Consider the following 51,773-nt stretch of genomic DNA (forward strand, 5'->3'; position numbering starts at 1 on the left):
CGATGTCTACGCCAGCCGCCAGCCCGACCCGGTGCTGCAACAGATCGAGCAGTTCCACGACCTCAGCATCAGCACCAACGATGCCTTCCGTTCCGTGAGCAAATACTGGGACCGCATCAACCGCCCCGAGCAACTGATGACGGCGGCGATTCATGCCATGCGCGTGCTCACCGATCCCGCTGAAACCGGCGCGGTGACCCTGGCGCTGCCCCAGGACGTGCAGGCCGAAGCCTGGGACTACCCCGACTACTTCCTGCAAAAACGGGTGCACCGTATCGACCGCCGCCCGGCCACCGCCGCGATGATCGGCGATGGGTTGGCCGCCTTCCGGGGCAAGCGCAAACCGCTGATCATCTGCGGTGGCGGCGTGAAGTACTCCGGAGCGAATGCTGCCTTGCAAGCCTTTGCCGAGCGCTTTGATATTCCTTTCGCCGAAACCCAGGCGGGCAAGAGCGCGGTGGTCTCGAGCCATCCGCTGAATGTGGGCGGTATCGGTGAAACCGGCTGCCTGGCCGCCAACCTGCTGGCGCCCGAGGCCGACCTGATCATCGGCATCGGCACCCGTTACACCGACTTCACCACCTCGTCGAAATCGCTGTTCAAGCATGCCGAGGTGAAGTTTCTCAACCTCAATATCAGCCCCTGCGACGCCTTGAAACTCGACGGCGTGCAGGTGCTGGCCGACGCGAAGGTCGCCCTCGAAGCGCTGGCCGATGCTCTCGGTGATTACCGTTCCGGCTGGGGCGAGCAGATCGCCGACGCCAAGGCGCAACTGGACGCCGAAGTGGACCGTGTGCATCAGGTCGAGTACCACGGCGATGATTTTGTGCCGGAAGTCGACGACCACCTCGACCGCGCCGTGCTGCGTGAATTTATCGAACTGACCGGCTCATGCCTGACCCAGAGCCGGGTGCTCGGCGTCCTCAACCAGACCCTGGCCGACGACGCGATCATCGTCGCCGCGGCCGGCAGCCTGCCCGGCGACCTGCAGCGCGCCTGGCGCAGCAAGGGCGTCAACACCTACCACGTCGAGTACGGTTATTCGTGCATGGGCTATGAGATCAATGCCGCCCTCGGCGTGAAGCTCGCCGAGCCCTCCAAGGAGGTCTATGCGCTGGTCGGCGATGGCTCCTACATGATGCTGCACTCGGAGCTGGCCACCTCGATCCAGGAACGCCGCAAGATCAACGTGGTGCTGCTCGACAACATGGCCTTCGGTTGCATCAACAACCTGCAGATCGGCAACGGCATGGACAGCTTCGGCACCGAGTTCCGCTACCGCAACCCCGAGAGCGGCAAGCTCGACGGCGGCCTGGTGCCGGTGGACTTCGCCATGAGTGCGGCGGCCTATGGCTGCAAGACCTACAAGGTCAGCACGGTGGAGCAGTTGGAGGCGGCCCTGGCCGATGCGCGCACGCAAAGCGTCTCGACCCTGATCGACATTAAGGTCCTGCCCAAGACCATGGTCCACGGCTACCTGTCGTGGTGGCGGGTGGGGGTGGCGCAGGTGTCCACCAGCGAGCGCACCAACGCGGCGGCGAAAAAACTCAATGAACACCTGGCCAAGGCCCGGCAGTACTAATAACTAGAGGAGCGTTTGTATGTCTTTGAAGCTTGGTGTAATCGGTACCGGCGCCATCGGCCGCGATCATATTCGTCGGTGCAGCCAGACCCTGCTCAACAGCCAGGTGGTGGCGGTGACCGACATCAACCTTGAGCAGGCCGCCAAGGTGGTCGCGGAGTTGAAGCTGGACGCCGAGGTGTACGCGGACGGCCATGGGCTGATCAACTCGCCGCAGGTCGAGGCGATCCTGGTCACGTCCTGGGGCCCGAGCCACGAGGAGTTCGTGCTCGCCGCCATCGCCGCCGGCAAACCGGTGTTCTGCGAGAAGCCCCTGGCGGTGACGGCCGAAGGCTGCCGCAAGATCGTCGACGCCGAAGTGGCCTACGGCAAGCGCCTGGTGCAAGTGGGCTTTATGCGCCCCTATGACGAAGGTTATCGCGCCCTCAAGGCGGTGATCGACAGCGGCCAGATCGGCGAGCCGTTGATGCTGCACTGCGCGCACCGTAACCCGACGGTGGGCGAGAACTACAAGACCGACATGGCGATCACCGACACCCTGATCCACGAGCTGGATGTCCTGCGCTGGCTGCTCAACGACGACTACGTGTCGGTGCAGGTGGTGTTCCCGCGCAAGACCAGCAAGGCCCTGGCCCATCTGCGCGACCCGCAGATCGTGCTGCTGGAAACCGCCAAGGGCACTCGTATCGACGTGGAAGTGTTTGTGAACTGCCAGTACGGCTACGACATCCAGTGCGAAGTGGTGGGGGAGACCGGCATCGCCAAATTGCCGGAGCCGTCCCAGGTACAGCTGCGCAGCGATGCCAAGCTGTCGAATGCGATCCTGATGGATTGGAAGGACCGTTTTATCGGGGCCTATGACGTGGAGTTGCAGGCCTTCATCGATAGCGTGCGTGCTGGTCAGGTCGGTGGGCCGTCGGCGTGGGATGGCTTTGCGGCGGCGGTAGCGGCGGATGCGTGTATCGAGGCCCAGGGCAGTGAGCAGATTGTGAAGGTCCGCCTGCCGGATCGCCCACACTTCTACGGCTAACACTCGGTCAATGTGGGAGGGACAAGCCCTAATGCCACTCAGTTAAGGCTTTTTGTAGGAGCGAGCTTGCTCGCGAAAAACTCACAGGCGCCGCGTTCATTCAGGAAGCACTCGTTATCGTTGACGTTTTTCGCGAGCAAGCTCGCTCCTACAGGAGGCGATGTACGCTTAACTGACTGGCATTAGGGCAAGCCCCCTCCCACAGTTGATTGGTTTCCAATTCAATTCAGGAGTTGATCATGAGAATCGGACTAGTCGGCTACGGCCACGGAGGGCGCTTTTTTCATGCGCCGCTGATTGCAACTTTGCCGGGGGCGACGTTTGTCGGCGTGGTGACGCGCTCACCCGAGCGCCGCCAGCAATTAAGTACCGATCTTCCAGGTGTGAAGGCCTTTGACAGCATCGGCCAGATCGTCGAAGCCGGCGTCGATGCCCTGGTGATTTCCACCACCCTCAAGGGCCGTCCGGCGCTGGTGCTGGAAGCCATCGAGCACGGCGTGGCGGTGGTCAGCGACAAACCCTTTGCCGCCAACGCTGAACAGGCCCAGGCGCTGATCACGGCCGCCGAGCGCCATGAGGTGTTGCTCAGCGTCTACCAGAACCGGCGCTGGGACTCGGACTACCTGACCCTGCGCAAATTGATCGACGCCGGTGCCCTGGGCGAGATCACCCGCTTTGAATCCCGCGTCGAGCGCTACAGCCCGCAGGCCGTGGGCAATGCCAGCGGCGGCGGCTGGTTGCGCGACCTGGGCAGCCACCTGGTGGACCAGGCGCTGCAACTGTTCGGTCCGGTGGAGCGGGTCTTTGCGCAGTTACAGTTCACCCCTGAATACCCCACTGTCGACCACGGCTTCTTCGTCTCCCTGACCCACGCCAACGGGGTGGTTTCCCATTTGTGGGGCAACGCCCTGCAGAACAGCCAGGCTCCGCGTTTTCGCGTCAGTGGCACCTTGGGTTGCTATACCGTGGACGGACTGGACGGCCAGGAAGAAGCGCTGATGGCCGGCAAGTCACCGAAAACCGAAGGCGAACACTGGGGCGCAGAAGAACATCGCCGCTGGGGCTGGTTCGAACAGGGGCCGGAACGTGAGCGAGTGCCGTCGGAGAAGGGCTGCTGGACCCAGTTCTATCGCCAGTTGCAAGCGGCGGTAAACGGGCAGGGCCCGTTGCCCGTGGACGCTTATGACGCGCTGGAAACCACGCGTATATTGGACGCCGCACGCCTCAGCGCCGAGCGCCAGCAGGTGGTTTCAACAAAAATAGAATAAAATTCTAAAACAGGTTGATATGGAAATTATTTTCCAATAAAGTCTTTTCCAGGTTGCATAAAGTACGTTCGGACTCGATTCGCACGACTCAACAAAAACAAGATCAAAAACAACCAGGTACCGTCAGATGAAAATCTTCAACGCTGTACTGCGAGTTTTACGCCCTGCCCACACGCCCCGCGGCCTGCCCCGCGCCCGGCCGTTCTACTTCTCCTTCCTTAATGTGCTGTGCGTCGAAAACCAGGGCGCGCTGGTCTGCTGCATTCCAGGCGCACCGGTCGTACGCGTGCCTGCCGAGCTCTGATAAACGCAACGTCCAAAAAACCAACAAGAAAGTGGAGACAGACCGTTCATGAAGACCCCGATCCGTTTTACCGCGCTGGCTTTATCCATGCTGCTGGCCAGCGGTGTTGCCAGTGCCGCCGACATCAAGGTCGGCGTGAGCATGTCCGCCTTCGATGACACCTTCCTCACTTACCTGCGCGAAGACATGGACAAGCAGGCCAAGTCCTATCCCAAGGGTGACGGCGTGCAGCTGCAGTTCGAAGATGCCCGCGCCGATGTGGTCAAGCAACTGAGCCAGGTGGAGAACTTCATCAGCCAGAAAGTTGACGCCATTATCGTCAACCCGGTCGACACAGCCTCTACCAAGAACATCATCAATGCCGCGACCAAGGCCGGCATCCCGCTGGTGTTCGTCAACCGCCGTCCCGACCAGAAGGACTTGCCCAAGGACGTCGTGGCCGTGACCTCCGATGACGTCGAGGCCGGCAAGCTGCAAATGCAGTACATCGCTGAAAAACTCGGTGGCAAGGGCAAGATCGTGATCCTGCTGGGCGACCTGGCGAACAATTCCACCACCAACCGCACCAAGGGCGTGAAGGAAGTGTTGACCAAGTACCCGGACATCAAGATCGAACAGGAACAGACCGGCATCTGGCTGCGGGACAAGGGCATGACCCTGGTCAACGATTGGCTGACCCAAGGCCGCGAGTTCAATGCGGTGTTGGCCAACAACGATGAGATGGCCATCGGCGCGTCCATGGCGCTGAAATCGGCCGGCAAGGAAAAGGGCAGTGTGCTGATCGCGGGGGTCGACGGTACGCCGGATGGCTTGAATGCGATCACCAAGGGTGACATGGCCGCCTCCGCGTTCCAGGACGCCAAGGGCCAGGCAGTGGGCTCGGTGGAAGCGGCGCGCAAGATGGCCAAGAAGGAACCGGTCGAGCAGAACGTGATCATTCCGTTCCAGCTGATCACCCCGGAAAACGTCGCCACGTTCAAGTAGCCCTGACATAACAACAATGAACCGGCAGGGCGGTCGTGCCCGCCCTGCTGATGGAGTACCGTCTTATGCTCGCTCAAGCCGCTGTCTCGCAGCCTCCCGGTATCCAGCCGTTGCCGCTGGACGAACCCTACCTGTTGGAAATCGTCAACATCAGCAAAGGCTTTCCCGGCGTCGTGGCCCTGGCCGACGTACAACTGCGTGTACGCCCCGGTACGGTGCTGGCGCTGATGGGCGAGAACGGTGCGGGCAAGTCGACCTTGATGAAAATCATCGCCGGCATCTACCAGCCCGACGCCGGTGAAATCCGCCTGCGCGGCAAGCCCATCGTGTTTGACACGCCGCTGGCGGCGCAGAAGGCCGGGATTGCGATGATCCACCAGGAGCTCAACCTGATGCCGCACATGAGCATCGCCGAGAATATCTGGATCGGCCGCGAGCAGCTCAACAGCCTGCACATGGTCAACCACCGCGAAATGCACCGCTGCACCGCCGAGTTGCTGGCGCGCCTGCGCATCAACCTGGACCCCGAGGAACACGTGGGTAACCTGAGCATCGCCGAGCGGCAGATGGTCGAAATTGCCAAGGCTGTGTCCTACGACTCCGACATCCTGATCATGGATGAACCGACATCGGCCATTACCGAGAAGGAAGTGGCCCACCTGTTTTCGATCATTGCCGACCTCAAGGCCCAGGGCAAAGGCATTGTCTACATCACGCACAAAATGAACGAAGTGTTCGCCATTGCCGATGAAGTGGCGGTGTTCCGCGACGGCCAGTACATCGGCCTGCAACGCGCCGACAGCATGAACAGCGACAGCCTGATATCGATGATGGTGGGTCGCGAGCTGAGCCAGTTGTTCCCGGTGCGCGAGACGCCCATCGGCGAACTGCTGCTGTCGGTGCGCGACCTGCGCCTGGACGGGGTGTTCCAGGGCGTGTCGTTCGACCTGCATGCCGGTGAGATCCTCGGCATCGCCGGGCTGATGGGCTCGGGGCGCACCAATGTGGCGGAAACCATTTTCGGCATCACCCCCAGCAGCGGTGGGCAGATCACCCTGGATGGCGAGGCGGTGCGCATCAGCGACCCGCACATGGCCATCGAAAAAGGCTTCGCGCTGTTGACCGAGGACCGCAAGCTCAGTGGCCTGTTCCCCTGCCTGTCGGTGCTGGAAAACATGGAAATGGCCGTGCTGCCGCACTATTCGGGCAACGGTTTTATCCAGCAGAAAGCCCTGCGCGCCCTGTGCGAGGACATGTGCAAGAAACTGCGGGTGAAGACGCCATCCCTGGAGCAGTGCATCGACACCTTGTCCGGCGGCAACCAGCAGAAAGCCCTGCTGGCGCGCTGGTTGATGACCAACCCACGCTTGCTGATCCTCGATGAACCGACCCGGGGCATCGACGTAGGCGCCAAGGCCGAGATCTATCGCTTGATCTCCTTCCTCGCCAGCGAAGGCATGGCGGTGATCATGATTTCCTCCGAGCTGCCTGAAGTGCTGGGCATGAGCGACCGGGTGATGGTGATGCACGAAGGCGAACTGATGGGCACCCTGGACCGTGCGGATGCGACCCAGGAAAAAGTCATGCAGCTGGCTTCCGGTATGACCGCAGTCCACTGACGAACAGCCGCGCGGGCCTGCGGTTGGCCCGCGCCATAGAATAAGAAGGTGATTGGCTATGAACGCAATAACAGACAACAAGCCTGCCACGGCCCCGGTCAAGCACCGTCGGCGCTTGCCCACCGAGCTGAGCATCTTCCTGGTGCTGATCGGCATCGGCCTGGTGTTTGAGCTGTTTGGCTGGATCGTGCGAGACCAGAGCTTCCTGATGAACTCCCAGCGCCTGGTGCTGATGATCCTGCAAGTGTCCATCATCGGCTTGCTGGCGATCGGGGTGACCCAGGTGATCATCACCACGGGTATCGACCTGTCTTCGGGGTCGGTGCTGGCGCTGTCGGCGATGATTGCCGCCAGTTTGGCGCAAACTTCCGACTTTTCCCGGGCGGTGTTCCCTTCGCTGACGGACTTGCCGGTGTGGATTCCGGTGGCGATGGGGTTGGGTGTGGGGCTGCTGGCGGGGGCGATCAACGGCAGCATCATCGCCGTCACGGGTATTCCGCCGTTTATCGCGACCCTGGGCATGATGGTCTCGGCCCGTGGCCTGGCGCGTTACTACACCGAAGGCCAGCCGGTGAGCATGCTCTCGGACTCCTACACGGCCATCGGTCATGGCGCGATGCCGGTGATCATTTTCCTGGTGGTGGCGGTGATCTTCCATATCGCCCTGCGCTACACCAAGTACGGCAAGTACACCTACGCCATCGGCGGCAATATGCAGGCGGCGCGGACGTCGGGGATCAACGTCAAGCGCCACTTGATCATCGTCTACAGCATTGCCGGGTTGCTCGCCGGTCTGGCCGGCGTGGTGGCTTCGGCACGCGCCGCCACCGGCCAGGCCGGCATGGGCATGTCCTATGAGCTGGATGCGATTGCCGCCGCGGTAATCGGCGGCACCAGCCTGGCTGGCGGGGTAGGGCGTATCACCGGCACCGTGATCGGCGCGCTGATCCTCGGAGTGATGGCCAGCGGGTTTACCTTTGTCGGGGTGGATGCGTATATCCAGGACATCATCAAGGGCCTGATCATCGTGGTGGCGGTGGTGATCGACCAGTACCGCAACAAGCGCAAGCTCAAGCGCTGAGCTTCAAGCTGCAAGCTGCAAGTCCGATGAGCTCTACAGCTTGTCGCTTGCAGCCTGCGGCTTATAGCTGCTCTACGAACTTTCCTGCTATAAACGCACTCCGATGACCATTCGCCAAGCCCGTCCTGGTGCCTTTGGGGGTTATATCGGTAAAAATGCCTGTCATTTCAGTTGCTGTGCCCTCAAGTCGGCCTTAGACTGCCGCCCCTCGTAAATTGAGTGCCGGGTGGCGCTTGGAATGGATGGCGCCTTTCCGAGACCTGCAGAGGTCGACCGGAACGCTCCCTTATTCGCCTTAATGCACGTATTTTTTATAGAGAAATCAATGACAAAGGAAAAGTTGCTGGCCATGCCGGCGGATGACTACATGAATGCCGAACAGCACGCTTTTTTCGAGAAGTTGCTGCAGGACATGAAGGTGGAACACCACGAGCGCATTGAGCAGAACCGCATCGCCATTGAAAGCCTGGACACCCCGGCCGACCCTGCCGACGCCGCTTCCGTTGAAGAAGAGCGCACCTGGCTGGTCAATGCCATCGACCGCGACCAGCGCATGCTGCCGCAGCTTGAGCGTGCACTGGAACGCATCAAGGAAGACTCCTTCGGCTGGTGCGATGACAGCGGCGAGCCTATCGGCCTCAAGCGCCTGCTGATCAGCCCGACCACCAAGTACTGCATCGAAGCGCAAGAGCGCCACGAGCAGATCGACAAGCACCAGCGCCAAGCCTGATGCGCTGAAGCTGGGGAATCGCCTGGGCGGTTCCCCGGAGAAAGACCCGTTACGCCCCGTCTATTGATCTGCTGCAGGCTACCCCACTAAAGGCCCATGGATAATGGCTGGATAGTGGCGTTTAATGCAGGGACAAAAATGACAAACAGTGGGGTAACGACGATGGCTGGAGACGGATCTCTGATGGGCGCAGCAGTGCCACCGCAACCGGTGGTGCGCGGGTTGCCCGGCTGGTTGATGCCGCTCCTGCAGAGCGCCGCCCTGGTGCTGGTACTGCTGGGCCTGGCGTTTGCCAGCCTGCCGATATACCTCTGCCTGCCCATTGCCTTGCTGGTGATCTGGCTGCCAGGCCTTATGAACCGCACCTCCCGCACGGCACCGCCCGTCACTGCCGATGCCATTGGCGAGCTGACCCGCGATCTGTCCTATACCACCAGCCACAACGCACTGTCCGCTGCCGGCGTCGCCTATTCAGTCAAGCAACTGGCGGCTCGAGTGCAATCGCAATTGGGCGCGGCCAAGCAGATCGTCAGCAGTGCCGAAGTGATGATCAGCACTGAAAAGGTCACCTCTCAACTCAGTCGCGAGGCCCTTCAGGCGGCCAGCCAGGCCCATCAGCGCAGCACTGAAGGCCGTGAAGTGCTGGCCCAGTCGATCATTCGTATGCACCAGCTCAGCCAGCGCGCCAATGCCAGTCGGGAGTTGATTGAAGCCCTGAGCCAACGCAGTGAAGAAATCCAGCGGGTGACCCTGGTGATTCAGTCCATCGCCAGCCAGACCAACCTGTTGGCGCTCAACGCCGCGATTGAGGCGGCGCGGGCCGGTGAGCACGGTCGCGGGTTCGCCGTGGTGGCGGATGAAGTGCGTGGGCTGGCGGGCCGCACGGCCACGGCCACCGATGAAGTCGGGGTGATGGTGGCGGATATCCAGCAACGCACTGCCCAGGTGGTTGAGCAGATTCGCCAGCTCTCGGCAGACTTGCACACCGGTGTCGAGCAGGTGGAGCACGCCGGCGAGCACCTGGAGAACATTGCCGGCCTGGCGGCGGGTGTGGAAGGCCAGGTCAATGAAATCGCCCAGGGCACCGACACCAACCGCGCCCAACTCGACAGCCTGTTCCATGCCGTGGAGCAAATGCGCAGCGATCTTATCGTGAGCGACCAGCAGACCCGCCAGTTGGCCGATGCCGCTGTGCAGATGGAAGGGCAGGCCGAAACGATCAGTGAGCGCCTGGCGGAAGTCGGGCTGGATGACTATCACCAACGCATCTACGACCTGGCGCGCGAAGGCGCGAGCCGGATTGCCGCGCAATTCGAAGCCGATGTACAGCAGAACCGCATCAGCCTGGATGACTTGTTCGACCGCAGCTACACCTTGATCCCCAACACCAGCCCGAGCAAGTACCACAGCCGGTTCGATGGCTACACCGACCAGGTGCTGCCGGCCATCCAGGAAGCACTGCTGCCACGCCATGAAGGCTTGGTGTTTGCCATTGCCTGCACGCCCCAGGGCTATGTGCCGACGCACAACAAGGCATTTTCCCAGGCGCTGACCGGCGATGCCCAGGTCGACGCGGTGCAGAACCGCACCAAGCGCAAGTTCGAAGACCGCACCGGCATCCGCTGCGGCAGCCACCAGCAAGCGGTGTTATTGCAGACCTACACCCGCGATACCGGTGAGTTGATGCACGACTTGTCGGTGCCGATCATGGTCCGGGGGCGGCATTGGGGTGGCTTGCGCCTGGGGTATAAGCCGGAGGGGGCGAAGGCTGCGCGCTAGGGATTGTTGTTGTCTGTGAGGCGGGGAAATACCAGCTGCCTGGCAAGCGCTATTGCGCTCAGGCAGCCGGCATTGAGTGGGTTACTGCGATTGATGCAGGCGCTGGTTCAGCTCATCCACCGCCATGGCCCAATCGGCGTCTTCACGCAGTTCTTCCTTGAGGAACTGTGCCTGTTGCGGCGTCCAGAACGGCGCGTCGATCAACTTGACGTCGTCACTCAACGGGTGCGCGACAATAAATGCGTCGATAGCTTCGGGGGTTGAGTCCAGGCCCAGTTGTTCAAATAAGGTTTCGAGTGTCGGTATTGGCGCGTCCATGTCAGTCTCCGTGCGGGTTTCGGGATCGTTATGCATGGGAGGCTTGTGGCGCGGTAGAGTTCGATCGGATTGTCAGGAGGTCAGTGCCCCTGAATCCACTGCAGCCTTGAGTGCCTGGGCGGATTCTTTTCCGGCGCTGGCGGCAGTGTCGAGGGTCTTGAACCAACGGTCTTTTTCGACCTGGTGCGTGGTGACGGTGGTCAACGGCGGCTTGGCGCGCATCACGATCACTGCTTGAAACTCACCGTCTACTTCCCTTGCGTCGCCATGGATGAAAAATTCGCCAATATCAAATTCCGTCACGTATCGCCTTCCCTTCGAGGTAACCAACAGCACTGATGAAACCTGGCCCGTGAGGGAGCAAATTCCAATGGACAGGCCAGTATGGCAGTTGTTGAAGGGCGGCGGCGCAGTAAAGTCATCCGGGTGACGAAACGATTCCGCCGTGCAGTGAGGCCTCCAGCCGCTTGGCCAGTTCACAGGCCTCGATGTGGTCGCTGCGAAAGCCTTTGATCCTGCCACTGGTGACTTCGCGGATATGGAAGAAGTTTCTTCCGGCGGGTACAACTTGGTAAAGAACGGAATCGGGGTACCCGTTGGGGCTGCGTAAGCAGTAGTATTGCTGTTCGTCCTGACATGATGAACGAGTGCGGGAAGACATAGCGTCGTATTGGCGTCGTTGCATGGTCAGCTCCTGTCGATCGATCTTGTTGACCCACCAGCGGCGTTACAGGTGGTTTTGACCCGTGTTGCTGTTTTAGTATTGTCGTCGGCAGTCGGCGTCTGGTTCCACGCCGAGGTGTTTTTGTTTGTATGAGCTGTCGGAAACTGCGTTTTTAATAGTGTTATTCTCTGAAGCGGGTCGACCGGTATTCTCTGGTTATTGAACCTGTGATCTCCTGCGATGCCTGATGTCCCTGCGCAAGGCCCATCGTGCATGCCTGTCCGGGGCTTTGGGCGCAGCAACGGGGTCTTCTTCAGTTTTCCATGAATGTGTTGTGTGATCGTGCCGAGATGGCCGTTTCTTTGTGCTGCCCGCTCCGGCGGACAGTGCTCTTTTCGATGTGGGGGCGTTTCCTTGGCAGTCAGTAATCTGGATATGCACGCGTTGTTCGTGCTGGGCGATTTGCGCGCAAAGTTGGTCAAGCAGTTTCAATCCCGTTTTGTTTACATCACTGAGCAGACGCCGGAAGGCATCTACATCGCCGAAATCGATACCGAAGCGGCAATGGTTGTGGATGACAAACCCCGTCTGGAGCTCAAGGTGGGCGACCATTTCCGTGCTGCGGTATTGCCCAGTCGCGAAGGTGGAAAGTTCGAACTCAAGTTCCGCGACATCAAGTTGACGGTGTATGGCTTGGGCGACTATGCCTTTGTGTCCTCGCCCGAGGGCCAGGGCATCGTCTTCAAGGAAGGCCACAGTGTGATGCTGGTGTTTGCGGCCCATGAACAACTGCAGGAAGGCCTGACCAAGACCCTCAAGGCCGTGACCGGCAAGGCCGCCAAATGGCGCAAGGGTGAGCTGGTGACGTTCAAGGCCAGTGAGTAATCGGTAAATACTGCGAACATCTCCTATCTCCCGGAACCTCTACTACAGTTGAGTTGACTTAACTATTCAGAGGCTTCGCGCATAGACAGCAAAGCCGTTCGTTGTTTGCTGCGACATCGCGAGGTGCATGGGCATGAAAGGATTGAGAACGCTGTTGGCTGCATCGCTGACGACCCTGGGTCTATCGGTGGCTTCACTGCCAGTTTCGGCCGCGCCAGCGCCGGTGCACTTTGCCGACCTGAACTGGGAAAGCGGCAGCCTGATCACCGAAATACTGCGGGTCATCGTCGAGAAGGGCTACGACTTGCCCACCGACACCTTGCCCGGTACCACCATCACCCTGGAAACCGCCCTGGCCAAGAACGACATCCAGGTCATCGGTGAAGAGTGGGCCGGCCGCAGCCCGGTGTGGGTCAAGGCCGAGGCCGAAGGCAAGGTGGTGGGCCTGGGCGATACGGTCAAGGGGGCCACCGAGGGGTGGTGGGTGCCGGAGTATGTGGTCAAGGGCGACCCGGCCAAAGGTATCAAGCCCCTGGCGCCGAACCTCAAGAGCGTGAAGGACCTTGCGCGCTACAAGGACGTGTTCAAGGACCCGGAGTCTCCCGGCAAGGGGCGCTTCCTCAACAGCCCCATCGGCTGGACCTCGGAAGTGGTCAATAAACAGAAGCTCAAGGCCTATGGCCTGGATGACAGCTACGTGAACTTCCGCAGCGGTTCGGGAGCTGCACTGGATGCCGAAATTGCCTCGTCCATCCGTCGCGGCAAACCGGTGTTGTTCTACTACTGGTCACCGACGCCGTTGATGGGGCGCTACAAGCTGATCCAGCTGGAGGAGCCACCGTTCGATGCCGAGGCCTGGAAGACCCTGACGGATGCGGATAACCCCGATCCGAAGCCTACGCGGTCGCTGGCGTCCAAGCTGAGTATTGGCGTGTCCACGCCGTTCCAGAAGGAACATCCGCAGATTGCCGGGTTTTTCCAGAAGGTCGAGTTTCCGATCGAGCCGCTGAATAAAGCCCTGGCGACCATGAGCGAGAACCACACCGCGCCCCGGGAGGTGGCCCAGGCGTTCCTCAAGGAGCATCCTGAGGTGTGGAAGGCGTGGTTGACCGAGGATGTGGCGCAGAAGGTCGAAGCCAGCTTGAAGTAAACACGGCGCTTATTGCCGAGCGGAGATCAAAAATAATGTGGGAGGGGGCTACACCCCTCCCACATGTTGTTTGCACTGTCGCTTCAGAATTTGGTTTGCACCGCCAGCTCGAATGTCCGTGGCGCTCCCAGGTAATACGCTGGCGACACATGGGCAAACTCGGCATACACCTCATTGGTCAGGTTGCGCACCCGGCCGGTCACCGAGGTGTGTGAATCCACCTGGTAGCGCAGGAACGTCCCGAACAGCGTGTAGGCCGGCACCGTCTGGGTGTTGGCATTGTCCGCATACACCTCGGCGACATAGCGTGCATCCACACCGCCTTGCCAGTCCTCGGTAAAGTCATAGGTCAACCACAGGTTGCCGATGCGCCTGGGCACGTTGGTCGGTGTATTGCCCTTGCGCGAGACCACCGCGCCACTGGCGATTTTCTCGTTGAACTCATCGTATTCGGCATCCACCCAGGCGATGTTGCCTTCCGCCAGCAGCCTGGGCGTGATGCGCAATGAACTGGCCAGCTCGATGCCCTTCGATGACTGCGCGCCGACCGGGATGCTCGTGGTCGGGTCCTGCGGGTCGGTTACGGCAAAGTCTTTGCGTTCGATCTTATAGACAGCAACGGTGGCCGAGCCACGGCCGTCCAGGTAGTCGAACTTGCTGCCCACCTCCCATTGTTTGCCGGTCGACACATCGAACACCTGGGTGGTCGTACTCGGTTGCTCGGCGGCGGTGCTGTATTGCACGTAGACATTGGCCGATGGGATGAACTGGTAAGTCAGGCCGACGCGACCGGTCACCGGTTCCCAACGGCGCTTGAAGTGCCGTGGGTTGGTGGCCGTGACCTCGCGGTGGTTGGTCACATCCAGGTCGATGGCGTCGTAACGCAGGCCGCTCAGCAGCGAGAGTTTATCGGTAAGGCCCAGGCGGTTCTCCACGAACAACGCCTTGGTGGTGACCTCATTGGTCTTGTCCTTGCCAAAGTTCTCCCGGGTACGCGGGATGTCGTAGAAGTACCCGGGGGCGAAGCCGTTCGGGTCCACCGTGCTGTTACCCGGCACATTCAGCGGCGTGTTGGTTGTGCTGTTGACCTTGTACTCAAAACCACCGGACCAGGTGGTCGACAGGCCGAAGAGGCGGTCGTCATGGCGCAGCTCGAACTGGTTGCCGTGCTGTTCGCCCTGGTGACGCACCTGGTAGGCGGTCGAGCGGTTTACCGCACTGTTGTCGGCGTTGTATTGGTAGGTTTCGAGGTTGCGGTAATCACGCTGGCTATCGAGGTGGTAGAGCGTATTTTTCAGCGTCGTGCTGTCGTTGACCCGGTAGTCGATGATCGAGCGCGCCCAGATCGTGCGCTGCTCGTAACGGCCGTCGGCGACGTTGTAGTTATTGAAACGGTTGTGTTTGTCGATCTTCAGCTCGCCGGCCTTGGGGTTGAGCACCGGCGTGCCCCAGTAAGGGCTGTCTTCCTGTTCATCCTGGTATTCCAGGGCCAGGGTATGGGACAGGTCGGGAGTGAGGTCGCTGAGCAGGGAAAACGCCAGGCTCCAGGCCTCACGCTGGTCGCGGTCGATGTAGCTGTGGTTGGTGTTGCGGCTCACATCCAGGCGCGCGTAATGCTGCACCTCGGCGCCGGGCTCGGTCAGCGCGTGATTGACGCCGAATGCCATGCCGGTGGTGTCGTAGCTGCCATAGGTGAGCTGACCTTCGGCGGCCTGCTCCTCACGGGTGGCCAGCTTCGTCACATAGTTGAGCGAGCCGCCTACGGAGCCGGCGCCGTTGATCAGGGAGGAGGGGCCGCCCACCAGTTCCACGCGGTCATAGATCCAGGCATCCACGGGGCGGGCCAGGCCGGTGGCGACATTGATACCGTTGAACATCTGGGTGATCTGGCTGCTGGTAAACCCACGGTAAGAGACAAACCCGCCAAAACCCGGCGGCGCACTGGCGTTGACGCCGGGCAGGGTGTTGGCGGCATCGCGGAACGTCTTGGCACCATGGCGCTCGATGTCACTGCGGTTGGCAATGGCAACCGACGCTGGGGTTTCCCGCACGCTCAGTCCCAGACGCGACGCCACGCCGCTGGATTGATCCAGGGTGAGGCCGGGTTCGGCAGTTGATTCGCCATCAATGGTGGTCGGAGCCAGTTCGATGGCCCAGGCGCAGGCAGGCAGGCAGCCGAACAGGCCCGCCAACAGGGGTAGATGTTTCATGGTTGAATCCTGAAAAACTTGGCTTGAAAACAACGCACGACCGTCCGTCATTCCGTGTGGAACCGGTGGTCAGTGCAGATTGGAAAGCAAAGGGATCAGGCGAAGGCGGGGGGCGCGCGCGGGTTAGCCGTGGGCCAGGTGAAGCGGGCAGGGATATCAGCGGCCAGCACGACGGCCGGCGGCGGTGCATGGGGTTGTGGCACCACCGCCACATTCAGGTTGGAACTGAGCGCCGGGCCCATGCCGCCGGTGGAGCACAGCGGGCAACCAAACGCCTTGGACAGCGTCGGCAGGCTCTCATCGGTGGAGTTGGACGGCTTGGGCGCCTGGGTACGCGGGTCGACGGTACAGAACTGCCCGCCGATGCCATTGAGCTGCATCCCCACCATCTGCCCGTGACCGATACTGCAGGCGAATACATTGAACAGGACGCAGCAATAGAGCATCCAGGCAATGAGCGAGCGGTCGGCACGGGCGATTTTCATGGGGCGGCACTTTACCATCAGCCGCCGACGAAATGCCTGCAAAAAATCCCAGGGCGACTATCCTGTTTCGCACCTTTCAGGGAGAACCCGCCATGAGCTTTGTCATCGCACGATGGATCGTCGGCGTTTTTACCTGCATCAGCATGGTGCACTTGTACTGGGCTGCCGGCGGCAAACTCGGCAGCCTCGCCGCCATCCCCCAACTGCCCGGCGAATTCGCCAGCGGGCCTCGCCCTGCATTCAAGCCCTCGGCGCTGGGTACCTTTCTGGTGGCGATGGGCTTGGTCGGCATTGCGCTGCTGGTGTGCCTGCGGGCCGGGCTGTACTTTTCGGCGGTCTCCCATGCGGCGCTGCAATGGGGAATCAGCGCGATCGCCCTGCTGATGTTTGCCAGGGCGATTGGGGATTCGGAGTTGGTGGGTTTTTTCAAGAAGGTCGGCGGGTCACGGTTTGCGCGGTGGGATACGTGGTTCTATTCGCCGTTGTGCCTGGCGTTGGGGGTGGGATTGTTGGTGGTGGCGTGGGGTTAATGAGGGAGACACAACACACCGATCTACGCCGCCCAAATAAAAACTGCTCTCATTCTTGCCCGATTTGCCGACCTGGCCGTCATGGTTAATAGAACCTCTATTACCCAGGATTTCCCATGTCGCGCCTTGCTCGCCCCTTGCACCCACTGGCCTTGTCAGTGGCGTTGGCTTTCGCCGCCGTGCCGTTGCTGAACGTCCAATCCGCCTTCGCCGAAGAAAGCCGCAGCGCTGTACGCGGCTTCCAGATTCCGGCCGGTGACTTGAGCCAGGCGCTCAATATCCTGGCCGAGCAGGCGGGCCTGGTATTGGCGTTTGATGCGAGCCTGACACGCGGCAAACGCAGCAATGGCTTGAGCGGGCAGTATGCCACCGACGAGGCGCTGACCCAGTTGCTCGCCGGCAGCGGCCTGCAGGCGCTGAAGCTCTCGGCCGACCGCTACCGCCTGGAAGCCATCCCGGATAACGGCGGCGCCATGCAGCTGCAGGCCACCACCATCAGCGGCGCCTACCAGGCCGAAAGCCCTACCGGGCCGGTGTCCGGTTATGTGGCTACGCGCAGTTTGTCGGGCACCAAGACCGATACCGCGCTGATCGAGACCCCGCAGTCGATCTCCATCGTCACCAAAGACCAGATGCGCGCACAGAACGCCGAGAGCCTCAACCAGATCCTGCGCTACAGCGCCGCGGTCATCCCGGAAACCCGCGGCGCCACGGCGTCGCGTCTCGACCAATTGACCATCCGTGGGTTTGCCCCGGCCACTTACCTGGACGGCCTGCGCATGCCGTCGAGCCGTGATGCCTTGCCGCAAAAGGATGCCTTCGACCTGGAGCGCGTCGAAGTGCTGCGCGGCCCGGCGTCGGTGCTGTACGGGCAGGGCACGCCGAGCGGGGTGATCAATATGGTCAGCAAGCGCCCGCTGGATACGCCGTTCCATGAAGTGGGCGTCGAATACGGCACCTTTAACAAAAAGCGCACCACCTTCGATTTGAGCGGGCCGATTGACGATCAAGGCGTGTATTCCTACCGCGTCGCGGGGCTGTTCGACGATGCCGATGGCCAGGTCGATCACACCGAAACCCGTCGCCAATCGTTGTCCAGCGCGTTCACCTGGCGGCCGGACGAAGACACCTCGCTGACCTTGCTCGGGCATTTCCAGAAGGACCCCAAGGGCGCGTCCTATGGTTCGGTGCCGGCCTGGGGCTCGGTATTGCACAGCCCGACCGGGCGCAGCATCGACGTGGACTTCTACGACGGCGAAAAGAACTTCGAGAAAAGCGATCGCGAGTACTACTCCATCGGCTGGGCCTTCGAGCATCACGTCAACGATGTGTGGACGGTGCGCCAGAACGCGCGTTACCTGCGCAGCGAAGGGCGTTATCGCAGCCTCTACAGCAACTACCTGATGGCGGATTACCGCACTATTCGACGTTCCACCATTGCCAGTGACGTCGACATGGATGCCTACACCCTCGATAACCAGGTGCAGGCCAAATTCGACACGGGCCCACTGCAACACACCCTGCTGATGGGGCTCGACTACCAGAACACCAGCACCGATACCCTGTTGGGCTCAGGGACGTATACCGCCGGGCCGACCCTGGATATTTTCAACCCGGTGTATGGCGCGGCCGTGCCGGTACCGGCGTACACCACCGACGGTACGTCGCGCAGCGAACAGACCGGCGTCTATCTGCAAGAGCAGATGAAGTGGGACAAATGGGTGCTGTTGCTCGGCGGTCGTTATGACTGGGCCAGCACCGACAGCACCACCAAGACCCTGCGCACCGGGGCCAAGAGCCAGTCCTCCCTGGACAGCAAGGCCTTTACCGGGCGTATTGGCCTGGTCTATCTCTTCGATAACGGCCTGGCGCCGTATGCCAGCTATGCGGAGTCGTTCAACCCGCAGTCGGGCACCGGTTACGGCGGTTCGGTGTTCAAGCCGACCGAAGGCAAGCAGTATGAAATCGGCATCAAGTACCAGCCGCCGGGCAGCAACAGCTTTATCACCGCTGCGATCTTCGACCTGCGCCAGACCAACGTCCTCACCACCGACCCGGACCCCACCCACTTGTGCGGCAGCGGTCGCTGCCAGAGCCAGGACGGCGAAGTGCAATCCCGTGGTTTTGAGCTCGAAGGCAAGGCCAGCCTCAACGACAACCTGGACATCACGGCGGCCTATGCCTACCTGGATAACCGCATCAGCAAGTCCAACAACACCGTGCGCTATGCGCCCATCAGCGACATCGGCGTAGGCCCAGCCATCAATGCCGAAGGCACCACCACTTATGCGGTGCCGCGTCACACCGCGTCGGCGTGGGCGGACTACACCTTCCACGATGGCAACCTCAAGGGCTTCGGGGCCGGTGCCGGTGCGCGTTATGTCGGCTCATCTTGGGGCGACACGGCTAACACGCTGAAAGTACCGGGCTACACCTTGTTCGATGCGGCGGTGCACTACGACATCCAGAACATCGTCAACCTCAAGGACAACCTGCGGCTGGCGCTGAACGCTACCAACCTGGCGAACAAAGAGTACGTCGCGTCGTGCTACTCGTACTCATGGTGCTGGTATGGCTCGCAGCGTACGGTGCAGGCGAGTGCCACCTACCAGTGGTAAGTACCTGGGCCTGTGTAGTGAGCGAGCTTGCTCGCGCTGGGCTGCGAAGCAGCCCCAAAACCAGGCACCGCGTTCTACCTGATACCCATAGGTGTATTGGTGGGGGGCCGCTTCGCGCCCCCGCGCGAGCAAGCTCGCTCGCCACAACAAGCGGGCTCATTACAGGGCCATCAGTTGTCATTCGGTTTCACCGATAAGGCAATTTAGTGGCCCCTTTGTAACAAAATCCTCGCCAGAATCGCTTTTATTTTCAGGTGGTTAGGTGAGGAAGCAAATGCGCACTGTTGGAATCATGCTGATCGCCTGCTCCCTGGCCGGCGGCGCGGCTGCCGTGCAGGCACGGGAGCTGCGCGAGGGTGACAAGTACATGTGCAGTTGGGGCGCCGGCACGGCTGCCAGGGCCCAGGAACTCAAGCTGTCGGGGGTGTCGTTGTACGCCGCGCGGCAGAAGATCCAGACCATCAAGTTCAATAAGTCCTGGATGCGCATGATGGCCATGGGCATCACCGAACAGACGTATGACAGTCGATCACGGCTCAAGCCCGAAGCGATTCGCCAGAGTTTCTATCAGGATTGCGTGCGCTACAAAGTGGCACGCAAATGAGTGGCCAGCCCGCTTAGCGTGTCAGCGGCGAGCTGGCATCCTCCTGAAAATACACCTTTGCCGTTTCAATAAAGCGCCGATTGGCCTGGGACAAATACTCACTGGCGCGCCAGCACAGGTTGAAGTGCATGAATTGTGCAGGCTCGAAAGACACACCCGTGAGCCCGACCTCCTGCTCTTGAACTGACCGCAGCAGGGTGGAAACCCCCATGCCGCTGCGGGTGGCGGCAATCACCAGCGGAACGAAATTACTTTCCAGGGCAATATTGAAACGCACGCGGGCATCGCTGCAAAAGGCATCCAGCAGGTGGCGTTGCAGGAAGGTGTTGTCGAAGACCAGCATGGGCTCGTCCTGCAATTGCGCCGCCGTGATCGAAGGTGCCCCTGCCAACGGATGCCTTTCGTGCATGCACAACACCATCTCATCACTGCCGAGCAGCACCGACTCCCAGTCCGGGTCAACCCGTCGCGACTCCAGCAGCGCCACATCAATCTGCCGTGTGGCCAGGCGTTCGCTGATGTTATCGGCACTGCCTTCCACCACATGCATGGCAATGCCGGGATAACGCGCGCGAAATTGCATCAACAGTTCGGGAATATGGCGGATGCCGTACATAGGCGGCACACCGATGCGGATCTCGCCGCTGTGCAGTTGAGTCAGGTCCTGCAGCTCGCGGCGGGCACCAGCCAAACCTTCCAGGCAGGCTTCGGCGCGCGCCAGGAACAATTGGCCTTCGGCAGTCACGCTGATTTGCCGCGTAGCACGGTTGAACAGGGCGACACCCAGTTCCTCTTCCAACCGACTGACTGCCATGCTCAATGCCGGTTGCGCCACATGCAGCGCCTGCGCGGCCTTGGTGAAGCTGCCTTGGCGGGCGATTTCGACGCAGTACTCCAGGGCTTTCAGGTTCATACGGGCTCGCATAACAAAAGTTGATGATTTGCTTAACAAATGGATATTTTCTGTGATGATGTCAAGTCTATAACCTGTCGGCATTCTTCTCCATGCCGGGTTCATCACAATGCGCAACCTTCGCCAGTATTGGCTCCTGACCCTCATCATCGGCGCCTTGGGCGGCAGCGTTGCCAGTTGGGCGGGGTGGCCGTTGCCCTGGGTGATTGGCTCGCTGGTCGCCGTGATGCTGAGCCGATGGGCCGGCGCGCGGGTGCCGGAAGTGCCCCACGGGCGCAAGATCGGGCAACTGATCGTGGCGGTGGCCATCGGCTGTCATTTCACCCTGCCGGTGATGCAGCAAGTGGCGACCCATCTTGGCCTGATCGTAACGGCAGTGATGCTGACGCTGGTGCTGGCCGTGTGTTCGGTATTGATCCTGCACCGCTGGGGCGTTTCATTCGGTACGGCGTTCTTCGCGTTGATGCCGGCCAATTCCACTGAGATGGTGCACCTGGGGCGCCAACGTCAGGCGGACACATCGTTTATCGCGGCGGCCCATAGCATTCGGTTACTGCTGATCCTGCTGGCGGTGCCCGCCGTCGCCACCTTTGGAATGCCGCACGTGGCTGTTCGTGTGCCGTTGCCGGTGATCTGGCCCTGGCTGGTGTTCATCCTGGCGATGAGCGGGCTGGCAGCCCTGGGCTTCCAGCGCTGCAAACTGCCCAACCCATGGACGTTCGGGCCGTTCCTGATCTGCGCGGTGGGAGTGGGCTGCAACAACCTGTCGATGAGCATGCCAGGCTGGCTCAGTGGCACCGGCCAGCTGTTGATCGGCTGCGCGCTCGGCGTTGCGGTTGACCGTGGTTTTTTCCTGCGGGCGCCGGGTTTTCTGTCGAAGGTGTTGCTGTTGTTGGCGGGTTCGGTAATTGCCACGGTCCTCGCCGCGTGGGGACTTGGCGCCTGGCTGGGCATGCCGTGGCTGTCGCTGGCCTTGGGCATGATGCCCGGCAGCGCGCCGGAAATGAGCCTGACCGCCGAGGCCCTGGGCCTGGCGGTGACGCTGGTGACCGCGATGCAGGTGATCCGGATGTTGCTGATCCAGGCGGCGTGCCTGCCGCTATTGAGGCTGCTGGACCGTACCCCGCAGGTGCGTACGCCGGCGAGTGCAGGCTCAGGGTTCTGGTAGGCCGTCGCTTACAAATCCACGACATTCACTGTGTTTCAATTTGCATACAATTGCGTCCTTCACTAAGGGGGGGCCGGTATGCAAACGCTAATTCGCGCGGCGACGCAGGACGATGTCGATACGCTGTTCGAGATCCGCACGTCGGTGGTCCAAAACCATTTGAGTATTGAGCAGATGGCTGAACTGGGCATCACGCCGCAGCTGCTGGCCGATAGCATGCGTGAAGCGCCCTGCGTATGGATTGCCGAAGTGGATGGCCAGCCAGTCGCTTTCGCCATGGTCGACCTGGCTGAAGGTGAGGTATTTGCGATGTTCGTGTTGCCGAGTCACGAGAACCTCGGGTTGGGCCGTCAACTGATGGCGGTCGCCGAAGCGGCGCTGTTTGAACACCATGACAGGCTGTTCCTGATCACCGACGGCCGCGACGAAATCCGCGCCAACGGTTTCTACCGGCACTTGGGCTGGTCAGTGGTGGAGCGGGTGGAGGGTGACGACGTTCGCTACCAGAAGAGCAGGGCAGGGTAAGCCGATGAGCCCGGCAGCCCGCCCATCGTCCACCAGCTTGCGCTCCCTCGCGGTCGGCGTGCTGTGCGTTGCGGTAGTGCTGGGGGGCTATTTCGTGCAACTCAACGCCAAGGCGGATCGCCAGCGCGAAGAAGCGGCCGAGCGTTTGGCACTTTGTCGACAGGTTGAGCGGGTCGCCAGTGTGGCCACATCCGGTGGCCTCGAACTTCGCGATACCTGCAAGCAATTGAGCGAGGGCGGATCGAAGAGTGTCACGCCGCCGTAACTTATAACCCTTTTTTATAAGTGGGAATAACGGCGGTAGTTGCACCAAAAAGTGGCACTTATATACTTCGTTACCTTAAAAAACATGTGGTTATTGAAGGACTTACACCGCTTCTAATCCGACGAAAGGATATAAAATTTTCTTGTTACAGCTTTTTACACTGGTTACTATAGCCGGGCGTTCACCTCCCACGGTTTATGCATTTTTAAATCCCAAGTTTCCATCAGCTACTTGGGATTTTTTTTGCCTGCGATTTGACCCGGCATCAAACTTCCCCGTCTGCAAACTCTGCGCGCATTCGCCCGTTGCGTTTGGCCTGGTAGAGCAACTTGTCGACATCTTCGACAAAACCCAGCATCGGGCTGTCGGGTTTGACGATGCGCGTACCCACGCCGAGGCTCAGGGTCAACAGGTTGGATACCGCTGAAAAGCCATGTTCGATCTGTTGCTGGCAGATCAGGTGCAGGCAGCGCTGTGCCACCTGTCTCGCCGATGCTGCGTCGGTTTCCGGCAGCAACCACACAAACTCCTCACCGCCGATACGGGCGATGAAGTCCCGCGGCCGGTTGGCGGCGAGTGACAGGGTACGCGCGACCTCGCGCAGGCATTCGTCACCCTTGATATGGCCGTAGTGGTCGTTGTACTGCTTGAAAAAATCGATATCCAGGATGATCAATGACAGTGGCAACTGGCTGCGCAGGGCGCTGGCCCATTCGCGCTCCAGCACGGTGTCGAACATGCGCCGGTTGGCGATGCCGGTGAGGCCGTCCTGATAGGAATATTCCTCGAGTTGCTTTTGCAGGCGCACCAGATGTTCTTCGGTCTTCTTGCGTTCACTGATGTCGAACATAAAACCAATCAGCGCCTCGACTTCGCCGTCCTTGCGCACCACATGCACCACGTCGCGGATCCACACGTAGTCGCCGTTCACCGTCAGCGCCCGGTAATCCGCCTCATGGTCCACCCCTGCACGGGATTGCGACACGCAGAAATTCACCACGTATTCGCGGTCGTCCGGGTGCATGCGCGAGACCCAGTCATCGACGCTGACCCAGCTTTGCGGGGTCCAGCCCAGCAGCGCTTCGATCTGCGGGCCGATATAGCTGAAGGTCATGGTCTGCCAGTCGATACGCCAGGGGATGGCCTTGGTCGACTCCAGCAGCGTGCGGTATACGTCGCTGTCGGGCTGGCTCGGAGGGGCGATGCTCATGGTGGACGGCTCGAATGATGGCTAAGTGCCCAGAGCGTCGTGTGATCGACGGTGGGAGTCAAGCGCTTGCCGAGGCAGCAGACGAGAGGTCGTGTGACGGGCATGGCGGCGGCCAGCTAGCCGATGACAGCATGGCTGGGCGCGTCCACTGCGCCGTAGTAACGCCAGCAGCAATGACGGTGTTCCGGCACGATCACGCAGCCGCTGAGACTGACGATCAGCGCAGCGGCAACCAGCAGGGTAAGTCGACGGTACATGGTGTTTCCTCTTGGTTTGGCCGGGGTTAATCCTTCAACGCGGCGACCGGCGAAAATCCGTCGCAATCCTTTCAGACATTTCATCAAGCCCCGCCAACCCCTGAGCAATACTGGTCTCGCACCCTGCTGAAAAAATCTGCGCAGCCCGCGACGGATTTTTGTGCACGCGCCGTTCAACCCATCAGCAACCTGCACTTTCGCGGGTTGCATGGAGGAGTTGCCAATGAGACCCCAGGCCACATTGCGTTTTGCCTTGCTTGCTCCGCTGGCCCTCGCCGCGTTTGTCAGCACCCCGACGTTTGCCCAGACCGAGATCATTATCCAGCAGGCACCGCCGCCGCAACGTGTGGAAATGATCCCGGCCGAGCGCCCCGGCTATGCCTGGGACCGTGGCCACTGGCGTTGGGAAGGGCGCGGTTATGGCTGGGTACCGGGCCACTGGCAGCCAGTGATGCGTCATGCGCGCTGGGAGCCTGGTCATTGGGAAGCCCATGGCCCCAACTGGTACTGGCGCGAAGGGCATTGGATCCGCTGAACCCTGACCCTTGGCCCTGAGAACTGCCCGATTGAAAGACACTGATCCGGACGTTGAGCTGCTGGCGCGTATCGGCAATAACGAACCTGCCGCCGTCAACGAAATGGTGACGCGCAAGCTCCCGCGTTTGCTGGCGCTCGCCAGTCGGATCCTGGGGGACGCCGACGAGGCCAAGGACGTGGCCCAGGAAAGCTTCCTGCGCATCTGGCGCCAGGCCGCCCACTGGCGCAGTGGCGAGGCGCGTTTCGACACCTGGCTGCACCGGGTCGCGCTGAACCTGTGCCACGACCGCTTGCGGCGGCGCAAGGAGCGCCCGCTGAGCGATGAGGCGGCGGTGGAGGTGGCAGACAGCTCGCCATCGCCTGAAGAGCAACTGGAGACCCAGGACCGCAGTACACGCATGGCCGCCGCGTTGGCGGCCTTGCCCGAACGCCAGCGCGAAGCCATCGTGTTGCAGTACTACCAGGAGCTGTCGAACATCGACGCCGCGGCCCTGATGAATATCAGCGTCGAGGCACTGGAGAGCCTGCTGTCGCGGGCCCGACGCCAGTTGCGCAGCCAACTTGCCGATACACCCGGGCTTGCCCGCCCAGGAAGGGGAAAATCATGACACCCGAACGCTTTGTGTACCTGGCCGACGTCTATGGGGCGGACCTGCGTCGCTGGCCCGCGGCAGAACGGGCAACGGCCCAGGCGCTGCTCGACAACGGCAACGTCCATGCCCGTGTAGCCTTGCAGCAGGCGCGTTGGCTTGACAGCCAGTTGGACAGCCATCACCTGGCGTTCCCCGACCCGGCGTTGGTCCGGCAGATACGCCAATCCGCCCCACGCTCATTCTGGTCACGCTATGCCAACTGGTTATCGCCCGCCGGCCTTGTCGGTGCGGGCATTGCCGGCATCGTCACCGGGATGCTGGTGGCGTCCATGAGCGTGCCGCTGCCGATGTTGTCCTCCGACGTGCTGCCCAGTGTCTTTGATCAGGGCGACGCGGAAGTCGTCTTCAGCGTCAATGCCGAGGAAACCGAACAATGACCACCAGATCCCTGAAGCCGTGGTTGTTTGCCTCGATCCTGCTCAACGTATTTTTGATCGGTGGGGTGGGCGGCGGTCTCTACCATTGGATGGCCAACGCCCGGCCCGCCGAAGCGGTGGTCAACCAGCATGGCCTGCGCCAGGCGATGGTCAAGTTGCCGCCGGAGCGGCGCAGGGAACTGCGCCAACTGCTGCGCCGCAATCGCGACGACAGCCAGCCGCTGATCATGGCCGGGCGTGAGGCGCGGCTGGGGGTGATCAAGCAATTGGAAGCGCCGAGCCTGGATCGTGAGGCGTTGGTAGCGGAACTGGCCAAGGCACGGGAGGCCGATATGGCGCTGCGGGCGTTGGTGGACGGTACCCTGGCGCAGTTCGCCAATACCTTGCCCCAGGATGAACGGCAGCAGCTGGTGGAGGCCTTGTACAGGCGCGGGCAGGCAAAGGCCCAAGCAAAGTTGGCAGGCAAAGAACCTCGGTCGTGAGCAGGCTGATGGAACTGGAAATCTCAAAGTGCCACGAAGGTAGAGCTCAGAGAAACCTGACATTCCGTTGGGTAGAGCAACAAGGTAAAGAACGATGATCGAAAGCTCTAACGTACGTCCCGCGCAGGCTGCTGCTCAACCTAACTCTTTGGATGCAATCACCGATTTCGGCGGCGCACAGCCGGAGGACATGGCAGAGCAAACGCGGGTGAAACGCCCGGGAGAAGAATCGGCAGCAGGAAATGGCCCGTCCCAGATCAGTTTTTGAGTCTTGCCCCCAGCGGTGAGGGGAAGCGCCCTCGCCACTGATACCTCCGCCTGCCGCCCTTCACCAGGCCATGTGGGTGCCTTTGACACACACAGCGGCTGCCGCGGTCGACAGATCCTTTGTCGAACGGCAGAGAGCAAATGGCCTGGTCTAACGAAGGGGGCTGGATAACAGGTTGGGCGCTGTATTACAGACGCCGGAGAAAGGCTTTGACGATGTGCCGCGTGGCGTCGGTGGTGTCCAGTTGGTCCACGGCGCCATAGGCGTGCCACTGGCAGTCGACGATCTCGTTCAGCGGCCGCGCATCCGCGATATTCACCACCGAGGCTTCAAATACATGGTGCACGGTGTCGTGGGCCTTCAGCTCCTGCAAGTACAGCAGCCCGTCCACGTTCAATCCGGTTTCTTCTTCCAGCTCCCGTTCGGCCGCACCGACCGGGCGCTCGTCCCGTTCCACCTTGCCGCCCGGCAAGGCCCATTTTGACCTGGCCTTGCGCACGAAGAGGATATGCCCCTCGTGTTCGCAAATGACCGTTGCGCGTATTTTCATCGTCTGTGCCCCCGCAGCGGGATGAATGTCATAAAAGTGTAATGCAATTGTCATGCTAAGTGGTTATGGCGTGTCGGCGTGGGGATGTGGATACTGCCTGATTGATGAAAACGGACGAGGAAAACAGATGAGCAGCGTACGTTGGGGCATGATCGGGTGTGGCAGTGTCACTGAATTGAAGAGTGGACCCGCTTTCTACAAAGCGCCAGGTTCGGCGCTGGTGGCCGTGATGGGGCGGCGCGAGGAGGCCGTGCGCGATTATGCATCGCGACATGGGATTGCCCGTTACTACACCGACGCCCAGGCACTGATCAACGACCCCGAAGTGGACGCCGTGTACATCGCCACGCCGCCCGACAGCCACCTGGAATACAGCCTGATGGTGGCGGCGGCCGGCAAGCATTGCTGTGTCGAGAAGCCGATGGCGCTGAACGCCGAACAGAGCGCGCTGATGCAGCGCACCTTCGAGCGCGCCGGGCTGCACCTGTTTGTTTCCTACTACCGGCGCTCGCTGCCACGCTTCCAGCAAGTGCGCGCGTGGCTGCAGGACGGGCGCATCGGCACGTTACGCCAGCTGACCTGGACCCTGTGCAAGCCGCCGGCCGCCGAGGACGCCAGCGCCGCCAACTGGCGCACCGACCCGGCCATTGCCGGTGGCGGCTACTTTGCCGACCTGGCCAGCCACGGTTTCGACCTGTTCCAGTACCTGGCCGGGGATATTGTCGAAGTGGCGGGCTTTACTGCACGACAGGCCGGAAGCTATGCCGCCGAGGACGCCGTGACGGCCTGCTGGACCTTCAGCTCGGGCGCGCTGGGCATGGGCTGCTGGAACTTCGTCGCCGACCGCCGTGAGGACCGGGTCGAATTGATCGGTAGCCGTGGGCGCATCCAGTTCTCGGTCTTCGAAGACCAGCCGCTGCACCTGGAGGGCGAGACCAGCGAGGTGCTGGAAGTGCCATGCCACACGCATATCCAATGGCACCACGTATTGGCCATGAACGCGCATATTCGCGGCGAAGCCGAGCATCCGTCGCTGGCCATCGAGGCGTTGAAGACCGATCGGATCCTGGACAAGGTCCTGCAACGTAATCCCAATCTGCCGGGATGATTTTCCAAGGAATAGCTGAATGAAATACTGCATGGTCCTGTGGCTGGCACTTGCCACAACGGCGATGGCGGCCCCGCGTAGCCAAGGGACGCCTGGGGAATTTGATTTTTATGTGTTGTCGCTGTCATGGTCGCCGACCTTCTGCCTGACGCATCCGGACAACGAGCAGTGTTCGGGCAAGGGCTACGGTTTTGTGCTGCACGGCTTGTGGCCGCAATACGCGCGGGGAGGGTGGCCGGCGACCTGTGCGACGCAATCGCGCTTGAGCCGCGAAGAGATGGACAAAGGCGCGGCGCTGTTCCCGACGCGCTCGCTGCTCACCCACGAATGGGCCAAGCACGGCACCTGCAGCGGGCTGGAACCCTTGGCATACCTGGAGAAAACCGATGCGGCGCTGGGCGTGGTTGCCATCCCTGCGCAACTGCAACCGTTCAACACACCGCCGTCGTTGCCTGCCCGCGAGATCGAGGCGCTGTTTCGCGAAAGTAACCCGCGCATGGGCACCCATGGGCTGGCGGTGATCTGCAAAGGCAAGGTGCTGTCGGAGGTGCGTGTGTGCCTGACCAAGGACCTGGCCTTCGCCGGTTGCCCACGCAGTGTGAAAACCCAATGCCGTGATGGCGAAATCCGCATTCCCACGCAGCGTTGAACGCCGGCATCCACACACCTGCCCAAGCCACTGCACTAGGTCGAGATCCTGGCTGAGGATGGGCGGGTGTGTGGCGTCGAAGACTGTGTGATCCACGCCCCAGGGTGATTTTGTTCAATACCGATTTGACCCGGCCTTATACCGTGGAACCCTGTTTACGCCTCATCATAAAAAGGGAACCGCAATGAGCTTGATCATTTCCATGGCCGCCTTCGCCCTGGCCACGTCCATCACGCCGGGACCGGTCAACGTGGTCGCCCTGAGTTCAGGCGCGCGCTTCGGTTTTGTCGCCAGCCAGAAGCATGTGTTCGGCGCTGCCGTTGGCTTTACCTTGCTGTTGGTGCTGATCGGCCTGGGTTTGCACGAGGTGCTGGTGCGCTGGCCCATCCTGACCCAGTTGATCCAGTGGGGTGGGGTGGCGTTCCTGCTGTACATGGCCTGGAAACTGGCGGTGGACGACGGCCAGCTCAACGCGGAGGGCAGCGCGACAGCGCCATCCATGCTCTACGGCGCGATCATGCAATGGCTCAACCCCAAGGCCTGGCTGGCCTGTGTGGCGGGCATGGGCCTGTTTGTGGCCGACGGGGATGGGCGGCAAGTCTGGCTGTTTGCCAGTCTCTACCTGGTGATCTGCTACCTGTCGGTGGCGTGCTGGGCCTATGCCGGGACCTTTCTACGCCGTTACCTGGACAATCCCCACGGCGTGCGCCTGTTCAACCGCTCGATGGCCGCGTTGCTGGTGGCCAGTGTGGGTTATTTGCTGATGGCTTGAGCACCTCGCGGTATTGCCCGGGGGTGGCGGCGAAATGCTGCTTGAAGGTGCGCTGGAAGTGCGCCTGGTCTGCAAAACCGGCGGCGAGCGCTACGTCGGCGATCAACTCGCCCTTGCGCAGCTGGGTGCGGGCAAACTGGATGCGCTGGTTGACCAGGAACGCGTGGGGCGTCAGCCCGTAGTACTGCTTGAAGGCGCGGATCAGGTACGACGGCGACAGTTCGGCCGCCAGGCAGATGTCTTCGAGTTTCAACGCCTCGGTGCAGTGCGCACGGATGTACTCGGCGGCCCGCTCCAGCTTGTGGTTGACCTCGCGCATCGGTGTGGGTGAAGGGTTCAGGCGCTGCTGGACTTCGCTGAAGTAACTCACCAGTGCGCTCTGCTTTTGCAGCAATTCGGCCTGCTCGTTCACCAGCATCCGGTACAACGCCAGCAAGCCGCCGTACAACAGCGGGTCACGGGTATGCGGCGTATTGAACGGGCGATAACCCTGGTCGGTGCTGAAGCCCAATTGGTACTGCAGCCCGGTCAGCCAGGGCGTGTCGAGGTACAGCATATGATAGGACCAGGGCTGGTCGTGGATAGGGTTGCAGGCATGCACATCGCCGGGGTTCATCAACACCACGGTGCCGGCGCTGATCTGGAATGTATCGGCGCCGTAATGGTAATAGCTGCGCCCGGTGGTGATCGCGCCGATGGAGAAGTGCTCATGGGCGTGACGGGTGTAAGTGACCTTGCGCCCGTCGGCGATGGTGCGCGCTTCGATGAACGGCAGGCGCTCGTCGCGCCAGAAGCGCGGTGCGGCGGGGAAAGGGGCGGGCGGTGTCATGGGCGCGACTCCAGGGCAGTCAAGATCAGAAACGGATCGTTGCACAGACCCTGGCGTTTGGGTAGCCGATGGCTTAATAGGGTTTCAGATTGTGCAAACGCTCGTTTCGGCGGTTGTTGATCAGCAGGACCTTTTCCACATTGTTGAGGTTCTGCGTGGACTCACTCAGATCCCGGTGGTTACTGAGCAGGCACTGGTCAACGACCATCCTGGCAATCGCTTCGAGTCGTGCCGATTGCCAGGACTTCGGTATGGGGGCGGGGTCACCCTGGGTATCCGTTATGAGGGTGGCGTCCAGGGGATGGAGCAGGACCTGCGAACTGGCGCCCGCCACGGGTTCGGAACCGGTGAGATAAGCGCTCCAATCGATCTGCAACTGAACAGGGTCTGGGGCGACCGGGTCATTCAGCAAACCGGATGGCGGGCTGGCCAGCTGCGTGACCAGCATCTGCCTGGGAAGCAGTTGCAGCAGGTAGCGATCCCGCTGGTAGCGAACACGCAACAGGCATCCAAAATGTGCGGTGATCATCGTGTCCCGGGCAGCGGGGGACGGTTTGCGCAGCAGGTACAGTTCGATGTTTCCCTGCTCCAGGCTGACGCGCTTGGGCAGCGGCAGGCAGGCCAGCAGGTAGGCAATGCACACGATATAGCTCTCACGGATGGATTCGAGCGCGGCGTGGAAGTTTTCATCAGCGTTGTGGTCCTTGAGCGTTCTCAAGGATGGCGAAAACCTGTTGACACGTACCTGTGGCTGAATCGCCCTCCAGCGTTCAATGTGCTTTAACTCACCGGCCAGATACAGTTCGGCCAGGGAAAAGGAAATATCCTGGGTACTGACTTGCGGATAGCGAATACCGGGCGGAAGGAAGGGCGCCGGCATGAACACGGTTTTGTCCAGGTGAGCGTTATCCGGATAGACCTCACGCAGGTACCTCAATGCCGCCTCCTTCTGATCCGGATAGGGGGTGTGCAGCGATCCGAAGGCATCGTTGAGTGTGCGCTTCTGTTTCTCATAGGTGCGCACGGCGAGCTCGCCTTTAAAGGGCAGGTCCGTGTCCGTCGCATCCACCACGCCATTGGCACGCGCCCAGTCGAGGACGGGATCGACCGTAGGAGGCAGCGCCCAGAATTCCCGGTTGAGCGTCGTGGCAGGGTTATGGACCAGGGTCATGATGTTCTCAAGTGTCATGTACCGGCTGGCGCCAGGGGTTTTCAGCTCGATGAAATCGACGAACTGCTTGAACACGACCCAGTTCTGGTTACACAGGTAAGGCAAGGTTTCGGGGATGTTGCGCACGAGCAATTGTGGCGCGCTGCCACTGAGCAGCAAATGCGCGGCCAATGGGGCACCCTCCAGCAGCGTCTGGCGCAGGAGGGCTTCAAGATTGCTGCGCACCAGTGCACAGTTGTCACCCCAGTAGTAATCGGTATCGATGGCCAGCCCGCCGACCAGGTTGCGTTGTGTGCCGGCCTGTTCGTCCAGGCTCAGAATCAGCGCGCTGAGCAGCAGTGTTTGTCGACGCTGTTGTGGCGTTGTACCGTGCAGTGCGGCATCGGACCAGATGACGAGGGTGTCCAGGCGCTCGACCAATAGCTGGCTGCGCTGGCTCTGCACCATCTGGTTCAGCAGCATGTCCGCTTCGGCGCGGATCCTGGGGGCGCTCTTGCCCGCCCAACAAGGTTCGCCGAGCCACTTGAACAGGGGCGCTCCATGCGCCTGTGCAAACGCCTGTTGCGCTTCGTATACCTGTCGGCGTTGTGTGCTGGATAAGGTCAGCAATGACGGCTGCGGCTGGCCCAGGCCCTGCCAGTAGTTGCCCAGCCGTGGTGTCGCAGCCCTGACGGCCCTCAGGTAGTGCGCCGCCTGCCGGGCCTGCTCCGCTGTCTTCACTTCGGGCATGCGCAGGAACTTCATCAACTGCTTGAGGGTGGCCTTCATATCACTGCGCAGCTCGCCACCCAATTGTTTGGCCAGCTCCTGCAAGGGCGTGAGACAGCGCTTGAGCGCTGGACTGGAGACGATATCGTCCGTGAGGTTTCTGCGCCTGCCGTCCCTGTCGTCCGCGCCCACGTACCCCTCTTCAGTCAGCAGTACCAGCGCCTTTTCGTCGTCGATACCGCGTTTCACGCAAATGGCGACAAATGATCTGTGCTTGATCATCATCAGCAGTTTTTCGGCGCTCTCCTCCAGCAACTGGTAGAACATCGAGTCAGTGTCCAGCTCGACCGTATCGTCTAGCTCAACCTTTTCATCGGGTTGTTTGCCAGCGCTGACTCGCTCCAGCTCTGTCTGCAGCCGATTGAAGTTATTCAGGGCGCTCAGGCTGTTTTGTTTGCGCTTGAGCCATTGCGCATCCTGGGCAGCTTCACTGCAGTACGGCTGCCCAGGCACGGATGACTGGCGCAGGCGCGCGATCAGGGCGTGCACCTCGCTGGCCTGGAGGGGGACCTCGATGGCGTAGAAGTGCATGAGCTGCGCCAGGCTCACGCTGTTATTGGAGGCCACCTGTTCTCCCAGCAACGACGCATATTGCGCCAGGCGAATCAGCCGACCCGCCACTGGCGCACCGCCCAGGTGTGTACGCAGGCTGATACTGGTCCCCTGGATCTGCGCGGGTGAGGCCCGCAGGGAGTGATCCTCGCCGGAATAAATAAAGTATTCATCGGGACCCAGCGCAGTTGGGAACGTCTGCGTGAACTCGATCGAATTGATCACGCTCTGCAGTAATTGCGCGGCTTCTTTCAAGGTGTGCGCTACGAAAGAGTCAGACCTCAGCGTGAGGCGCTGGCGGTAAGCGAGGTAGCTGTCATGGGGTTCATCCGTGGCTGCCGCGCTGGCCATGCATTGCTCGAGGTTATCGGCCAGTTGCAGCAAATCCAGGTGCTGTGCGTGCATTTCATGGCGTGTCGCCGACTGCGCGCGGCCATTGTCACCCATCGTTGGAAAGGCATGGTAGGCCTGCAGCTCATCGACAATCATCCGCGCCTGGATCTGGTTTTTGGGCAACGTGTAGCCGTAGAACGCCAGCGTCAACTCGAGTGGCAATTCAAACGTACTGTGGCCGTTTGGCAAGTCGATATAGGGCACGCCCAGCTGGTTGGGATCAAGGATCTCGGAGATGCCCAGGATCGGCACGGACACTTCCAGCCAGCCTGGGTCGTCATGAAGATGAAAGGCCCTGGGTGTCATTTGGTCCTCGTGAATGACATTGGCGTGCAGGGAGCTTCCCATGACCTTGATGCTTCGATACTCCAGGTGCCGCGCGTCGGCCCATGCCAGGAACACGCTCTGGTTGATAGCCTTGCCGAACAGCACCATCCATTGGCCAAGCCTGGAGTTGCGGTCGACCGCGATCAACGCGGGAGGCCCCAGCAGAGTCCAATTGTGCGGTAAGGCGGGCGACAGCAGCGCAACCAGGCTGTTGATCAGCTTCAGATCATCCTGGGTGGCAAACAAGACGGGGCTGGCAGGCAGTGGCTCGGTCGCCGCAGCGGCAATCAGCGGGGCAAATTCGTACATGAATGAAGTTCCGTTTCAAGGTTGCCCAAGAAAACGTTTCTTGGGCGGAACTTCATGGTCGAGGGTTTTTACCTGGGCTTGATAGCCTGCGCCATCCGGAGTTGCTGTAGGTCGAGTAGGCAGCCACGGTGATCCGATGGCGAGGCACGCCAACGCAGGAGGTGGGCGTGCTCATCGCTCAGAAGCGCTCCGGGCAGGGCACCAGAAAGGCCGCTTCCAGCAGTTGACGCGTATACCCATGCTGCGGATCAGCGAAAATCGCTCGCGCATCGCCTTGCTCCACCACCTGCCCCTGCTTGACCACCATCAGTTGGTGACTCAGCGCCTTCACCACCGCCAGGTCATGGCTGATAAACAGGTAGGTCAGGTTGTACTTGGCCTGCAGGCTGCGCAGCAATTCCACCACTTGCCGTTGCACGGTGCGATCCAGCGCCGAGGTCGGTTCGTCCAGCAGGATCAGGCGCGGCTTGAGCACCAGTGCGCGGGCGATGGCGATGCGTTGGCGTTGGCCGCCGGAGAACTCATGGGGGTAGCGATGACGGGATTCAGGGTCCAGGCCCACCTCCTTGAGCGCCGCGATAATCGCCGCTTCCTGCTCGGCAGCTGTGCCCATCCTGTGGATGCGCAGGCCTTCGCCGACGATCTCGCTGACGCACATGCGTGGGCTCAGGCTGCCGAACGGGTCCTGGAACACCACCTGCATTTCCCGGCGCAACGGGCGCACCTGTTGCTGGGTCAGCGTGTCCAGCTGCTGGCCTTCGAAACGAATCCCGCCCTTGCTGGCAATCAAGCGCAGGATCGCCAGGCCCAAGGTGGATTTGCCCGAGCCGCTTTCGCCGACGATGCCCAGGGTCTGGCCCTGGGGCAGGCTGAAGTTGATCCCGTCCACCGCCTTGACGTAATCGACGGTGTTGCGCAAGAAGCCCTTCTTGATCGGGAACCAGACTTTCAGGTCATCGACTTCCAGCAACGGCGGGCCGACTTCGTTGCTGGCCGGGCCACCGCTGGGTTCCGCCGCCAGCAATTCCTGGGTGTAAGGGTGTCGGGGCGACTGGAACAGCGTCTCGCACTCGGCCTGCTCGACGATGCAGCCTTGCTGCATCACGCAGACGCGGTGAGCAATACGCCGCACCAGGTTCAAGTCGTGGCTGATCAACAGCAAGGCCATGCCCAGGCGTGCCTGCAATTCCTTGAGCAACTCCAGGATCTTCAACTGCACGGTGACGTCGAGGGCCGTGGTCGGCTCATCCGCGATCAACAACTCCGGCTCATTGGCCAGGGCCATGGCGATCATCACCCGCTGGCGCTGGCCGCCGGACAATTCGTGGGGCAGGGCCTTGAGCCGTTTGTGCGGCTCGGGGATACCCACCAGTTCCAGCAGCTCCAGGGTGCGCCGGGTCGCGACCTTGCCGGTCAGGCCCTTGTGCAGGCCGAGCACTTCGTTGATCTGCTTCTCGATGCAGTGCAGCGGATTCAACGACGTCATCGGCTCCTGGAAGATCATCGCGATGCGGTTGCCGCGAATATGCCGCAGGGTCTTTTCCTTCAGGGTCAGCAGGTCCTGGCCGGAATAGGTGATGGTGCCGGACGGATGCCGGGCCAGCGGGTAGGGCAGCAGGCGCAGGATCGAGTGGGCGGTCACCGATTTGCCTGAGCCGCTTTCGCCGACCAGGGCCAGGGTTTCGCCGCGCTTGATATCGAAGCTGACGTTGTTCACCACACGGTGGTGATGCTCGCCCGTGACGAACTCGACGGAGAGGTCGCGGATTTCGATCAGATTGTCCTGATTCATCTCATTTCCTCGGGTCGAAGGCATCGCGAGCGGACTCGCCGATAAACACCAGCAAACTCAACATGATCGCCAGCACGGCAAACGCGCTCATGCCCAGCCACGGTGCCTGCAGGTTGGATTTGCCCTGGGCCACCAGTTCGCCCAGGGACGGCGAACCGGCCGGCAGGCCAAAGCCGAGGAAGTCCAGGGCGGTCAGGGTGCCGATGGCGCCAGTGAGGATAAATGGCATGAAGGTCATGGTCGAGACCATGGCATTGGGCAGGATATGGCGGAACATGATCGCGCCGTTCTGCATCCCCAGTGCCCGCGCCGCGCGCACGTATTCGAGGTTACGCCCGCGCAGGAACTCGGCGCGCACCACGTCCACCAGGCTCATCCAGGAAAACAGCAGCATGATCCCCAGCAGCCACCAGAAGTTCGGCTGCACGAAGCTGGCGAGGATGATCAGCAGGTACAGCACCGGCAAGCCCGACCAGATTTCCAGGAAACGCTGCCCGGCCAGGTCGACCCAGCCGCCATAGAAGCCCTGCAAGGCGCCGGCGATCACGCCGATGATCGAACTGAGCACCGTCAACGTCAGGGCAAACAGCACCGACACACGGAAGCCGTAGATCACCCGCGCGAGCACATCGCGGCCCTGGTCATCGGTACCCAGCAGGTTGACGCGCGAAGGCGGCGCGGGGGCCGGTACCTTCAGGTCGTAGTTGATGCTCTGGTAGCTGAACGGGATCGGCGCCCACAGGGTCCAGGCGTCCTTGGCCTTGAGCAGTTCCTGGATATACGGGCTCTTGTAGTTGGCTTCCAGGGGGAATTCGCCGCCGAAGGTGGTTTCCGGGTAGCGCTTGAGCGCCGGGAAATACCAGTCGCCGTCGTAGTGCACCGCCAGTGGCTTGTCGTTGGCGATCAGCTCCGCGCCCAGGCTCAGCCCGAACAGGATCAGGAACAGCCACAGCGACCACCAGCCACGCTTGTTGGCCTTGAACCGCTCGAACCGGCGGCGATTGAGGGGGGATAGATTCATCTCAATGCTCCCGGCTGGCGAAGTCGATACGCGGATCGACCAGGGTGTAGGTGAGGTCGCCGATCAGTTTCACCACCAGCCCCAGCAGGGTGAAGATAAACAGCGTGCCGAACACCACCGGGTAGTCGCGGTTGATTGCTGCTTCAAAGCTCATCAGGCCCAGGCCGTCGAGGGAGAAGATCACTTCCACCAGCAACGAGCCGGTGAAGAAAATCCCGATGAACGCCGACGGGAAGCCGGCGATCACCAGCAGCATCGCGTTACGGAACACATGGCCGTAGAGCACGCGGTGGTTGGTCAGGCCCTTGGCCTTGGCGGTGATCACGTATTGCTTGTTGATCTCATCGAGAAAGCTGTTCTTGGTCAGCAGGGTCATGGTCGCGAAGTTGCCGATCACCAGCGCGGTGATGGGCAGCGCCAAGTGCCAGAAGTAGTCGAGCACCTTGCCGCCCCAGCTCAACTCATCGAAGTTGTTGGACGTGAGCCCGCGCAAGGGGAACCAGTCGAAATAACTGCCGCCGGCAAACACCACGATCAGCAGGATCGCAAACAGGAACGCCGGGATCGCATAGCCGACGATGATTGCCGAGCTGGTCCACACATCGAAGTGGCTGCCGTGTCGCGTGGCCTTGGCGATCCCCAGGGGGATCGACACCAGGTACATGATCAGCGTGCTCCATAACCCCAGGGAGATGGATACCGGCATCTTTTCCTTGATCAGGTCGATGACCTTGGCGTCACGGAAGAAGCTGTCGCCGAAATCCAGCCGGGCGTAGTTCTTGACCATGATCCACAAGCGTTCCGGCGCCGACTTGTCGAAGCCGTACATTTTTTCGATTTCCTTGATCAGCGCCGGGTCCAGGCCCTGGGCGCCACGGTAGCTGCTGGAGCCGGCCACCGAGACTTCGGCACCGCCGCCGGCAATGCGGCTGGTGGCGCCTTCAAAGCCTTCGAGCTTGGCGATCATCTGTTCCACCGGGCCACCGGGGGCGGCCTGGATGATGATGAAGTTGATCAGCAGGATCCCGAACAGCGTCGGGATGATCAGCAACAGGCGGCGAACAATATAGGCCAGCATTTAATCGCCTCCGCTCGCCGCATCGGCGTTGGTGTCGGTAGTCGTTTCCAGGGTGACGGCAGGTTTTACGTTGGGTTTTGCCCACCAGGTGGCGGTGCCCACGTCATAGCGTGGCGGGGTTTTCGGATGGCCGAGGTGGTCCCAGTACGCCACGCGGAAGGTCTTGATGTGCCAGTTGGGGATCACGTAGTAGCCGAACTGCAGCACACGGTCCAGGGCCCTGGCATGGGCGATCAGGCTTTTGCGCGAGTCGGCGTCGATCAGTTCTTCTACCAGTTGGTCCACCGCCGGGTCCTTGAGGCCCATGTAGTTGCGGCTGCCGGGCTTGTCGGCGCTGGAAGACTTCCAGAACTCCCGCTGCTCGTTACCCGGCGAGGTGGATTGCGGGAAGCTGCCCACCACCATGTCGAAGTCCCGCGAGCGGATACGGTTGACGAACTGCGAGACATCCACCCGGCGGATCACCAGGTCGATGCCCAGGTCCGCCAGGTTGCGCTTGAAGGGCAGCAGGATGCGCTCGAACTCGGTCTGGGCCAGCAGGAACTCGATGGTCACCGGTTTGCCCGTGGTGTCGACCATCTTGTCGTCGACGATGCGCCAGCCGGCTTCCTGCAGCAATTGGTAGGCCTCGCGTTGCTGGGTACGGATCATGCCGCTGCCGTCGGTTTTGGCCGGCTCGAAGGCCTGGGTGAAGACTTCGGCGGGGATCTTGTCGCGCAGGGGTTCGAGGATCTTCAGCTCATCCGGGCCGGGCAGGCCGGTGGCGGCCATTTCGGAGTTTTCGAAGTAGCTGCGGGTGCGGGTGTAGGCGCCGTTGAACAGCTGTTTGTTGCTCCACTCGAAGTCCAGCAACAGGCTGATGGCCTTGCGCACGCGCACATCCTGGAACATCGGCTTGCGCGTATTGAACACAAAACCTTGCATGCCGGTAGGGTTGCCGTTGGGGATTTCTTCCTTGATCAAGCGGCCCTCGGTCACGGCCGGAATGTTGTAGGCGTTGGCCCAGTTCTTGGCGCTGAACTCCAGCCAGTAGTCGAACTGCCCGGCCTTCAACGCCTCCAGGGACACGGTGCTGTCGCGGTAGTAGTCGGTGATGCGGTTGTCGAAGTTGTAGAAACCCTTGGTGATCGGCAGGTCCTTGGCCCAGTAGTCCTTGACCCGCTCGTAGCGGATCATGCGCCCGGCCTTGACCTCGGCCACCTTGTACGGCCCGCTGCCCAGGGGCACCTCCAGGTTGCCCTTGGCAAAGTCCCGCGTGGCCCACCAATGCTTGGGCAGTACCGGCAGTTGCCCGAGGATCAGCGGCAATTCGCGGTTGTTGGTGCGCTTGAACTTGAACAGCACCCGCAGCGGGTCTTCGGCGACCACTTCATCGACATCGGCGTAGTAGGTGCGGTAGATCGGCGAGCCTTCCTTGATCAATTCCTGGAAGGTGAACACCACGTCTTCGGCACGGATCGGGTGGCCGTCGTGGAACCGCGCTTCGGGGCGCAGGTAGAAACGCACCCAGCTGTTGTCCGGGGCTTTTTCGATCTTGCCGGCGACCAGGCCGTATTCGGTGATGGGTTCGTCCAGGCTCTGCATGGCCAGGGTGTCGTAGATCAGGCTGACGTTGTCGGCCGGCACGCCCTTGCTGATAAACGGGTTGAGGCTGTCGAAGCCGCCCATGCTCGACTCGCGGAAGGTGCCGCCCTTGGGCGCGTCCGGGTTGACGTAGTCGAAGTGCTTGAAGTCGGCGGGGTATTTCGGCGGCTCGTTGTACAGCGTCAGTGCGTGTTGCGGGGCGGCGTGGGCCGTGGTGCACAGCAACAGGCTGCCGAGCAGTACGTTGCGCAAATACATCATTGGGCTTTCTCCGAAGCTTTCAGCCACCACGCGCTCAGGCCCAGGCTGTAGGGCGGCGTGGCGACAAAGGCGAACCGGTTACGGTACGCCAGGCGATGATAGTTGAGGTACCAGTTGGGAATGCTGTAGTGCTGCCACAGCAGCACCCGGTCCAGGGCGCGGCCGGCGGCCAGTTGTTCTTCGCGGGTCTGCGCCGCCAGCAGTTGTTCCAGCAGGTGATCGACAACGGGGTTGGCGATGCCCGCATAGTTCTTGCTGCCCTTGATCGCCGCCTGGCTGGAGTGGAAGTACTGCCACTGCTCAAGGCCGGGGCTCAAGGTCTGGTTGAGGGTGATCAGGATCATGTCGAAATCGAATTGATCCAGGCGTTGCTTGTACTGGGCGCGGTCGACGGTGCGCAGGCGTGCGTCGATGCCGATGCTGATCAGGTTCTCGACATAGGGCTGCAGGATGCGCTCCAGGTTCGGGTTGACCAGCAGGATCTCGAAGCGCAGCGGTTGCCCGTCCTTGTTGAGCAGGCGTTGGCCCGACAGCTTCCACCCGGCTTCGCCCAGCAGCGCCAGGGCGCGGCGCAGGGTTTCGCGGGGGATGCCGCGCCCATCGGTCTGGGGCAGGCTGAAGGCTTGGGTAAACAGGTTGGGCGGCAGCTGGTCGCGGTAGGGGGAGAGCATCAGCCATTCATGGCCGGTTGGAACCCCGGCAGCGGCGAATTCGCTGTTGGGGTAATAGCTGAGCGTGCGTTTGTAGGCGCTGCTGAACAGGGTGCGGTTGGTCCACTCGAAGTCGAACATCAGCCCCAGGGCCTCACGCACCTTGGTCTGGCTGAAGGTCGGGCGCCGGGTGTTCATGAACAGGCCCTGGCTTTGGGTCGGGATCTGGTGGGCGATCTGCGCCTTGATCACTTCGCCACGGTTCACCGCCGGGAAGTTGTAGCCATTGGCCCAGTTCTTGGCCTGGTGCTCGATATAAATGTCGAACTCGCCGGCCTTGAACGCTTCGAAGGCCACGTCGCTGTCGCGGTAGAACTCCACCTCGACCTTGTCGTAGTTATAGAAGCCCTGGTTGACCGGCAAGTCCTTGCCCCAGTAATCCTTGACCCGTTCGAACACCAACTGGCGTCCAGGGGTGACCTTGCTGATGCGGTACGGCCCGCTGCCCAGGGGCGGTTCGAAGGTGGTCGCCTTGAAGTCGCGGTTTTTCCAATAGTGCTGGGGCAATACCGGCAACTCACCCAGGCGCAGGATCAACAACGGGTTGCCGGCGCGCTTGAACACAAAGCGGATGCGGTGACGGTTGAGGATGTCCACCCGTGCCACTTCCTGCAGGTTGGTGCGGTATTGGGGGTGGCCTTCGGTCAGCAGGGTGCGATAGGAAAACGCCACATCATAGGCCGTGATCGGCTTGCCATCGTGGAAGCGCGCCTGCGGACGCAGGTTGAACACGACCCAGCTGCGGTCCTCGCTGTATTCCACCGACTGGGCAATCAGCCCGTAGCTGGAGGTGGGCTCGTCGCCGGACGGCGCGTACTGGCCGGTGCCGACCATCAACGGCTCATTCAGCTCATTGACGCCGTATTGCAGGAAGTTGGGGGTGGAAACCGGGCTTGAACCCTTGAACGTGTAGGGATTGAGGGTATCGAAGGTGCCAAATGCCATGACCCGCAAGGTCCCGCCTTTCGGCGCTGCAGGGTTTACCCAATCGAAGTGGGTGAATTTGGCCGGGTACTTGAGCGTGCCGAACTGCGTGTAACCGTGGCTCTCGGTTATTGTCGCGTTCGCACCAAAGCTCAAGGCCAGACTTATTAGTAGAAGGAGGGGACGCTTCAAGTCAGGGATCCGATCCAGGCGGCTTGGGCTTTATGATCGGTACAGTAACAGCTTGTTCCGGATGGAAAAAGCCAGTCGGGATGATGTAGAACCAATGTGGGAGCAAGCTCCCTCCCACATTGGTTCTCCGGGGTTCTTGAAACCTTAGCGCGGCCCGGAAACCACCAGCATCTGCCCAGGCTTCAGCGCCTGGCCAGTACGCGGGTTCCAACGCTTGAGATGTTGCATCTCGACGTTGAAGCGCTTGGCGACGATGTACAGCGAGTCGCCTTTCTTGACCTTGTACTGCACCGGCTTCTTGCTGTCGGCCTTGGCCACCAGCTTGCGGGTGTCCTGCATCACCAGGGTCTGGCCGACCTTGAGGGCCTGGCCGTTGAGTTTGTTCCAGCGCTGCAGGTCATGCACATCGACCTTGTTCGCCTTGGCGATCAGCGTGAGGTTGTCGCCACTGCGCACCTTGTAGCTGCGGGTGCGGCCGGCCACCCGAGCAGTCTCGACTTCGTCGAACACCTGCTTTTTCGGGCGCATCGCCAGCAATTCTTCCGGCTTCATCGTCGAAAGGGTGCTGGTGAGCAATTGTGCCTTGGAGCTCGGCACCAGCAGGTGCTGCGGGCCATCCAGGGTGGTGCGTTGCTTGAGCGCCGGGTTGAGCTGGAACAGTTCGTCTTCGTCGATCTCGGCCAGCGCGGCAACCCGCGACAGGTCCATGCTTTGCTTGACCTCGACCACTTCGAAGTACGGCGTGTTGGCAATCGGGTTCAGGTTGACGCCATAGGCCTCGGGGGCCAGCACCACCTGGGACAGCGCCAGGAACTTGGGCACATAGTCCTTGGTTTCCTGGGGCAGGGGCAGGTTCCAGTAGTCGGTGGGCAGGCCGAGCTTCTCGTTGCGCTCGATGGCCCGGCTCACCGTGCCTTCGCCGGCGTTATAGGCGGCCAGGGCCAGCAGCCAGTCGCCGTTGAACATGTCGTGCAGACGGGTCAGGTAGTCCAGGGCGGCGGTGGTGGAGGCGGTGATGTCGCGGCGGCCGTCGTAGGCGCGGGTCTGGCGCAGGTTGAAGTAGCGCCCGGTGGAGGGGATGAACTGCCACAGGCCGACGGCATCGCTGCGCGAATACGCCATCGGGTTGTAGGCACTTTCGATCACCGGCAGCAGCGCCAGCTCCAGGGGCATGTTGCGTTCTTCAAGGCGTTCGACGATGTAATGAATGTAGAGGCTGCCGCGTTCACCGGCGTTCTCCAGGAAGGACGGGTTGCTGGCGAACCACAGGCGCTGTTGCTCGATACGCGGGTTGACGCCCACGTTGTCCTGCAATTGAAAGCCGCGGCGCATGCGTTCCCACACGTCCTGGGGTACTTCTGGAGCAGGCTTCTCTGAAAGCCAGATGACGGGTTTCTGCTTGATCTTGGCGGTAAGGTTGGGCTTGGGTTGCACGGTGGATTGTGCGGCGAAATTTGTCGATTGGCAGCCCGCCAGCGTGGCGGACACAGCCACCGCCACAGCTTGAGCCAGGCGGGTCAATGCGTCTGAATGGTTGGATTTACGAATAGATGACGACATTGGCTGGAAGTAAGTTCCGGGCAAAAATGTCGGGCGATTCTAGAAAGCACTTTGGTTCCGGTCAACCATTCAGAAATTACGTATCAGATTGCGTCCCTTTAGAACTTATCTTTCCACGCCCTCAAGCTAGCAAATACCTCGGCCCCAGAGCGGTTGTCGCGGCCATTCCGTTCGTCCGCTTTTTGTTTAACGGATGTTTCAGAGGTGCGCAGGAAGGGGTTGGTACGCTTTTCCAGGGCCAGGTTGGACGGCAGCGTCATCTCGCCCCGGGCCCGCAGCTGACGGACGTTTTCCACCCGTTCGGAGATGTCGGCATTCTGCGGTTCCACCGCCTGGGCAAACTTGAGGTTACTTTGTGTGTATTCGTGGGTGCAGTACACCAGGGTGTCGGCGGGCAGGGCGGCCAGGCGCTCGAGGGAGGTGTGCATCTGTTCCGGCGTGCCTTCGAACAGGCGGCCACAACCGGCGGCGAACAGGGTGTCGCCACAGAACAGCACGCCCTGGTGGTAGAAGGCGATATGGCCCAGGGTGTGGCCGGGCACGGCATAGACGTCGAAGTCCCAGCCCAGCACGTTGATGCGGTCGTTATCCTGCAGCGCGATGTCCCGCGCCGGGATCGTCTCGCTGGCCGGACCATACACCTTGGCGTCGCTCACACGCTTGAGTTGCTCGACACCGCCGACATGGTCGTGGTGATGGTGGGTAATCAGGATGTCGCTGAGGGTCCACGTCGGGTTTTGCTCGAGCCAGGCCAGTACCGGCGCGGCATCGCCGGGATCGACCACGGCACACCGATGGGTCTGCGGGTCCTGCAGCAACCAGATGTAGTTATCGGTGAAGGCGGGCAGGGCACTGATCTGTATCATTCTTCGATTCGCCAAGCTGAACACATTGGTGCATCTTAGAACGTCTAGGCGAGTTGGAGAATGCAATGACTGATAAAGCGTTCGCCCAGGCCGATCCTGAGTGGCTGGCCCTGATCGGCGCAGCCCGTGAATGGCTGTCCGGGCCCATCGGGCAATTTCTGCTGGATGAAGAACGGCGCATGCTCGAAGACGAGTTGGGTCGTTTCTTTGGCGGCTACCTGGTGCATTACGGTCCGTCGGCCCAGACCCCGCCCGCCGCGCCCCAGGTGCAACGCAACGTGCGCCTGGGCGCGCCGTTGCCGGGGGTGGAGATTGTCTGCGAAGAACAGGCCTGGCCATTGAGCGAGCACGCCGCCGATGTGGTGGTGTTGCAGCATGGCCTGGATTTCTGCCTGTCGCCCCACGGTCTGCTGCGTGAAGCGGCGAGCAGCGTGCGCCCTGGTGGCCATTTGCTGATTATCGGCATCAACCCTTGGAGCAGCTGGGGCCTGCGCCATGTGTTCGCCCATGATGGCCTGCGTCAGGCGCGCTGCATCTCGCCATCACGGGTCGGGGACTGGCTGAACCTGCTGGGCTTCGCGCTGGAGAAACGCCGCTTCGGGTGCTATCGTCCGCCGCTTGCCTCGGCCAAGTGGCAAGGCCGCCTGGCCGGTTGGGAACGCCGCGCGGGCGCCTGGCAACTGTCGGGTGGCGGCTTCTATTTATTGGTGGCGCGCAAGATCGTGGTCGGGCTGCGGCCGGTGCGCCAGGTGCTGCGCCAGCCCATGGGCAAACTGGTGCCGATGCCGATGGCCAAGGTCAACCGCAAGCAAAGCGAACCGTAGAACTTTTTTGATTTCAGACCTGCCCGTCTTGATGGATGTAACCGATGACCGATAGCGTAGAACTCTTCACCGATGGCGCCTGCAAGGGCAACCCCGGCCCCGGCGGCTGGGGCGCCTTGCTGGTGTGCAAGGGCGTAGAGAAGGAGTTGTGGGGCGGCGAAGCCAACACCACTAACAACCGCATGGAACTGATGGGCGCCATTCGCGGCCTGGAAGAACTCAAGCGCCGCTGCAACGTGCTGCTGGTCACCGACTCGCAATACGTGATGAAAGGCATCAACGAGTGGATGGTCAATTGGAAGAAGCGCGGCTGGAAGACCGCGGCCAAGGAGCCGGTCAAGAATGCCGACCTGTGGCAATTGCTCGATGAGCAATGCAACCGCCATGACATCACCTGGAAATGGGTGCGCGGGCACATCGGCCATCCGGGTAACGAGCGCGCCGACCAGCTTGCCAATAGAGGTGTGGACGAAGTGCGGGGCTACAAGCAGAGCTGATGCTGGTTGACGTGTTAACATCGCGCTCCTTGACTCACACCACACTGCACACCACACCGTTGAGAGCTGAACCCTGATGGCCATCCGATCTGTTGTACTCGATACCGAAACCACCGGCATGCCGGTGACCGACGGCCACCGGATCATTGAAATCGGCTGTGTCGAACTCATGGGTCGGCGCCTCACCGGTCGTCACTTCCACGTCTACCTGCAACCGGACCGCGACAGTGACGAAGGCGCCATCGGCGTCCACGGCATCACCGACGAGTTCCTCAAGGGCAAGCCGCGTTTCGCCGAAGTGGCCGATGAGTTCTTCGAATTCATCAACGGCGCCCAGTTGATCATCCATAACGCGGCGTTCGACGTCGGCTTCATCAATAACGAATTTGCCCTGATGGGGCAGACGGATCGTGCGGATATTTCCAAGCACTGCTCGATCCTCGACACCTTGATGATGGCCCGTGAGCGTCACCCGGGCCAGCGCAACAGCCTCGATGCCTTGTGCAAACGTTATGGCGTCGACAACTCCGGCCGTGAACTCCACGGCGCCTTGCTCGACTCCGAGATTCTCGCCGACGTTTACCTGACAATGACCGGCGGGCAGACCAGCCTGTCCCTGGCCGGCAATGCCTCCGACGGCACTGGCTCGGCGGAAGGCTCGGGCAACCGCCCTTCGGAAATCCGCCGCCTGCCGGCCGATCGCAAGCCCACCACCATCATTCGCGCCAGCGAGCAGGATCTGGCCGAGCATGCGGCGCGGTTGGAGGCTATTGCGAAGTCGGCGGGTGCGCCGGCGTTGTGGACCCAGCTAACACAACAATAGCCCTGCGTAGGTATGATCAAAATGTGGGAGGGGGCCTGCCCCCGATAGCGGTGTATCAGCCAATCAAATATGAGCTGGCATACCGTCATCGGGAGCAAGCCCCCTCCCAGGGTTGACCTCCATTGCTTTCAGAATCTTCATTCGCGTCATCGTCCCCGAGCTTCTACCCTTGAGTGCATAGCCCTCAGGACTACACGCCCTCATGTACAAAGACCTGAAGTTCCCCGTGCTTATCGTGCACCGCGACATCAAGGCCGACACCGTTGCCGGCGACCGGGTTCGGGGCATCGCCCGGGAGTTGGAACAAGAGGGCTTCAGTATCTTTTCCGCCGTGGACTACGCCGAAGGCCGGCTGGTGGCGTCGACCCATCACGGCCTGGCGTGCATGCTGATCGCCGCCGAAGGCGCCGGTGAGAATACCCACCTGCTGCAAAACATGGTCGAGCTGATCCGCCTGGCCCGCCTGCGGGCGCCGAACCTGCCGATTTTTGCCCTGGGCGAGCAGGTCACCCTGGAAAACGCCCCGGCCGATGCCATGAGCGAACTCAACCAGCTGCGCGGCATTCTCTACCTGTTCGAAGACACCGTACCGTTTCTCGCCCGCCAGGTGGCCCGTGCTGCCCGCACATATTTGGATGGCCTGCTGCCGCCATTCTTCAAGGCGCTGGTGCAACACACCGCCGACTCCAACTATTCCTGGCACACCCCCGGCCATGGCGGTGGCGTGGCCTATCGCAAAAGTCCGGTGGGGCAGGCGTTTCATCAGTTCTTCGGGGAAAACACCCTGCGCTCGGACTTGTCGGTCTCGGTGCCCGAACTGGGCTCGCTGCTGGATCACACCGGGCCCCTGGCCGAAGCCGAAGCCCGCGCCGCGCGCAACTTCGGCGCCGACCATACCTTTTTCGTGATCAACGGCACGTCCACCGCCAACAAGATCGTCTGGCACTCCATGGTCGGGCGCGATGACCTGGTGCTGGTGGACCGCAACTGCCACAAGTCGGTGTTGCATTCGATCATCATGACCGGTGCCATCCCGCTGTACCTGTGCCCGGAGCGCAACGAATTGGGCATCATCGGTCCGATTCCCCTGAGCGAGTTCAGCCCGGAATCGATCCGCGCCAAGATCGACGCCAGCCCCTTGACCCGCGGCCGGCCCCCCAAGGTGAAGCTGGCCGTGGTCACCAACTCCACCTACGACGGCCTGTGCTACAACGCCGAGCTGATCAAGCAGCAATTGGGCAACAGTGTCGAGGTGCTGCACTTCGATGAAGCCTGGTACGCCTATGCGGCGTTCCACGAGTTCTTTGCCGGGCGCTACGGCATGGGCACCTCGCGTACCCCGGACAGCCCGCTGGTGTTCACCACCCACTCCACCCACAAGCTGCTGGCGGCGTTCAGCCAGGCCTCGATGATCCATGTGCAGGACGGCGGCGCGCGTCAACTGGACCGCGACCGTTTCAATGAAGCCTTCATGATGCACATCTCCACGTCGCCGCAGTACAGCATCATTGCTTCGCTGGACGTCGCCTCGGCGATGATGGAAGGCCCGGCCGGGCGCTCGCTGCTGCAGGAAATGTTCGACGAGGCCCTGAGTTTTCGCCGCGCCCTGGCCAACCTGCGCCAGCATATCGCCGCCGAAGATTGGTGGTTCTCCATCTGGCAGCCGCCGTCGGTGGCGGGCATCGACCGCGTCGCCACGGCGGATTGGCTGTTGCAGCCGCAGGATGACTGGCACGGCTTTGGTGACGTGGCTGAAGACTATGTGCTGCTGGACCCGATCAAAGTGACCCTGGTGATGCCCGGCCTCACGGCCGGCGGTGCCTTGAGCGAGCATGGGATTCCCGCCGCAGTGGTCAGCAAATTCCTCTGGGAGCGTGGGCTGGTGGTGGAAAAGACCGGGCTGTATTCGTTCCTCGTGTTGTTTTCCATGGGCATCACCAAGGGCAAATGGAGTACCTTGCTCACCGAGTTGCTGGAGTTCAAGCGCAGTTACGACGCGAATGTCAGCCTCGTCAGTTGTTTGCCATCGGTGTTTGCCCAGGGCCCGGCGCGCTATCAGGGCCTGGGTTTGCGCGACCTGTGCGATCAATTGCACGGCTGTTACCGCAGCAACGCCACCGCCAGGCACCTCAAGCGCATGTACACGGTGTTGCCGGAAATCGCGATGAAACCCGCCGACGCCTATGACCAATTGGTAAGGGGCGAAGTGGAGGCCGTGTCCATTGATGCCTTGCCAGGACGCATTGCAGCCGTGATGCTGGTGCCTTATCCGCCGGGCATTCCGTTGATCATGCCGGGCGAGCGCTTTACCGAGTCGACCCGGTCGATCATCGACTACCTGGCGTTTGCCCGGACGTTCGATAGCAGTTTCCCCGGTTTTGTTGCCGATGTTCACGGGTTACAACACGAAGATGACGGCAGTGGTCGTTGTTACACCGTCGATTGCATCAAGGGTTAAGGATGTTTATGCAAGCTGTAATGAACCCGAAGTATCCAGGGCTCAGTGTGCGGGTCGCCGACGAGGGCTTCGACGCCTACGTGTGGGGCAATGATTTCAGCTTTGAGGTCAGTGCCTATGGCGTGCCGGAGATGGGCAGGCGGGTCGATCAATGGCCGGTGGAGCGCATCGTGCCGTACCGCAAGTGCTATGGCATCGACCCGGAAGAATTCGCCAGTTTTCGCGATGCGCCGGACAGTGCGATCTTCATGGCCTACCTGGATGATCGTGCGGTCGGGCATATCGTGGTCAGCACCAATTGGAACGGCTTTGCCCACGTTGACGAGCTGGCGGTGGCCTTGCCTGCCCGTCGGCACGGGGTGGCCAAGGCGTTGCTGGATGTGGCGCAGTTCTGGAGCCGCAAGAAAAACCTGCCGGGCATGATGCTGGAAACCCAGAACAACAACCTGGGTGCCTGCCGCCTGTATGAGCGTTGCGGCTACGTGATGGGCGGGATCGACCACCTGCGCTATCGCGGCATCGACCCGCAAACCCGTGAAGTGGCGATTTTCTGGTATCGGTTGTTCAAGACCGACGCCGAGCGGCGTTAACTTTCCAGCAGGCCCTGGGCCTTTTGCGTGACGATCTCCAGTAACGCATTCAGCGCAGGCGAGGTCACGCCATCCTTGAGTGTCAGCGCATACAGGCTGACCAGGATCGGCGGCGATACCGGGCATGTATCCAAACCCGCCTCACGCGCGCCAAACGCGGTGAACGGGTCGACAATCGCCAGGCCTTCGCCGGCTTCCACCATGCTGCGCATCATCTGGTAGGTCTGCACCCGTGTCTGCACCACCGGCAGCGGGCGCAAGGCTTGCAGCTTGGCGTCCAGCAGGCGGCTGAGCGGGTCGTGTCCTTCGAGCCCGATCATCGCTTGCCCGGCCAGGTCCTGCAGCGCAATGTACTTCTGCTTGGGCTTGAGCCAGCCGTGGGGCGCCAGCAATTGCAATTTGCCTTGGGCCAGCACCGTGCTGTGGATTTGCGGGTGTTCCGGGTCATGCAGGCTCAGGCCCACCTCGGCCTCGTGCAGCAGCAGGCTGCGCACGATTTCCCGGGTTGGCTGGCTCGACAGGTTGCACGGCGTGTCCTGGAAGCGTCGGCGCAGCAGCGCAATGCTCTGGGGCAGCAGTTGATTGGCCAGGGGCGGCGTGCACAAGGCGCGCAACGTGGGGGCGTGATGGTGTTTCAAGCGGCTGGCCAAGCGTTGCACCGGTTCCAGGGCTTCGTACACATGGGCCATTTCTGCCTGCAACTCCAGGGTTTCCCGTGTCGCCTGCAAACGCCCGCGCACACTGGCAAACAGCATGAAGCCCAATTGCCGCTCGGCCTCCTTGAGGGCCGCGTCGACATCGCCCACGGGAAGTTGCAACCATTCGGCGGCGGTGCCGAGGTGTCCGGTCTGCAGGATGGCCTGAATCACTTCGATATGACGTAAACGCATGGCCGGAGTCTATGTGCAGCGCCGTGGGGATTCAATGGTGCATGCCGTCGTGCGCAAAAAAGACGGTGTGGGTCGCGTATGTCGCTGGCGTTCAGCCAGGACCTCACTAGAATGGCGAGTCTGATCATCAACGACCAATGCCGATTACCGGCACATACAACAAAAACAGGTCTGGTCTCCTATGCCTCTGCCCTCGACAGTTCTCGGGGTAACGGTCAAGCAACTGCTGGTCCTGGTGACCGTAGGGTGCGTGGCTGCTTATCTCTTCAGCAATCACGATGAATCAGCTCCGGAAAACCTCACGCTTGAGGCATTTATCCGTGCCCAGGAGCCAGTCGCCGCGCAGGTCGGCACGGTGCTGGGCATGACGCAGGTCAAGCAGGTGGTGGCGTATCCGGGGTACAACTCGCCGGGCTACAGGCGGGTGATGTACGCGGTGGAAGGCGAGCGGGGCCGGTTGATGGTGACGCTCAAGCAAGTGGACGGTGAGTCGGGGCTTGAAGTGACGGAAATTCGCAGCCCGTGACCGCCCGGCCCAGTCGATGCCGTCAATGGCCGGGACTGAGCAGGTACGCCTGGGCGATCAAGCTTATGAGGCGAGGACGGTCTGCGATTCGCGGACGATAATGGTCCCCGACTGAATCAGCTTGAACTCATCGCCTTCGAGTTTTTCTACCCGGTCGCCAATGGCCAGCTTGTAGGTGGTGGTGGGTGCCGAGCCAGCCAGGTCGCCTTGCGCCGGGTTGGATTCCTGGAACTCATGCACCGAATACACGCGTCCTTCTGCGTCTCTGGCATGAAACTGTCCGACTAGTACTGCTGCCATCTGTTTAGAACCTCTGGAGATAAACACTCAATTCGCGGTGCTGTAGACCGTCATAAAGAGGGGGAGTTTACCTATTGAAAAAAAATACTATTCGCTGACATTTTCAGACGGTTCCTACGCATCAAATCGCGGGCCAAACGTCTGGAGGATTATCAAAACCTTCTGGTGAACGCACTGCGAAGCCTTTATAACTACAAGCTCCCTTAGTCAGACGTCGAGAAACCCAATGAGCAAGGTCTACACGATTGCCGTCCTGGTTGGCAGCCTGAGAAAAGACTCGATCAACCGCAAGGTCGCCCTGGCACTGGCCGAAATGGCCCCCGCCAACCTGAAGTTGAACATTGTGGAAATTGGCGATTTGCCGCTCTACAACGAGGACATCGACGGGGCATCGCCGCCCGCAGCCTACAGTACTTTCCGTCAGCAGGTACGTTCATCCGACGCGGTGTTGTTTGTGACACCGGAGTACAACCGCTCCGTACCCGCGCCGTTGAAGAATGCGATTGACGTCGGCTCCCGTCCTTATGGCCAAAGCGCCTGGAGCGGCAAGCCGGGGGCGATCATCAGCGTATCCCCGGGCGCCGTTGGCGGTTTTGGCGCCAACCACCATCTGCGCCAGTCCCTGGTGTTCCTCGATGTGCCATGCATGCAGCAGCCGGAAGCCTACCTGGGCGGAGCGGGCAGCGTGTTCGATGACGCCGGCAAGGTGTCGGAAAAGACCAGGCCGTTCCTGCAGGCATTTATTGATGCCTACGGCAAATGGGTAGAAAAACAGACAGCTTGAATCTGCGCCATTGTCCACTGTGGGAGGGGCAAGCCCTGACGCCAGTCAGTTAAGGATGAACACTGTAACTGTGGTGAGCGGGCTTGCCCCGCGCTGGGCTGCGCAGCAGCCCCAATAAGAGCGCTGCAGTGTGCCAGGCAGGTCCGGGGCTGTGTTTTGGGGCTGCTGC

The 51,773-nt window shown here is 61.3% G+C and carries 52 protein-coding genes (1 of these 52 only partly in view); 32 read left to right on the forward strand and 20 right to left on the reverse strand.

What is annotated here, in order from left to right; translation table 11 throughout:
* The 9 genes from iolD to F6S08_RS12465 form a co-directional block, all read left to right on the forward strand.
* On the forward strand, nt 1-1,582 hold the 3' portion of the coding sequence (gene iolD, locus F6S08_RS12425) for a 3D-(3,5/4)-trihydroxycyclohexane-1,2-dione acylhydrolase (decyclizing) (protein WP_065927948.1). 350 nt of this gene lie to the left of the window's left edge; 1,582 of the gene's 1,932 nt are visible here — the last part of the coding sequence; its start codon lies beyond the left edge, outside the window; the stop codon is at nt 1,580-1,582.
* A gap of 19 nt (nt 1,583-1,601) precedes the next feature.
* Nucleotides 1,602-2,612 (forward strand): Gfo/Idh/MocA family protein, encoded by a 1,011-nt coding sequence (locus F6S08_RS12430; RefSeq protein WP_065947723.1) that lies wholly within the window; start codon nt 1,602-1,604, stop codon nt 2,610-2,612.
* A 239-nt stretch (nt 2,613-2,851) separates the two neighbouring features.
* Nucleotides 2,852-3,880, forward strand: a complete 1,029-nt coding sequence (locus tag F6S08_RS12435; RefSeq protein ID WP_074846360.1) for a Gfo/Idh/MocA family oxidoreductase — start codon at nt 2,852-2,854, stop codon at nt 3,878-3,880.
* A gap of 127 nt (nt 3,881-4,007) precedes the next feature.
* Complete coding sequence (locus F6S08_RS12440; RefSeq protein ID WP_162844258.1) at nt 4,008-4,184, forward strand: hypothetical protein; 177 nt, start codon at nt 4,008-4,010, stop codon at nt 4,182-4,184.
* Nucleotides 4,185-4,232: 48 nt separating this feature from the next.
* Entirely contained in the window at nt 4,233-5,168 is a 936-nt protein-coding gene (locus F6S08_RS12445; protein WP_065947725.1) for a sugar ABC transporter substrate-binding protein, read from the forward strand.
* Between the two features lie 65 nt (nt 5,169-5,233).
* Complete coding sequence (locus F6S08_RS12450) at nt 5,234-6,787, forward strand: sugar ABC transporter ATP-binding protein (protein WP_065927944.1); 1,554 nt, start codon at nt 5,234-5,236, stop codon at nt 6,785-6,787.
* A gap of 58 nt (nt 6,788-6,845) precedes the next feature.
* Nucleotides 6,846-7,868 (forward strand): ABC transporter permease, encoded by a 1,023-nt coding sequence (locus F6S08_RS12455; RefSeq protein WP_024076018.1) that lies wholly within the window; start codon nt 6,846-6,848, stop codon nt 7,866-7,868.
* A 325-nt stretch (nt 7,869-8,193) separates the two neighbouring features.
* Entirely contained in the window at nt 8,194-8,598 is a 405-nt protein-coding gene (locus F6S08_RS12460) for a TraR/DksA family transcriptional regulator (protein ID WP_003191666.1), read from the forward strand.
* 546 nt (nt 8,599-9,144) lie between these two features.
* Nucleotides 9,145-10,377: a methyl-accepting chemotaxis protein gene (locus F6S08_RS12465; protein WP_370737668.1), complete on the forward strand. Its 1,233-nt coding sequence runs from the start codon at nt 9,145-9,147 to the stop codon at nt 10,375-10,377.
* Between the two features lie 81 nt (nt 10,378-10,458).
* On the opposite strand, the gene F6S08_RS12470 is transcribed toward F6S08_RS12465, so the two are convergent.
* From F6S08_RS12470 to F6S08_RS12480, 3 genes are all read right to left on the reverse strand, one after another.
* On the reverse strand, nt 10,459-10,695 hold the full coding sequence (locus tag F6S08_RS12470; protein ID WP_065927942.1) for a DUF2789 domain-containing protein: 237 nt from the start codon (nt 10,693-10,695) through the stop codon (nt 10,459-10,461).
* 72 nt (nt 10,696-10,767) lie between these two features.
* Complete coding sequence (locus F6S08_RS12475) at nt 10,768-10,998, reverse strand: hypothetical protein (RefSeq protein WP_065927941.1); 231 nt, start codon at nt 10,996-10,998, stop codon at nt 10,768-10,770.
* Between the two features lie 115 nt (nt 10,999-11,113).
* Entirely contained in the window at nt 11,114-11,380 is a 267-nt protein-coding gene (locus F6S08_RS12480) for a hypothetical protein (protein ID WP_074846368.1), read from the reverse strand.
* Between the two features lie 414 nt (nt 11,381-11,794).
* On the opposite strand from F6S08_RS12480, the gene F6S08_RS12485 reads away from it, so the two are divergent.
* Nucleotides 11,795-12,244 (forward strand): hypothetical protein, encoded by a 450-nt coding sequence (locus F6S08_RS12485; protein ID WP_051429370.1) that lies wholly within the window; start codon nt 11,795-11,797, stop codon nt 12,242-12,244.
* 133 nt (nt 12,245-12,377) lie between these two features.
* Entirely contained in the window at nt 12,378-13,394 is a 1,017-nt protein-coding gene (locus F6S08_RS12490) for an ABC transporter substrate-binding protein (RefSeq protein ID WP_315871657.1), read from the forward strand.
* 83 nt (nt 13,395-13,477) lie between these two features.
* Here F6S08_RS12490 and F6S08_RS12495 read toward each other — a convergent pair whose 3' ends face one another.
* Both F6S08_RS12495 and F6S08_RS12500 read right to left on the reverse strand, forming a co-directional pair.
* Nucleotides 13,478-15,604 (reverse strand): TonB-dependent receptor, encoded by a 2,127-nt coding sequence (locus F6S08_RS12495; RefSeq protein ID WP_065927940.1) that lies wholly within the window; start codon nt 15,602-15,604, stop codon nt 13,478-13,480.
* Between the two features lie 95 nt (nt 15,605-15,699).
* Nucleotides 15,700-16,089 carry a DUF2946 domain-containing protein gene (locus F6S08_RS12500; protein ID WP_074846374.1) on the reverse strand — a complete coding sequence of 130 codons (390 nt, stop codon included), beginning with the start codon at nt 16,087-16,089 and terminating at the stop codon, nt 15,700-15,702.
* A gap of 92 nt (nt 16,090-16,181) precedes the next feature.
* Between F6S08_RS12500 and F6S08_RS12505 the strand changes: the two genes are divergently transcribed.
* From F6S08_RS12505 to F6S08_RS12515, 3 genes are all read left to right on the forward strand, one after another.
* Nucleotides 16,182-16,619: a DUF3995 domain-containing protein gene (locus F6S08_RS12505; RefSeq protein ID WP_065927938.1), complete on the forward strand. Its 438-nt coding sequence runs from the start codon at nt 16,182-16,184 to the stop codon at nt 16,617-16,619.
* Between the two features lie 116 nt (nt 16,620-16,735).
* A complete protein-coding gene (locus tag F6S08_RS12510; RefSeq protein WP_315871658.1) occupies nt 16,736-19,237 on the forward strand; it encodes a TonB-dependent siderophore receptor in 2,502 nt (833 codons plus the stop codon).
* Between the two features lie 274 nt (nt 19,238-19,511).
* On the forward strand, nt 19,512-19,841 hold the full coding sequence (locus F6S08_RS12515) for a hypothetical protein (protein ID WP_026136677.1): 330 nt from the start codon (nt 19,512-19,514) through the stop codon (nt 19,839-19,841).
* Nucleotides 19,842-19,854: 13 nt separating this feature from the next.
* On the opposite strand, the gene F6S08_RS12520 is transcribed toward F6S08_RS12515, so the two are convergent.
* Nucleotides 19,855-20,754 (reverse strand): LysR family transcriptional regulator, encoded by a 900-nt coding sequence (locus F6S08_RS12520; protein WP_315871659.1) that lies wholly within the window; start codon nt 20,752-20,754, stop codon nt 19,855-19,857.
* Between the two features lie 109 nt (nt 20,755-20,863).
* Between F6S08_RS12520 and F6S08_RS12525 the strand changes: the two genes are divergently transcribed.
* The 3 genes from F6S08_RS12525 to F6S08_RS12535 all read left to right on the forward strand — a co-directional run bounded on the left by F6S08_RS12525 (nt 20,864) and on the right by F6S08_RS12535 (nt 22,712).
* Complete coding sequence (locus tag F6S08_RS12525; protein ID WP_315871660.1) at nt 20,864-21,922, forward strand: AbrB family transcriptional regulator; 1,059 nt, start codon at nt 20,864-20,866, stop codon at nt 21,920-21,922.
* Between the two features lie 78 nt (nt 21,923-22,000).
* Nucleotides 22,001-22,447, forward strand: a complete 447-nt coding sequence (locus F6S08_RS12530; RefSeq protein ID WP_065927934.1) for a GNAT family N-acetyltransferase — start codon at nt 22,001-22,003, stop codon at nt 22,445-22,447.
* 4 nt (nt 22,448-22,451) lie between these two features.
* On the forward strand, nt 22,452-22,712 hold the full coding sequence (locus F6S08_RS12535; protein ID WP_065927933.1) for a hypothetical protein: 261 nt from the start codon (nt 22,452-22,454) through the stop codon (nt 22,710-22,712).
* Nucleotides 22,713-22,977: 265 nt separating this feature from the next.
* Here the strand turns inward: F6S08_RS12535 and F6S08_RS12540 are convergent, their stop codons facing one another.
* Nucleotides 22,978-23,922: a diguanylate cyclase gene (locus tag F6S08_RS12540; RefSeq protein WP_315871661.1), complete on the reverse strand. Its 945-nt coding sequence runs from the start codon at nt 23,920-23,922 to the stop codon at nt 22,978-22,980.
* Between the two features lie 116 nt (nt 23,923-24,038).
* The gene (locus F6S08_RS12545) at nt 24,039-24,179 is read right to left on the reverse strand and encodes a hypothetical protein (protein ID WP_162844259.1); all 141 of its coding nucleotides are present in this window, start codon (nt 24,177-24,179) and stop codon (nt 24,039-24,041) included.
* A 223-nt stretch (nt 24,180-24,402) separates the two neighbouring features.
* On the opposite strand from F6S08_RS12545, the gene F6S08_RS12550 reads away from it, so the two are divergent.
* The 5 genes from F6S08_RS12550 (at nt 24,403) to F6S08_RS12570 (ending at nt 26,496) form a co-directional block, all read left to right on the forward strand.
* Nucleotides 24,403-24,714: a YXWGXW repeat-containing protein gene (locus tag F6S08_RS12550; protein ID WP_315871662.1), complete on the forward strand. Its 312-nt coding sequence runs from the start codon at nt 24,403-24,405 to the stop codon at nt 24,712-24,714.
* Nucleotides 24,715-24,745: 31 nt separating this feature from the next.
* The gene (locus F6S08_RS12555) at nt 24,746-25,324 is read left to right on the forward strand and encodes an RNA polymerase sigma factor (RefSeq protein ID WP_065927930.1); all 579 of its coding nucleotides are present in this window, start codon (nt 24,746-24,748) and stop codon (nt 25,322-25,324) included.
* Nucleotides 25,321-25,746, forward strand: coding sequence for a hypothetical protein (locus F6S08_RS12560; RefSeq protein ID WP_065947733.1), 426 nt, complete (start codon nt 25,321-25,323; stop codon nt 25,744-25,746). Before F6S08_RS12555 ends, F6S08_RS12560 begins: the two co-directional genes overlap by 4 nt.
* Nucleotides 25,743-26,228 carry a periplasmic heavy metal sensor gene (locus tag F6S08_RS12565; protein WP_065927928.1) on the forward strand — a complete coding sequence of 162 codons (486 nt, stop codon included), beginning with the start codon at nt 25,743-25,745 and terminating at the stop codon, nt 26,226-26,228. The genes F6S08_RS12560 and F6S08_RS12565 overlap by 4 nt, the downstream gene beginning before the upstream one ends.
* A 94-nt stretch (nt 26,229-26,322) precedes the next feature.
* Nucleotides 26,323-26,496 carry a hypothetical protein gene (locus tag F6S08_RS12570; RefSeq protein ID WP_159440245.1) on the forward strand — a complete coding sequence of 58 codons (174 nt, stop codon included), beginning with the start codon at nt 26,323-26,325 and terminating at the stop codon, nt 26,494-26,496.
* A gap of 187 nt (nt 26,497-26,683) precedes the next feature.
* Here F6S08_RS12570 and F6S08_RS12575 read toward each other — a convergent pair whose 3' ends face one another.
* Entirely contained in the window at nt 26,684-27,046 is a 363-nt protein-coding gene (locus F6S08_RS12575; RefSeq protein WP_065927927.1) for an NUDIX hydrolase, read from the reverse strand.
* A 127-nt stretch (nt 27,047-27,173) separates the two neighbouring features.
* On the opposite strand from F6S08_RS12575, the gene F6S08_RS12580 reads away from it, so the two are divergent.
* The 3 genes from F6S08_RS12580 (at nt 27,174) to F6S08_RS12590 (ending at nt 29,575) form a co-directional block, all read left to right on the forward strand.
* Nucleotides 27,174-28,154 (forward strand): Gfo/Idh/MocA family protein, encoded by a 981-nt coding sequence (locus F6S08_RS12580; protein WP_065927926.1) that lies wholly within the window; start codon nt 27,174-27,176, stop codon nt 28,152-28,154.
* 19 nt (nt 28,155-28,173) lie between these two features.
* A complete protein-coding gene (locus F6S08_RS12585; RefSeq protein WP_315871663.1) occupies nt 28,174-28,803 on the forward strand; it encodes a ribonuclease T2 in 630 nt (209 codons plus the stop codon).
* 184 nt (nt 28,804-28,987) lie between these two features.
* Nucleotides 28,988-29,575, forward strand: coding sequence for a LysE family translocator (locus F6S08_RS12590; RefSeq protein ID WP_065947735.1), 588 nt, complete (start codon nt 28,988-28,990; stop codon nt 29,573-29,575).
* On the opposite strand, the gene F6S08_RS12595 is transcribed toward F6S08_RS12590, so the two are convergent.
* From F6S08_RS12595 to gloB, 9 genes are all read right to left on the reverse strand, one after another.
* Complete coding sequence (locus F6S08_RS12595) at nt 29,517-30,404, reverse strand: AraC family transcriptional regulator (protein ID WP_315871664.1); 888 nt, start codon at nt 30,402-30,404, stop codon at nt 29,517-29,519. The genes F6S08_RS12590 and F6S08_RS12595 overlap by 59 nt on opposite strands.
* A gap of 73 nt (nt 30,405-30,477) precedes the next feature.
* A complete protein-coding gene (locus F6S08_RS12600) occupies nt 30,478-33,924 on the reverse strand; it encodes a hypothetical protein (RefSeq protein WP_315871665.1) in 3,447 nt (1,148 codons plus the stop codon).
* A 178-nt stretch (nt 33,925-34,102) separates the two neighbouring features.
* A complete protein-coding gene (locus tag F6S08_RS12605) occupies nt 34,103-35,716 on the reverse strand; it encodes an ABC transporter ATP-binding protein (RefSeq protein WP_065947737.1) in 1,614 nt (537 codons plus the stop codon).
* A gap of 1 nt (nt 35,717) precedes the next feature.
* A complete protein-coding gene (locus tag F6S08_RS12610) occupies nt 35,718-36,737 on the reverse strand; it encodes an ABC transporter permease (RefSeq protein WP_027606501.1) in 1,020 nt (339 codons plus the stop codon).
* A gap of 1 nt (nt 36,738) precedes the next feature.
* The gene (locus F6S08_RS12615) at nt 36,739-37,815 is read right to left on the reverse strand and encodes a microcin C ABC transporter permease YejB (RefSeq protein WP_027606500.1); all 1,077 of its coding nucleotides are present in this window, start codon (nt 37,813-37,815) and stop codon (nt 36,739-36,741) included.
* The gene (locus F6S08_RS12620) at nt 37,816-39,660 is read right to left on the reverse strand and encodes an extracellular solute-binding protein (RefSeq protein WP_065947738.1); all 1,845 of its coding nucleotides are present in this window, start codon (nt 39,658-39,660) and stop codon (nt 37,816-37,818) included.
* Nucleotides 39,657-41,486: an extracellular solute-binding protein gene (locus F6S08_RS12625; RefSeq protein ID WP_315871666.1), complete on the reverse strand. Its 1,830-nt coding sequence runs from the start codon at nt 41,484-41,486 to the stop codon at nt 39,657-39,659. The genes F6S08_RS12620 and F6S08_RS12625 overlap by 4 nt, the downstream gene beginning before the upstream one ends.
* A 144-nt stretch (nt 41,487-41,630) precedes the next feature.
* The gene (locus F6S08_RS12630) at nt 41,631-43,046 is read right to left on the reverse strand and encodes a lytic transglycosylase domain-containing protein (RefSeq protein ID WP_065927917.1); all 1,416 of its coding nucleotides are present in this window, start codon (nt 43,044-43,046) and stop codon (nt 41,631-41,633) included.
* A 98-nt stretch (nt 43,047-43,144) separates the two neighbouring features.
* The gene (gene gloB / locus F6S08_RS12635) at nt 43,145-43,912 is read right to left on the reverse strand and encodes a hydroxyacylglutathione hydrolase (protein WP_315871667.1); all 768 of its coding nucleotides are present in this window, start codon (nt 43,910-43,912) and stop codon (nt 43,145-43,147) included.
* A gap of 65 nt (nt 43,913-43,977) precedes the next feature.
* On the opposite strand from gloB, the gene F6S08_RS12640 reads away from it, so the two are divergent.
* The 5 genes from F6S08_RS12640 (at nt 43,978) to F6S08_RS12660 (ending at nt 49,104) form a co-directional block, all read left to right on the forward strand.
* Complete coding sequence (locus tag F6S08_RS12640; protein ID WP_053134936.1) at nt 43,978-44,736, forward strand: class I SAM-dependent methyltransferase; 759 nt, start codon at nt 43,978-43,980, stop codon at nt 44,734-44,736.
* Between the two features lie 44 nt (nt 44,737-44,780).
* Nucleotides 44,781-45,233 carry a ribonuclease HI gene (rnhA, locus tag F6S08_RS12645; protein ID WP_003173571.1) on the forward strand — a complete coding sequence of 151 codons (453 nt, stop codon included), beginning with the start codon at nt 44,781-44,783 and terminating at the stop codon, nt 45,231-45,233.
* 82 nt (nt 45,234-45,315) lie between these two features.
* Complete coding sequence (dnaQ, locus tag F6S08_RS12650) at nt 45,316-46,056, forward strand: DNA polymerase III subunit epsilon (protein WP_176718769.1); 741 nt, start codon at nt 45,316-45,318, stop codon at nt 46,054-46,056.
* 202 nt (nt 46,057-46,258) lie between these two features.
* The gene (locus F6S08_RS12655; protein ID WP_315871668.1) at nt 46,259-48,514 is read left to right on the forward strand and encodes an Orn/Lys/Arg decarboxylase N-terminal domain-containing protein; all 2,256 of its coding nucleotides are present in this window, start codon (nt 46,259-46,261) and stop codon (nt 48,512-48,514) included.
* A 20-nt stretch (nt 48,515-48,534) separates the two neighbouring features.
* On the forward strand, nt 48,535-49,104 hold the full coding sequence (locus F6S08_RS12660; RefSeq protein ID WP_027606492.1) for a GNAT family N-acetyltransferase: 570 nt from the start codon (nt 48,535-48,537) through the stop codon (nt 49,102-49,104).
* Here F6S08_RS12660 and F6S08_RS12665 read toward each other — a convergent pair.
* The gene (locus F6S08_RS12665; protein ID WP_115486251.1) at nt 49,101-49,994 is read right to left on the reverse strand and encodes a LysR substrate-binding domain-containing protein; all 894 of its coding nucleotides are present in this window, start codon (nt 49,992-49,994) and stop codon (nt 49,101-49,103) included. The genes F6S08_RS12660 and F6S08_RS12665 overlap by 4 nt on opposite strands.
* Before the next feature lie 181 nt (nt 49,995-50,175).
* On the opposite strand from F6S08_RS12665, the gene F6S08_RS12670 reads away from it, so the two are divergent.
* The gene (locus F6S08_RS12670; RefSeq protein WP_065927912.1) at nt 50,176-50,520 is read left to right on the forward strand and encodes a hypothetical protein; all 345 of its coding nucleotides are present in this window, start codon (nt 50,176-50,178) and stop codon (nt 50,518-50,520) included.
* A gap of 63 nt (nt 50,521-50,583) precedes the next feature.
* Here the strand turns inward: F6S08_RS12670 and F6S08_RS12675 are convergent, their stop codons facing one another.
* Nucleotides 50,584-50,820: a hypothetical protein gene (locus tag F6S08_RS12675; protein WP_065927911.1), complete on the reverse strand. Its 237-nt coding sequence runs from the start codon at nt 50,818-50,820 to the stop codon at nt 50,584-50,586.
* Between the two features lie 226 nt (nt 50,821-51,046).
* Here F6S08_RS12675 and F6S08_RS12680 point away from each other — a divergent pair, with 226 nt between their 5' ends.
* A complete protein-coding gene (locus F6S08_RS12680; RefSeq protein ID WP_027606488.1) occupies nt 51,047-51,604 on the forward strand; it encodes an NADPH-dependent FMN reductase in 558 nt (185 codons plus the stop codon).
* The last annotated feature ends 169 nt before the right edge of the window (nt 51,605-51,773 follow it).

It is taken from the genome of Pseudomonas sp. JV449, assembly GCF_032424295.1.
In the GTDB taxonomy this organism is placed as follows: Bacteria; Pseudomonadota; Gammaproteobacteria; order Pseudomonadales; family Pseudomonadaceae; genus Aquipseudomonas; species Aquipseudomonas marginalis.

Coding starts and splice junctions, on each gene's coding strand:
- F6S08_RS12430 (WP_065947723.1), top strand. CDS start 1,602: ATGTCTTTGAAGCTTGGTGTAATCGGTACCGGCGCCATCGGCCGCGAT.
- F6S08_RS12435 (WP_074846360.1), top strand. CDS start 2,852: ATGAGAATCGGACTAGTCGGCTACGGCCACGGAGGGCGCTTTTTTCAT.
- F6S08_RS12440 (WP_162844258.1), top strand. CDS start 4,008: ATGAAAATCTTCAACGCTGTACTGCGAGTTTTACGCCCTGCCCACACG.
- F6S08_RS12445 (WP_065947725.1), top strand. CDS start 4,233: ATGAAGACCCCGATCCGTTTTACCGCGCTGGCTTTATCCATGCTGCTG.
- F6S08_RS12450 (WP_065927944.1), top strand. CDS start 5,234: ATGCTCGCTCAAGCCGCTGTCTCGCAGCCTCCCGGTATCCAGCCGTTG.
- F6S08_RS12455 (WP_024076018.1), top strand. CDS start 6,846: ATGAACGCAATAACAGACAACAAGCCTGCCACGGCCCCGGTCAAGCAC.
- F6S08_RS12460 (WP_003191666.1), top strand. CDS start 8,194: ATGACAAAGGAAAAGTTGCTGGCCATGCCGGCGGATGACTACATGAAT.
- F6S08_RS12465 (WP_370737668.1), top strand. CDS start 9,145: ATGATCAGCACTGAAAAGGTCACCTCTCAACTCAGTCGCGAGGCCCTT.
- F6S08_RS12470 (WP_065927942.1), bottom strand. CDS start 10,695: ATGGACGCGCCAATACCGACACTCGAAACCTTATTTGAACAACTGGGC.
- F6S08_RS12480 (WP_074846368.1), bottom strand. CDS start 11,380: ATGCAACGACGCCAATACGACGCTATGTCTTCCCGCACTCGTTCATCA.
- F6S08_RS12485 (WP_051429370.1), top strand. CDS start 11,795: ATGCACGCGTTGTTCGTGCTGGGCGATTTGCGCGCAAAGTTGGTCAAG.
- F6S08_RS12490 (WP_315871657.1), top strand. CDS start 12,378: ATGAAAGGATTGAGAACGCTGTTGGCTGCATCGCTGACGACCCTGGGT.
- F6S08_RS12495 (WP_065927940.1), bottom strand. CDS start 15,604: ATGAAACATCTACCCCTGTTGGCGGGCCTGTTCGGCTGCCTGCCTGCC.
- F6S08_RS12500 (WP_074846374.1), bottom strand. CDS start 16,089: ATGAAAATCGCCCGTGCCGACCGCTCGCTCATTGCCTGGATGCTCTAT.
- F6S08_RS12505 (WP_065927938.1), top strand. CDS start 16,182: ATGAGCTTTGTCATCGCACGATGGATCGTCGGCGTTTTTACCTGCATC.
- F6S08_RS12510 (WP_315871658.1), top strand. CDS start 16,736: ATGTCGCGCCTTGCTCGCCCCTTGCACCCACTGGCCTTGTCAGTGGCG.
- F6S08_RS12515 (WP_026136677.1), top strand. CDS start 19,512: ATGCGCACTGTTGGAATCATGCTGATCGCCTGCTCCCTGGCCGGCGGC.
- F6S08_RS12520 (WP_315871659.1), bottom strand. CDS start 20,754: ATGAACCTGAAAGCCCTGGAGTACTGCGTCGAAATCGCCCGCCAAGGC.
- F6S08_RS12525 (WP_315871660.1), top strand. CDS start 20,864: ATGCGCAACCTTCGCCAGTATTGGCTCCTGACCCTCATCATCGGCGCC.
- F6S08_RS12530 (WP_065927934.1), top strand. CDS start 22,001: ATGCAAACGCTAATTCGCGCGGCGACGCAGGACGATGTCGATACGCTG.
- F6S08_RS12535 (WP_065927933.1), top strand. CDS start 22,452: ATGAGCCCGGCAGCCCGCCCATCGTCCACCAGCTTGCGCTCCCTCGCG.
- F6S08_RS12540 (WP_315871661.1), bottom strand. CDS start 23,922: ATGAGCATCGCCCCTCCGAGCCAGCCCGACAGCGACGTATACCGCACG.
- F6S08_RS12545 (WP_162844259.1), bottom strand. CDS start 24,179: ATGTACCGTCGACTTACCCTGCTGGTTGCCGCTGCGCTGATCGTCAGT.
- F6S08_RS12550 (WP_315871662.1), top strand. CDS start 24,403: ATGAGACCCCAGGCCACATTGCGTTTTGCCTTGCTTGCTCCGCTGGCC.
- F6S08_RS12560 (WP_065947733.1), top strand. CDS start 25,321: ATGACACCCGAACGCTTTGTGTACCTGGCCGACGTCTATGGGGCGGAC.
- F6S08_RS12565 (WP_065927928.1), top strand. CDS start 25,743: ATGACCACCAGATCCCTGAAGCCGTGGTTGTTTGCCTCGATCCTGCTC.
- F6S08_RS12570 (WP_159440245.1), top strand. CDS start 26,323: ATGATCGAAAGCTCTAACGTACGTCCCGCGCAGGCTGCTGCTCAACCT.
- F6S08_RS12575 (WP_065927927.1), bottom strand. CDS start 27,046: ATGAAAATACGCGCAACGGTCATTTGCGAACACGAGGGGCATATCCTC.
- F6S08_RS12580 (WP_065927926.1), top strand. CDS start 27,174: ATGAGCAGCGTACGTTGGGGCATGATCGGGTGTGGCAGTGTCACTGAA.
- F6S08_RS12585 (WP_315871663.1), top strand. CDS start 28,174: ATGAAATACTGCATGGTCCTGTGGCTGGCACTTGCCACAACGGCGATG.
- F6S08_RS12590 (WP_065947735.1), top strand. CDS start 28,988: ATGAGCTTGATCATTTCCATGGCCGCCTTCGCCCTGGCCACGTCCATC.
- F6S08_RS12595 (WP_315871664.1), bottom strand. CDS start 30,404: ATGACACCGCCCGCCCCTTTCCCCGCCGCACCGCGCTTCTGGCGCGAC.
- F6S08_RS12600 (WP_315871665.1), bottom strand. CDS start 33,924: ATGTACGAATTTGCCCCGCTGATTGCCGCTGCGGCGACCGAGCCACTG.
- F6S08_RS12605 (WP_065947737.1), bottom strand. CDS start 35,716: ATGAATCAGGACAATCTGATCGAAATCCGCGACCTCTCCGTCGAGTTC.
- F6S08_RS12610 (WP_027606501.1), bottom strand. CDS start 36,737: ATGAATCTATCCCCCCTCAATCGCCGCCGGTTCGAGCGGTTCAAGGCC.
- F6S08_RS12615 (WP_027606500.1), bottom strand. CDS start 37,815: ATGCTGGCCTATATTGTTCGCCGCCTGTTGCTGATCATCCCGACGCTG.
- F6S08_RS12620 (WP_065947738.1), bottom strand. CDS start 39,660: ATGATGTATTTGCGCAACGTACTGCTCGGCAGCCTGTTGCTGTGCACC.
- F6S08_RS12630 (WP_065927917.1), bottom strand. CDS start 43,046: ATGTCGTCATCTATTCGTAAATCCAACCATTCAGACGCATTGACCCGC.
- gloB (WP_315871667.1), bottom strand. CDS start 43,912: ATGATACAGATCAGTGCCCTGCCCGCCTTCACCGATAACTACATCTGG.
- F6S08_RS12640 (WP_053134936.1), top strand. CDS start 43,978: ATGACTGATAAAGCGTTCGCCCAGGCCGATCCTGAGTGGCTGGCCCTG.
- rnhA (WP_003173571.1), top strand. CDS start 44,781: ATGACCGATAGCGTAGAACTCTTCACCGATGGCGCCTGCAAGGGCAAC.
- F6S08_RS12655 (WP_315871668.1), top strand. CDS start 46,259: ATGTACAAAGACCTGAAGTTCCCCGTGCTTATCGTGCACCGCGACATC.
- F6S08_RS12660 (WP_027606492.1), top strand. CDS start 48,535: ATGAACCCGAAGTATCCAGGGCTCAGTGTGCGGGTCGCCGACGAGGGC.
- F6S08_RS12665 (WP_115486251.1), bottom strand. CDS start 49,994: ATGCGTTTACGTCATATCGAAGTGATTCAGGCCATCCTGCAGACCGGA.
- F6S08_RS12670 (WP_065927912.1), top strand. CDS start 50,176: ATGCCTCTGCCCTCGACAGTTCTCGGGGTAACGGTCAAGCAACTGCTG.
- F6S08_RS12675 (WP_065927911.1), bottom strand. CDS start 50,820: ATGGCAGCAGTACTAGTCGGACAGTTTCATGCCAGAGACGCAGAAGGA.
- F6S08_RS12680 (WP_027606488.1), top strand. CDS start 51,047: ATGAGCAAGGTCTACACGATTGCCGTCCTGGTTGGCAGCCTGAGAAAA.